We start from the raw sequence: 57,671 nt of genomic DNA, 5'->3' as shown, positions 1-57,671 counted from the left end.
GTTTGCATATTTTCACCTCATTCAAATAGTCGTTTGATTGTTATTTTCATTATATGTTCAAACTATTCCAATAGCAAGGTCATTCAAATATATATTTGAATGAAAAAAACGTCCCTGTGCAGCAAACAATTCAGAATTGTTTGCTGCACAGGGACGTATATACCTTCACAGGTCTGCGTTTTCTCCAACTATTTTTACTTCAAGTTCTAACTCCACATCGAAATTTTTCTTTACTGCTGCTTTCACCATTTCGATTGTGCTAATATAATCAGTGGCAGTGGCATTATTTTTATTAATAATAAAACCTGCATGCTTTGTAGAAACTTCTGCTCCACCGTATCCTTTTCCTTGCAGTCCGCTATCTTGAATAAGCTTTCCTGCAAAATAACCAGGTGGACGTTTGAAGACACTACCTGCGGATGGATATTCGAGCGGTTGCTTGGATTCTCGTTGGAATGTTAAATCAGCAATTTTTGCATCGATTTCTTCCTTATTACCAGGAGCCAATTCAAACTCAGCGGATAATACATAATACCCTTTTTTTGTAATAATACTTTTACGGTAGCCAAGTTCGAGCTCTTCTTTTGACAGAACAAGCTTTTCACCACTTGGTGTTAAGACAGTTGATTGAACGATTACATCTTGAATCTCTCCACCATATGCACCAGCATTCATCGCCATTGCACCACCGATTGAACCAGGAATACCGCACGCGAATTCTAAGCCAGTTAGTGTCTCACTTGCAACCGCTCTAGAAACATCGATAATATCTGCTCCACTTTCTGCAATCACTCTGTTTCCTTTTATCGTGATTTTGTTCAGCTTTTCCAAACGAAGTACAATACCACGCACCCCGCCATCACGAACAACCATATTAGATCCATTTCCTAATAGCAATAAGGGAATATCATTTTTATACGCATATTGAACCGTGAATGCAGCTTCGTTCTCCGTGTCAGGAGTTACAAATATATCTGCAACACCGCCCATACGTGTCATTGTGTGCAAATTCAATGCTTCATCTATTTTTACGTTCATCGGATCTAGTTGTGTTATTAAATCTTGATACCATTGTTCTTTAGCCAAAAATAGCCAATCCTTTCTCCATTAACCTTATACCTTTCCATAGTATGCGTGCTTGCACTTTATTTTTCAAGCAAAATTGTTAGAACCATTCCTTAGACCAAGATTCAATTCCATCAACTACATCTTTTAGCGCATATCCTTTGGCAGTTAAATTATATTCCACACGTACAGGAACTTCCGAGAACACAGTTCTTTCTACTAAGCCTTCTTTTTCCAGCTCTTTTAAACGCTCTGAAAGTAATCGACCACTTATAGGAAGAGACGACTCGATTTCATTAAATCGTTTCGCTCCATCAATTAATTGAAAAATAATTAAGGCAGTCCATCTTTTTCCGAGCAACTCCATTGCCTTCGCTAAACGTGGACATAATAATGTTTCTTTCATTTGTTTCACCTCAAATCAAATTCGCCTTTAGCGTATTTGCGCCCAGATTTTTCTCGAGCTCGCTCGAGAAATTCCCCTAAAAAATCTGTGGCATCCGCCGGAGGCTTTAACTTTATTCAGCAAGATTTTGTGAACCCCTATCGAATCCTACTCTTGCTATACATGCTCATCACCCATATAAGTGGGAGACTTTTGCTGAATTAAGTTAAACCTATTATACGCCTATATTATTTTTTTGTAAAATAACAGTAATTTAATTACTTGACGTAAGTACTGTATTAATCTAAAGTTAGTTACATAAAGTAACTTGTAGATTAATACTTTACAAATAGGGTAAAGAAAATTGTTTAGGTATTTTTATTTGTTTCGAAATAAAACATCTTGATTTCAAAACAAATATGTTTTATACTAAGAAAAACAAGAAATCCTGAGGAGGAAATTAAAATGACAAAATTTAATTTGGACGCTGCACATTCTAGTATCGACTTTTCTGTAAAACACATGATGGTTTCAAAAGTAAAAGGATCTTTCACTAACTTTACTGCTGATTTAGAAGGAAACGCTGAAGATTTAACTGGCGCAACAATCAGCTTTGACATCGATGTGAAATCGATTACTACAAACAACGAAGATCGCGACAATCACTTACGTGGTGCTGATTTCTTTGACACAGAAGCTTTCCCAAACATTAAATTCGTTGCAACAGACATCAAAAAAACAGATGATGGTGAATACAATGTAACAGGCGATATGACGATTAAAGGCGAAACTAAACCAGTAACATTTGAAGTGGAATACGGCGGTAAAGGCACAAACCCATGGGGCGTAGAAGTTGTGGCGTTCAATGCGGAAACTAAAATCAGTCGTAAAGAATTTGATTTAACTTGGAACCAAGCGTTAGAAACTGGTGGCGTATTAGTTGGAGACGACATCAAAATCAATGTTGAGCTTCAATTAAATCCAGCTCAATAATTTAAATTATCACTAAGGCAACTCTGGACATCCAGAGTTGCTTTTTTATTTGAAAATAAATACCTTAAAACAAGTAAACACTTACATTTCCAATTAAAAAAACTAATTTTTCTGAAATATATTATATACTTCTTAATCGTGATATTATGTTGACAATTCTTTATTATCAGAAAGGGGCAACTATTATGTCTCAAATGCTCGCACTAGTAATCGTTATCGCGATTTTATTCATAGGAGATCTAGTTTCAACTCGTACAAAGGCCTGGATTCCTTCCGTTTTCGTATCCGCCGTTCTTTTCCTTATCGGATATTGGACATTCTTTCCACAAGATATTGTAGCTACTGCTGGTGTACCACCTGTTGTTGCTACAATGATGATTTATTTGCTTATTACAAATATGGGTACTTTACTTTCTATACAGCAATTAAAAGAACAGTGGAAAACAATTCTAATTTCTCTTGCTGGAATTTTAGGGATTATTGCTGCTCTATTTGGAATTGGAACATTTCTGTTTGGAGTTGAAACAATCATTGTTGCTATTCCACCTTTAGTAGGAGGAATTGTATCTGCTCTAATTATGTCAGAAGGTGCTGCAAACGCAGGTTTAACGACTCTTTCTGTTTTCGCAATCGTTATTTACGTGATGCAGGGATTTGCCGGCTATCCATTAACGTCTATTGCACTTAAGAAGGAAGGGAAAATGCTTCTTGAGAAGTTTCGCAAAGGGGAGTTAGCTTCAACAGGACAAGCCTCTACTTCTTCTGAAGAAGTAGAAGAACTAAAAATGTTCCGCAAAATGCCTAAACAGTACAATACGGAATATTTTAAGTTTTTCCGTCTTGCCCTTGTAGGCTTCCTTGCTTATCTTGTTTCTACATTATTAGCACCAATCGTGACAGTAAGTCCTTATGTTCTTTGTTTATTGTTTGGTATTATCGCAAAAAGCGTTGGCTTTTTAGAGCGTCATGTATTGCAAAAAGCAAATGGCTTTGGATTATGTGTAATGGTTTTAATGCTCTTCGTATTTGATGGGCTAAAAACTGCCACGCCGTCTATGATTGTTGATATTCTTTATCCACTAATTGGAACAATCATCTTAGGGGTTATCGGAATGTACATTTTCTCCTTCATTATCGGAAAAATGCTTAAAGTAAGTAAAAATATGGCGTTCGCAATTTCTTTAACTGCATTATATGGGTTTCCAGCAGATTATATTATTACAAATGAAGTAATTAACTCTTTAACTCACGATGAAAAAGAACGTAAAGCATTGACAGATCATATGCTTGCACCAATGCTTGTAGGTGGATTTATAAGCGTAACCATTGTTTCTGTAATACTAGCAGGTATTTTCGTAGGATTTTTATAAGAAAGGAATGTTAGTATGTTAGCCAATAAACAAAGAATCGAACAGCATATTGAACTATTAAGTCACTTTACAGCTACTCCTGGAGTTGGTGTAACAAGACTTACTTATTCGAAAGAAGATTTGAGTGCTCGAAATTACATCAAAGATAGGATGCTAGAATACGGTCTTACTGTTTCGGAAGACGGGTTTGGAAATATTTTCGGAAAATTAGAAGGAACGATTCCAAACGCCCCTTCTGTTATCGTCGGCTCTCATTTTGACTCCGTTCCAAATGGTGGTGCTTATGATGGTACTGCAGGAGTCGTAATAGGATTAGAAGTTGCCGCATTATTTCAAGAGAATAAATGTAAACCGGCATATCCTCTTGAAATTATTGCTCTTGTGGAAGAGGAAGGATCCCGCTACGGTGGTGGATTAATGGGCTCAAGAGGAATGATGGGTTTATTGAGCAATGAAGACTTTAAAGTACTTGCGGACAAGGACGGCATATTAGCCAAAGATGCAATGATTAGCATTGGCTTGGATCCTTCAAAGGAAAAGTTACGAGATTCCAAAACAATTAAAGCATTTCTCGAACTTCATATCGAGCAAGGTCCTATATTAGAAGAAAAAGCTATTCCAATTGGGATTGTAGAAGCCATTGTTGGTTTGACACAATTAGAAGTAACGATACAAGGACGAGCTGGTCATGCGGGAACTACCCCAATGAGTCATCGCTCGGATGCTCTAGTTGCTGCCGCTGAAGTAATTGCCGCGTTTCCAAAGCTAGCGATAGAGGAAGGAAATGGAACTGTAATTACTACTGGACAGTTACACGTATTTCCAAACGGTTCCAATGTTATACCAGATAAAGTGGTGTTCTCAGTAGATATACGATCTGGTAAAGAACTGGATTTGCAAAATGCAGTGCGAAAAGTAGAGGGATTGATTGCTTCCAAAAATGCTACTGGCACTCAAACTTCTATTGAACAACTATTATATATTTCACCAAAAGACATGGATGATCATATTCGATCTATTTTTAAGGAAACGAGCAGTGAGTTGGATATATCCTATTGTTCAATTAATAGTGGTGCTGGACATGATGCAATGGTATTTTCCGATTATACGGCTTGTGGAATGATTTTCATTCCAAGTAAAGACGGGCTTAGTCATTGTCCCGAGGAATGGTCGGATGCAAGTCATCTTGTGAACGGTGCGAATATTTTGTTCCAAACAGCTTTAAAGTTAACGGAGGGAAATGAATGATGATTAACCAAAAAATAAAAGATTCCATTACAAATAATAGTGAAGAATTGACTGCGGTACGTCGTAAACTGCATAGTGAACCTGAATTATCATTTGAAGAATTCAAAACAACTGCCTTCGTTTGCGAGTATTTAGACGAGCTTGGCATACCTTACCGAAAAACGGAGCCTACTGGTGTAATTGCAGAAATCCAAGCAGTTCCAGGTGGAAAAACAGTTGCGCTACGAGCGGATATGGACGCATTGCCAATCCAACAACTGAACACACATGTACCTTATGCTTCTAAAGCGGAAGGAAAAATGCATGCTTGTGGGCATGATGCACATACCTCTATGTTATTGATAGCTGCAAAGGCTTTGAATGATGTAAAAGATCAACTTCCAGGTAATGTTCGTTTCTTATTCCAACCGGCGGAAGAAGCAGCGGCTGGAGCGAAGGCAATCGTTGCTCAAGGTGCAATGGACGGCGTTGACAATGTATTTGGTATTCACATTTGGTCTCAAATGCCAACTAATAAAGTGGCCTGTTCACCAGGTCCTTCATTTGCCGCAGCAGATATTATTAAAGTGAAATTCCAAGGACGCGGTGGACATGCGGCAATGCCTGAAGATTGTATCGACGCTGCAATTGTTGCTTCTTCATTTGTTATGAATGTTCAAACGGTTGTCTCAAGAACGATCGACCCACAAAGTCCTGCTGTTCTTACTATCGGAAAAATGGTTGTCGGAACAAGATTTAATGTAATCGCTGAAAATGCCGAAATCGAAGGTACAGTTCGAACATTCCATCCAGAAACGCGCGATCATATCGAAAAAAGTATTACGAAATACGCGGAAAGTGTTGCTGCTGTTTATGGTGCTACTGCAGAAGTGGAGTACATTCGCGGTACGGATACAGTAGTGAATGAGGAAGAAAGTGCACAACTCGTGCAACAAATTACTGCAGAAGCATTTGGATCTGATGCAGTGTACAATGAAAAACCAACAATGGGTGCGGAAGACTTCTCTGCTTACTTAACGAAAGCTCCTGGAAGCTTTGCCCTAGTAGGAAGCGGAAACCCTGAAAAAGATACCGAATGGGCCCACCACCACGGGAACTTCGATATCGACGAAGATGCACTTGTTACTGGTGCAGAATTATATGCACAATATGCTTGGGCTTATTTGAATAAATAGTGATATTTGCTTCCCCGAAATTTTTTCGGGGGGGCTTTTTTCATTTGCGAGTTTTTTCCAACTAAAACGGCAATTTTTCCAACTAAACTAGGATTTATTCCAACTAATACTTCATTTTTTCCAACTAAATGCTTCAAAATTCCAACTAAACTTATTGCCACACAGAATAATCTATCATTTCCGAAACTATTTCTTTAGCTTTTCGTATATACTTAAGAAAATGGCTTTGGAGGGATAATTTATGGAAGATTTGTTCGGACTAGGGATTGGCTTAGTGGCAGTCGTAATGATTTTTTCTATTCCACTTACTGCAATTTGGACAACGCATTTACGAAAAACGCAAAAGTATAAAGCTCAAATTGTAAAAGATGAAATCGAACTTGAAAAATTGAAATATAATAACTTTTTAATCGAAACCGAAAAAATGCGTTTAGATCTTCAACAAAAACAAGCAGACTTATTAGAGTCATCTGCTGATCCAATTATTTTAGATTTACAAAAACGTGCATCAGCAGAAACAAAAACTTCTTCTTTCTAAAACAATCGTGCAGAGGTTACTCCGCACGATTGTTTTTATTACATAGAGGCTATCTCTTTAATTTGTTCAGCGGTTAATCCTGTTACTTCTACGATAAACTCTACTTCCATCTTCTTAGCTAGTAGATTGCGAGCCACTTCTTCTGTTTTTTCTCGTGACCCTTCTTCTCTCCTCTTTTTTTCAGCCATATGTTTTACGACTTCCACCTTGCCTCTTCATCTAGAATATACTTTAAGCGCGATTCATAAGCGAGTACATCTTCTTTAGATCTACTTAGTTCCTCCCAAGCGAAAAATGCATTAGCTATATTTTCGTCTTTCACCGCTAATTCCTACAATTCTTCATAGATTTGATCATAAACTTTTTCTTTTCGGGCATCCACCATACCGAGCAATAATAGCCAGCCAACTAAAATATCGTCAAGAGCATCTCTGTTATTATATTTCACATTATCAGAATTACTTTTATTATGTGTTTTTCACTATAGCCGAAAAAGCAGCTGAAGTACCAACTCAGCTGCTTTTTTCGTTCAAATATTAAACTGACTCTCATACAGCTCAGAGTAAAAACCTTTTTGCTTCAACAGTTCTCCATGTGTCCCAGACTCGATCAGTTCCCCTTGATTTATAACTAATATCCGGTCCGCATTTTCGATCGTTTTTAAACGGTGGGCAATAACGAAGCTTGTTCTACCTTCTGATAATCGATTCAGTCCTTGTTGGATTTCGATTTCGGTTCTTGTGTCAATACTTGAGGTTGCTTCATCTAAAATCAGTATATCGGAATCGGCTAAAATCGCTCGAGCAATTGCTAGTAGTTGGCGCTGGCCTTGGCTTAGGCTTGATCCGCCTGAAGTAATAAGCGTTTCATAGCGATCTGGTAAGTGCTTGATGAAACGGTGTGCGGAAGCCATTTTGGCAGCGGCAATGACTTCTTCGTCTGTTGCTTCAAGGCGACCATAGCGGATATTTTCCATGATTGTTCCGGAAAATAAGAATGTATCTTGGAGTACTATTCCTATTTTTTCACGGAGTTTACTGATCTGGTAGTCTTTAATTGGTCGCTCATCGATTTTAATCTCTCCAGAATCGATGTCATAAAAACGCATTAATAAATTGATAATGGTTGTTTTTCCAGAACCAGTCGGACCTACTAATGCAATTTTCTCTCCTGCTTTCGTTTGGAAGCTAATGTTCTTTAAGATTGGTTTACCCTTTTCATATGCAAAATTTACATTGGAGAACGTGACATCTCCTCTGAAAGAGTCGACTTCAATGGCATTTTCTTTATCCGATAGATCTGGCGTTTCGTCCATAATCTCAAATACTCGTTCCGCCCCAGCTATAGCAGACTGGAATGTGTTTAATAGACTGGATAGCTGATTAATAGGACGGAAAAATTGGCGAGAATACGTAACGAATGCAGCGATAATACCGACTGTTGCCATATCTTGCACGGTCATCACGGCGCCAACTGCTATAATTAGCACAAGCCCTAAGTTATTAATGAAGTTATTAATCGGTCCTAAAAAGCCTGACACGGTATCAGCTGCCATTGCAGAATGTCTTAGTCTCTCATTCACAACAGAAAACTTTGTGAACGTCTTTTCTTCCTGTCCGAAAATCGTAACGACTTCATTTCCAGAAATGGCTTCCTCGATAAAGCCGTTCAGTTCTCCTAAATCACGCTGTCTTTTAATAAAGTTACTACTGCTATATTTAATAACTTTCTTCGTTGTAAATATGATTAATGGAATGACCAATAAAGATACAATAGCAAGCATCCAATTTAGTAAAAACATTGCGATCGTCACACCAGATACCATTAAAATAGAGGAAATAATTTGGATCACACTTTGACTAAGTGCATTATTCAAACTTTCAATATCATTGGTCACACGACTCATCAAATCGCCATGTGTTCGCTTATCGAAAAAGCGCAGGGACAATGTTTGAAACTTATTAAATAAATCCTGACGTAAAATCCTAATTGTCTTCAACGATACTCGCACCATCAAAAATGTTTGGAGCCAAGTAAAAATGGAAGCAGCCACATAGACAATAGCTAGGATTAGTAAAAATCGTAGTGTACCATTCATATCTTTTGGAATGATATATTGATCGATAATGACACCAATCATATAAGGTACCAGTAAGTTTAAAAGCGTAGAAATGATAACAAAAATAACCGATGCAACCATTGCTATTTTTTGATTTTCCATATACTGCCATATTCGTTTTAGAGTACCTTTTCTATCCTTTGCCTTTTCTACGGGACCGCTGAATCCTCTTGGTCCACGTGCTCGACCAATCGCGCTAGATGTGGAAGACTTATTCATATGAATAGACCTCCTTCCCTGTTTGTGTTTCGTAAATTCCACGATAAACATTGCTCGTTTCTAGCAGCTCGGTATGTGTACCACTCGCTTCAAGCATGCCATCTTCAATCACCAGAATCTGATCTGCGTTGATAATCGAAGAAACCTTCGCTGAAATGATAAACACGGTTGTATCCGCATGATTCTGTTGTAATGCTTGTTGTACGGAAGCTTCCGATAAAGCATCGATTGCGGAGGTAGAATCATCTAATATTAAAACTTTCGGCTGACGGATAAAGGCACGAGCCATTGATAGACGCTGTTTTTGACCACCAGATAGATTCGTTGCTCCTTGCATAAGCTCATAGTCATATTTATCTTCAAGCTTATCGATAAACTCTATTGCTGCTGCTGATTTAGCTGCTTCTTCCATTTCAGAAAGACTTGCTTCCTCTTTTCCATAGCGTAAATTCTCTTCAATTGCTCCGGAAAATAAAGTCGCTTTTTGTGGTACAAAACCAATCATTCCTCTTAAAAGTTCAAGTGGATATTGTTTTAAATTAACACCATCGATTAAAATGTCCCCTGAATCCGGATCATAAAGTCGTGGAATCAGTTTAACGAGCGTTGATTTTCCACTACCAGTAGAACCAATAATCCCAATCGTCTCCCCCGCTTTTGCTCGGAATGAAATGTTTTTCAGGACATATTCCCCGTTCTTACTATAGCTAAAATTCACCTCTTTGAACTCCACTTCTCCTTTTACTTGCGGAAGCGAAGCGGGTATTTCTGGTTCACTGATATCGATTTCCGTATCAAGCACTTGACCAATTCGGTTAGCAGAAGTAAAAGAACGAGCGATTTGCATCAATACATGACTACTCGTCATTAGTCCGTTCATAATAATATTCAAATAGTTAATAAAAGCTAAAATAACACCAACTTGAAGTGTCCCTTCATTTACTTTAATCGCACCCATCCACATACCTGCAACGACACCTAAATTCACTACAAACAGCATGATTGGCATCAAAGTCAAAATGACTTGTTCGGCAGACATATTCCGCTTTGTTAATAGATCATTTACCTTTCGGAAGGTTTTAATCTCATAATTTTGACGATCGAATGCTTTAATAACCCGTATACCCGCAAACGTTTCTTGTAATTTTGTATTAACCTGATCCATCGCTTTTTGGACTTTTGCAAATAACTGTCCTGATTTAGCAGAAAAATAATAAATAAAAATCATTAAAACCGGTATCGCTACCAATAATACTGGAAACAACTCGCGCGCTGTAAACCAAACAATTGCTACCGATCCGATAAATAATAGTGGACCGCGTACAAAAATCCGCAACGTCATCATTAAAGCTTGTTGAACCGCCGTTACATCATTCGTTACAATTGTAATTAGTTTTCCAGCTCCGAATGTATCCGTGTTTTTACTAGAAAACTGTTGCGTCTTATTAAAAATATCTCGGCGTATATCTGCCGCAAAGTTTACCGCCGCTTTCGTACTATAAATCGTACAACCGGCCCCACCTATCAAACCGATAACAGCAGTTAACAGCATTAATAATCCAAGCTTAATGACATAAGCATTATCATTATTTGCAATTCCTACATCGATAATATGTTGCATAATGGTCGGCTGTAGTAAATCCATTGCCACCTCCACACACATTAACAGCGGAGCTAAAATCGCAAATAGTGTATAAGGTTTTAAATACGGAAATAATTTCCCAAGGGATTTCATAGCATTTCCCCTCTCTATCTATTTTCTTTATGTAAACGTTCGGTTATTTCTTTCACAAATTCTATTAAATTAGTCGTTTTTTCCGGGTTTTTACGTGACTGTTTAATCGCTTTATGGAGTTCCGTTTCCCATAAATTGAGGGCAGACTTTAGCTCTGTTGCTTCATTGGAATTTTGCCAAACCCAGCGTGCTTTCCACTCTTCCCAAAAATCGCCTTCTTTACGACTTGCGAATTCCTCTAGTTTTTCATTCCCTTTATCTTTTATCTGATATGCCTTTTTATCCGACTCAGGATCTAAACCAATCATTTCTTTTTCCGTCAACTCCTGGAGTGCTGGATATACTGTCCCTGCACTTGCTGAATAAAGTCCCCCGGATCGACTTTCTAATTCTTTCATTATTTGATACCCATGCATCGAGCTTTCCTTCAATAAATGCAAAATGGCTATTTGTATAAAACCTCTTCGCTTTTTCATTTGAATCCTCTCCTTTTAACTATATCGATAATTCTAGTCGATATATCGAATAAAAACAATAGTAAAGGAGTTGAACGAAAATTATTTTCGTTCAACTCCTTTATAGCGAGATAATCATTCTCCAATATCTATTTTTTCGAGTGGCTCATACGCTGGACCTTCTATTACGTCTCCAGAATATGTATATCTGGACCCATGACATGGGCAATCCCAAGAGCTTTCTGCGTCGTTGAATACGACATCACAGCCCAGATGTGTACATACTGGTTTAACTAAATGAATTTTTCCATAGTCATCCTTGTAAGCCCCTACTTTTTGACCATCTAGTTTGATAATATCGCCGGAGCCTGCTTTTAAATCTTGAAAGACGACGTCGATTTTCTCCGTTTTTCCTTTAACTAGCTCTTTTGCGACGTTTGCATTTATTTTAGCAAAACTTTTAATGTCTTCTTTTTTCATTTTCGATCGTGTTGGTGAGTAAAGTTCCGCAAAGCGATTTTCTTTTTCGAGCACATTATCAACCAAAATTTTGGCAGCGACCGTACTATTGGTCATCCCCCACTTGGCGTATCCTGTTGCAACAAGTACATCTTGAAGCCCTGACGTCATTGGTCCAACATATGGAACTCCATCTAATGTGACCAAATCTTGGGCAGACCACCGATAGGCGTATTGTTTCGCTTTAAACTGTTCCCTTCCAAATGCAGCTAAAGCATCATAGTTAGTGCTCATATCACCTTGAAATCTTCCCGTAATATGCCCTTCCCCACCTAATAGCAAATATCTTCGTCCATCTGAGCCTAATGCCGTTCGTATCGATCTTGTCGGCTTTTCTACATTAATATAGATTCCTTTTGGATAATTTGGTTCCGCTAGTGTTGCGATTGCATAAGAACGTTCGGAATACATTCGTGTAAAATAAAGTCCGTCTTCATCGTTAAATGGAAAATGACTGCAAACTAATATTTTTTTTGCTCGTATTTCATTGCCATCTAACATTTCAACCCGATTGCTTCCATGAATGGATTTAGCCCGTGATTCTTCAAAAAATTGCACGCCATTTTCTACTGCTTTCTCTACCAAGGTAAGTGCATACTTCAATGGATGAAATTGCCCTTGATTTTCAAGTTTAAGACCTTCCTTCACAGTAAATGGAAGTCCTATTTCTTTTGTTAGTGTCCCTCCATCTATTCCAATCATATGGTAGGCATCAAGTTCTTGGCGTAATATTTCTACTCCATCATCTGTATTTGTATATAAAAAAGCATCTACTTTTTCAAAATCACATTTGATGCCTAATTGCTTGATTGTTTGTTCGATGAAGTCTTTTGCTTCATTGTTTGCTTCATAGTATTGTTCTGCTTGTTCCCTTCCGAAAGTTTCGATTAGTTGCTGATAAATGGGGCCGTGCTGAACCGTTACTTTCGCCGTTGTGAAGCCAGTTGTTCCTTCTAATATTCTACTTCCTTCTACAACTACTACTTTACGACCGCTTTGGCTTAGTAAATAAGCTGCCGTAATTCCAGTAAGACCTGCCCCAATAATAGCAACATCTGCTTCTATATCTTCACTTAGTTTTGGGAAAAGCGGAAAGTCTTGTTGTGCCCGCCAATAAGATTGCGATTCACTCGGCAATATTTTTTGAGTCATTTTGTATAACCTCCTGTTTCTACTATTGTCTATCTATTGGCGAAACTTTATTCAAGTTGAGCCGTATAAAAGTAAACAGTTTTTCTTTAGGAGTGTTTTATATGGATAATTTCGGTTTCTTTGGAGGAATGCCACCGTTTTTTGCTTTATTTTTTCTTTTAATAGCTGGTTTTATTGTTTTCACCATTATAAAAAGTGGTACCCAATGGAATAAAAACAATAACTCCCCTAAACTTTCTGTACCCGTTCAAGTAGTAACGAAACGCTCCAATACAAGGGGTGGTTCTGGAGATAGTGCCGCTTCCACTTCCTATTATGTAACGTTCCAAGTAGAGAGCGGAGACCGCATGGAGCTTCAAATGAGCGGGAAAGAATACGGCATGATTGCAGAAGATGACCTTGGAATTCTGACTTTCCAGGGAACTAGATTCCTAAGTTTTGAAAGAAAACAATAAAAAAAATCCTCTTTCCGATATTTTGGAAAGAGGGTTTTCGATTTATAGCATCATTTGGCAGGAGAAATACCTTCTTCTTCCGCCAATTTGTTCAATGCACCAACAAATGATTCTAATGGCTGTGCACCTGAAATTGCATACTTATCATTTAAAACAAAAAATGGTACTCCGCGTACGCCTATTTGACCAGCACGTGCGATATCCAATCGAACTTCTGTTAAATAAGCATCTGAATTCAATACTTTTTCTGCTTCGTCTCTAGATAAACCTAGTGATTCGATCAAGTCTAAAAGAACATCATGCTTGCCAATTTCCTTCGCCTCAATGAAATAAGCATGTAGCAATAGTTCGTTTGCTTCTTTTGCTTTACCTTGCTCAGATGCCCATTTCACTAAACGATGTGCATCTAGCGTATTTGCTGGCTTCATCGCGTCGAAATTATAATCTAAGCCAACTGTTTTTGCTTGCTCTGCAACGCCTGCTGTCATTTGTTTTGCAGCTTCTACGCTTTGTCCGTATTTTTCCGCAAGTACTTCATACATCGTCTTATCCGATGTTTTTGGTGAATTTGGATCTAGCTCGAAGCTTTTGAATTCTACTTCCGCTTGATCAGCAAACCCTGCTTCTTGTAACGCTTCTTCTAATCTTCTTTTTCCGATATAACAAAACGGACATACGAAATCGGACCATACTTCAATTTTCATCTCCATCACCTCTCGTTTATTGTAATGTCTGTTTGTTTTGATTTCAAAATAATTGCCTGAAAGTATAAAGTGCTTTTCTTGTAACGGGGATTTGTGGAAATATAGGGATAATGCTTCGCAGTGAAGTGTCTGTAGAGAAAATCAACGGGAATCCCTTGCTTACTCAGTGGCAACTCACCAAAAATAAAATTTCTGCAGTTTTTGGATTGTACGCATCCAGTAAATGGCTTAGGGCAACCAATTAATTGTTGAAAGCAACTAATTCTACTCCGAAAGCGACTAAAATTAGTACAAGAGCAACTAAATTGCATATGAAAGCAACTAATTCTTATAACAACAAGTTTACTTGGAGTGAGACGACGATGACTGTGACTCCTTTTAGTCAATGTTGCGCAAATGCCCTATAGTGTTGCGCGTTTGAAGTGGAATGTTGCGAGTAATGACTAGAACGTTGCGCATTTTTTATTGGGTAATCTTCTCCATATAAATAGTCCGGATATATTTGCCGTAGCGCTGCCTAAGCCGCATGAATCTCATGCAAGGTGCGGCAAGCGCGAAGGCTAGTGGTCACCTTTTAAGACGCATTTTCCCTTAGATGTATTCACTTCGTATTGCTGGGAAAGTTACCAGACGCCCTCCATTTTTAGTTTCCTAAAATAAAAAGACTTCCGACTAGAAGAAGTCAGGAAGTCATTTTAATTAGTTTGCTAATGCCTCAGTTAACGCTGGTACTACTTGTTTTTTACGAGAAACGACACCTTTAAGTAAAGCTGTATTGTTTTCGAAGTTCACTCCGAAAGCCGCTTCTGCTTTTAGCGCCAATTTTCCAAGCGCTAGTGCTACGGAGTCATTATTTAAAATATCTGTTACAACGAAGAAGAAAAGATCTAATTCTTGCTCTTCGATTGCACGATGAATTAATTCTTCCAGTTCAGCTTGACGACCCATTACGTCGTTTACGTCCACTGCATTTACTTGGGCAATCACTACTTTGTGATCCCCCATACTGAATTCTTTTGCATCTAGTGAAAGTAGGTCTTCTAAACTTTTATCACTTAAGTCTGCTCCCGCTTTAAGCATAGCTAGTCCATACTCTTCTGCATTTACACCAGCAATTTTTTCAAGTTCGCGGGCAGCTTGCACATCTTCTTCTGTGCATGTTGGTGATTTGAATAATAAAGAATCTGAAACGATAGCAGAAAGCATTAATCCTGCAATGCTTGATGGGATTTCAATGCCTTTTTCTTTATAGATTTTATTTAAAATAGTTGCTGTACATCCTACTGGCTCTGCACGGTAATATAAAGGCTCAGCCGTTTCGAAGTTTGCAATACGGTGATGGTCGATTACTTCCATTACTTGTACTTCTTCAATACCGTCTGCACTTTGTTGCTTTTCATTGTGATCGACTAAAATTACTTTTTTTGCTTCTGTCGCTACGTTTTCGATTAATCGTGGTGCTTCGAATCCAAATTTCTCTAAAGCGAATTTTGTTTCATTGTTTATTTCACCTAAACGTACCGCTTCTGCTTCTACACCGATTGCATTTTTTAATTGTGCATATACAATCGCTGATGTAATTGTGTCTGTGTCCGGGTTTTTATGTCCAAAAACTAATACTTTTTCCATGAGTGATCCTCCTAATAACGATATCCGAATTTATTTTATCATACATCTTGCTGATCATTGAAAAGTAAATTTGCTAATAGATGCTTTTGATGTAAAAAGTCTGCTAGCGTATACTCATCCAACACTTTTAAATAAGCAAACAATGCTCGATTCAAGGCACCTTTCAAGCCACAAACCGGCGATATGACGCATGTATTTGTTTTACAATCGAAACACTCAACCAAATGAAAGTCGTCCTCTGTCTTTCTGACTACCTGTCCTATAATAATATCTTCCGGTTCCTTTGCTAAACGAATACCGCCGCCTCGACCACGAATTGTTTCTATGTAACCAAGCTTTCCTAACTCATGCGTTACTTTCATCAAATGGTTTTTAGAAATACCATACGCATCTGAAATAGCTTGAATTGTGGAAAGTTCATTTTTCTCTTTTGTTCCAAGATATATTAACACTCTTAATGAGAAGTCTGTATACATGGTTAATCTCATCTTCACACCGCCATTCTACCTTCTCATTATAACGATTTTGACAAACTCGTGAAAGAAATGTGTCTGAATTTAAAAAGGTAGTTTAAAGATGTATTTTAAATATTGCTTTAAAGAAAATAGAGGAGTATCGTATTAAGTGTAAATAACAAACAAAAAAGGACGTGTCATATTATGTTATCTCAACAAACAATTGATATCGTAAAATCTACTGCTCCAGTTTTAGAAGTTCACGGAGTTGCAATTACTACTACTTTTTATAAAAATATGTTCGAAGCGCACCCTGAATTATTAAATATATTTAACCATGCTAACCAAGCAAAAGGACGTCAACAAACTGCTCTTGCAAACACTGTATACGCAGCTGCAGTGCATATTGATAACTTAGCTGCCATTATTCCAGTTGTAAAACAAATCGGTCAAAAACACGTAAGTCTTGGTATTAAACCAGAACATTATCCAATCGTTGGCCAACATTTACTTGGGGCTATCAAAGAAGTACTTGGAGACGCTGCTACAGATGATATTATCAACGCTTGGGCGGAAGCATACGGCGTAATCGCAGATGCATTTATCGGCATTGAAGAAGAAATGTATGTGGCTTCTGAGTCCAAACAAGGTGGTTGGAGATTCTTTAAAGATTTCACTGTCGTTGATAAAGTGAAAGAAAGCGAGAATATCACTTCATTCTACTTAAAACCAGCTGATGGAAGTGAAGTACCTGCTTATGCACCAGGTCAATTCATCACAATTCGTGTAAGTGTTCCAGGCGAGAAATATTTACTAAACAGACAATATAGTTTATCAAAAGCTTCAGATTCAGAAAGCTTCCGTATTTCGGTGAAAAAAGAAGATGAAAATAATCCAGAAGGAAAAGTATCTGTTCACTTACACAATAATGTTAATGTTGGGGATACAGTGGAACTAAGTGCACCTGCAGGAGATTTCGTCTTAGATTCAGAGAAATGTTCACCTGTTACTTTCATTAGTGGTGGAGTAGGAATTACACCGATGATGAGTATGTTTGAAACTGTTGCGAAAAACCAATCTTCTCGTAAAGTATCATTTATCTATAGCGCACGTAACGAAAGTTTACACCCATTTGATCAAGCTATTCGCTCATTAATGGAACCAATGGAAGACGCAAAATATGTTTCCCTTTACTCCGACACAGAAGATGGTTTCATCACAAAAGACGTTTTAGCTGAACATGCTATCCAAAATGGAGATGTATATGTTTGTGGCCCAGTTGGATTTATGGAAGCAATGATTAATCATTTACTTGAATTAGGTTATGCACAAGAACAAATTCACTACGAATTCTTCGGACCAGCTATGCAACTTGAGCTAGCAAACGCTTAATATGTGAGTACTGAAAAGTGTTACTTCTATATAGAGGTAGCACTTTTTTTATATCTTCTACTCACAGGAATTTATTAACGTTTGATTATGCTTTAAGTAGTGTGCATAATTGGAAGGAAGTGCTATAATTAGCCTAACAATTTGAGCATATTAGAAATGAGTGAAGGTAGTAAATATGACTAAACACCATGAAAATAAATATATTCCCCTTGCCACTTTTTTTAAGCAATCAACAGCTAAAGAAATCACCTTAACTTATAATGAAATTGAAGCGATTATTGGACAAGCACTGCCAAACGCTGCTTATTTAAGTAGCAGCTGGTGGAAAAAAACAAAACCACCAGCGTTACACTTTTTTGCATGGATGGATAGTGGCTACTCTGTTAAAAGTGTGGAAATAGGAAAGTGTATTCATTTCCATAGTATTGTACATGAAACGGACGAAATTACTGCAGCTGAAAACGAACAGAAGGATATTCTTGTTATTAGAGAAGCTGAATTTGAAGATGCCCGTCCTTTTATCAAATTGCAAGAAACTATCTTCTCAGAGACGGACTTCATGTTATATGGAAAATCGGATATTCAAATGACTGTACAAAGCATCCGAAAAAACTTCACCTCATGGAAAAACGAAGTCAACTCTATTCTTTTATTGGCTATTATGAACGGACAATTCGCTGGCTATGTTCAATTCAAAGGTGGCCCAGCCCCTCGTGCTTTACATAGAGCATCCGTAGTAATCGGTGTAAAACAAGAGTTTTCCAATAAAGGAATTGCTTCTTCTCTCATGCTATACGGAGAGAAATGGGCAAAAGAAGCAGGAATTTCAAAGCTAGAACTAACCGTTATCAAAGAAAATAAACGAGCTCAACGATTTTATGAGAAACTCGGATTCGAACATGAAGGATCAAGAAAAAATGCACTTATTATTAATGGTGAGTTTGTGGATGAGTTTCATATGGGTAAACTTATATAGTTATGTAGAGATTGACCAAGCAACATTTGGTCGATCTTTTTTTGACTTTTTGATGAAACTAATCACTATTTCTCGATATAGCAAATGGGATTTTTGAGTGGAATGAAGCACATAGTAGGGATAGTGCGTCTTAGCGAGCTCAATAAGGAGGCCGCTATATTTCCGCCGGACAAGTGACGAGCCACTACGTCGCTAATGCTCTTGCAGGGTCTCACGCCTTCGAGCAAAATTCCAAAGAATGGCTAAGGGCAATCAAATAGCTGTTGAAAGCAACTATTTTTAGTATGAAAGCAATTAAAATCAGCATGAGAGCAACTAAATAGCCATTGAAAGCAACTAATTTCTTACAATAGCAAGTTTACTTGGATTGAGACGACCATAATTCAGGCAGATTATAGGAATAATATGCTAAAAGCCCGCCGAACTCGCCTAGCCGGTATCAGCTAGACTAGTTTGTCTCGTTCAACTACTTTTTGTTAATTTCGAGCACCGCTAAGTGAGTATTTTCCATTGATTTTCGCAGCAAGGCGGCGACTCCGAAGGGATTAAGTGAGTAAGATGAGACTTCACAACGTACGCGCGTAGGCGCGGCGGTGAAGGCTCATAACTCACCCCACGGAAAGCGTCCGCCCTGCTGCGAAAATCCCTGCGGACATTTCATACAACTCACTACGACGCACTTTCCCTATATTGCATACAAAGTAAAAATCCCATCCCTTATATTACTTCATACAAAGTTAACCACACATAAAAAAGCACAGGGAAATAATTCTTCCCCATGCTATCTTGTTTTGGATACAAATGGATTATCCGTTTCCCAAAACCTATACGGATAATGCACAGCTTCCCCACTGTTTTGGATACCTATTCTAGGACCTACAGAAACAGAAGTTACTTTCTCTCCTTCTGCCATATATAATGGTTTTTCCGTCCAATGCTTACCGTAGTATTCCATTGTAATTCCTAATGCTTTCGTCAATTTACCGGGTCCATTCGTCCATTGTTTCATTGGCTGGTTTTTACGAAATTCCTGCATCTGCTCTAGACCTTCGATTGGTTCTACGGCGCGTATTAATATTGCATTCGGAGTATCAACGGGTGCAGCTACTACATTGATCAGTGTATGCGTATGCATCTGATACGTATAGATTAGTCCTGGTTCACCGAACATCACATCGGTTCGCTTAGTTCTTCTGTTGCCAAAGCTATGAGCGGCTCTATCCTCCGCCCCCATATACGCTTCTGTTTCCACGATTTTGCCTACGAGTAATCCGCTACTATGTTCATGCACAATATACTTACCTAATAAGTCTTTTGCTAATTCTAATGTCGGTTGATAAAAGAATTCCCGTTCAACTATGTTCAATTTATATAAACCCCATTTTCTTCGCTTCAAAAGTTAATTCTTCTCTGAACTTCGGATGAGCTATCGAAATAAGCTGTTTTGCTCGCTCCGAAATAGATTTTCCATACATTTTTGCAATTCCATATTCTGTTACGATTGCATCTACGTCATTTTTGGAAGTAGTCACAACTGATCCTGGTGCAAGGCTAAGCTTAATACGTGAAATTTCATCGTCTTTTGCAGTAGATGTCATACATACAAATCCTTTTCCTTCTTTAGCAAAGCGAACCCCTCGTGCAAAGTCAGCTTGCCCTCCAGTAGAAGAATAATACTTGCCAGCAACCGTTTCGGATGCGCATTGTCCGTATAAATCCACTTCTGTCGTTGCATTGATAGAAACAATTCGTTCTTCTTTGGCAATTTCTCGTGGATCATTAACGATACTTACAGGTAAGAATTGTACAGCAGGGTTATTGTGTAAAAAGTTATATATTTTATTGGAACCATGTGCAAATGTTGCAATGATCTTTCCTTTATTCGTAAACTTTTGGGTACCATCCACCGCCCCGGCTTCTACTAAATCGACAATTCCATCTACGAACATTTCCGTGTGGATACCTAAATGTCGATGCTCTTTCAATAAACTTATGACAGCATTCGGAATAGAACCTATCCCGATTTGCAAAGTATCTCCATTTTGTATTCTTTCTGCAACATAAGCGGCTATTTGCATATCTTTTTCCCCAATAGGAGATGAGACAACTTCAAATAATGGTCGATCATTTTCTACAAAACCAGCAATTTGGCTAATATGAATTTGGTTTTCCCCAAATGTACGAGGCATATGCTTATTTACTTCAAGTATGAATGGAACAGTCCCTATAAATTCACTCACAATGTCTGCCTGTGTCCCTAATGAAAAATAACCGAACTCGTCCATCGGGGAAGCAACTGCCATAATCATCGATAAGTTTGTTGACTGTCTTAATATTCTTGGCATCTCATGGAAATGGTTTGGGACAAGGTCCACCATTCCTTGTTGGAACATTTTCCGTGTTGCACCACTCAAAAAGTAAGAAACATGCTTCAGTTTCCCTGGATATGCACCTTCCATATACTTTCTTTGCTGCAAAGCTAATAGCTGGTGTACTTTCACATTCGTTAAGCTATTTGCATTTGCTTCTAAAATGTCGAGTAACTTATGTGGCTCTCCATTTGTTAGTGGTAAAATGATATCCGCATCTTTTTCGATTAAGTCAATTACTTGTCTATCTGATAGTTGTTTATGATTCATGTTTTTTCTCCTGTTGTTCTTATTTCTCCTCTTTCATCTTACTATGTTTCATAATGTAAACAAAATAAAACCTGTTTCCTACTTTAGGAAACAGGTTCTGTGGACTTATTCAAGTTCCGTTTGTTTCGTTTCTGTACCGAGAAATAAAACCGATAATACACCAATTACAATAGCAACACAGAAGATACCAAAAATATATCCGATCTCATACCCAGCGGCTACAAGAGAACCTACTAAAAGTGGTCCGAGAATACCTCCCACACGTCCTACAGAAGCCGCCATTCCTGATCCGGTACCACGGATAACGGTTGGATACTGTTCTGGTGAATACGCATATAATGCTCCCCAAGCACCTAAGTTAAAGAATGAAAGGAACATTCCAGAAATGATTAATAAAGTAGTCGTCTCAGCAGCACCGAAAACAAAGGCACTTGCAGCAGTTCCTAGTAAGTAAGTAACTAATACAAACTTCCTCCCTGCTTTCTCGATTAACCACGCAGCTGAGAAGTATCCAGGTAATTGAGCAAGGGTCATGATTAATACATATTCAAAGCTCTTAATAAGTGTAAATCCTTTCATCACCATTACACTTGGAAGCCATAAGAACATCCCGTAGTAAGAAAACACAACCATAAACCAAACAATCCAAAGCATAAGTGTTCGCTTAGCATATTTCTTTGACCAAACTTCCTTCATATTTTGCATGATGGATCTAGATTCCGTTTTCTTTGCTGTATATTGCGGGGAATCAGGTAACTTAATACGCAAATAAATAGCATAAAATGCTGGTAAAGCTGTTATTAATAAAGCGACTCTCCAGCCATAATCAGGAATGATAAAGTAGGCAATGAGTGCCGAAACAATCCAACCAGCAGCCCAAAAACTTTCTAGCAGTACAACAGCGCGTCCTCTTTCTTTCGCTTCCACACTTTCCGAAACTAGTGTAGAGGCTACTGGTAGCTCCCCGCCAAGACCCATCCCTACAAAAAATCGTAAAATCAAAAATAACGTTAGTCCTGTTGCAAGTGCAGATAATCCACTAGCAATGGAGAACATTAATAGTGTTAACATGAATATCTTTTTACGTCCTACTTTATCTGCAAAGACACCAAATACAAGTGCCCCTACTGCCATCCCAATCGAGTTAATACTTCCTATCCATCCCATTTCTCCAGGTGTCAGATTCCATTCAACTGCAAGCGCCGCAATAACAAATGATAGGATCCCTACATCCATTGCATCGAACATCCATGCAAGCCCTGCAATGCCTAGTAATTTATTTTTAGATATTGGTTTTTGAACATTTTTAGTCGCCATATTTTACCCCTGTCTTTACACCTGTAATGTTTTTTATTTACATGATTAGTATACCCATAGAATCGATAACTTACAATAGAAAATTCTGCTTGTTTTTTTTGCTTTATTACGGTAAAATGTCCATTATAGAAATACATATGTTTATTTAAGAAGAACAGAGAGGCGGATTACATCATGGCTTGGCAAGGACTAATCGAACATTACAAAGAGTTTTTACCAGTAACAGAAAAAACACCTAAACTATCATTACAGGAGGGAAATACGCCTCTTATTAAACTAGAGAATTTATCGAAAGAACTTGGCATTGAACTTTACGGAAAAGTAGAAGGTGCAAATCCGACCGGTTCGTTTAAAGATAGAGGAATGGTATTTGCTGTAGCAAAAGCAATAGAAGAAGGAAGCGAATGTGTTATTTGTGCTTCTACTGGAAACACATCTGCTGCTGCCGCTGCCTATGCTGCTCGTGCAGGGATTAAATCAATCGTTGTCATTCCAAAAGGGAAAGTGGCACTTGGGAAACTAGCACAAGCATGCATGTATGGTGCAAAAATTATTGAAATTGATGGTAACTTCGATGATGCCTTACAAATAGTACGTAAAGTTAGTGAAACATCGCCCGTAGCGCTAGTTAACTCTGTTAACCCGTATCGTTTGGAAGGACAAAAAACTGCAGCTTTTGAAATTGTAGATGTATTAGGTTCTGCTCCAGACTATTTATGTATTCCAGTTGGAAATGCCGGAAATATTAGTGCGTACTGGAAAGGATTTAAAGAGTATAACGAAGTAAAACAATCAGGCTTGCCAAAAGTTTTTGGTTTTGAAGCAGAAGGTTCTGCTGCAATTGTACAAGGTGCACCAATCGCTAAGCCTGAAACAGTTGCAACTGCCATCCGTATCGGCAATCCGGCAAGCTGGGCGTTAGCAGAAGCTGCTCGTGATGAATCAGGTGGTTTAATAGATGCTGTTACGGATGAAGAAATTCTACAAGCTTATCAATTGATTGCTAGTCGTGAAGGGATATTTGTAGAGCCAGGATCTGCTGCTTCTTTAGCAGGTGTTATTAAATCAGTGAAGAGTGGGAAAATTTCTGCGGGAAGTAAAGTAGTAACTGTCTTCACTGGTAATGGATTAAAAGATCCGGATACTGCCATGGAAGTTTCTACAATTGACTTAGTATCATTAAAAAATGATGAAGATGAAATTCGCGGTTATATCGAGGGTGTACTATGAGTAAAAAATGGTCTATTTCCATTCCTGCAAGTACAGCGAACTTAGGACCTGGTTTTGATTCGATTGGGATTGCTTTAGATAAATACTTGGAGTTAGAAGTAGAACTGGCTTCTGCGTGGAAGATTGATAACTTATCAGACAATTTGCCTGAAGTCCCTAATCCAGAAGAGCATCTAATTATTCAAGCTGCCGAGAAAACAGCGGAATTATACGGACAAAGTATGCTGCCTTGTCATCTATCCGTGAGAAGTGAAATCCCTCTTGCACGCGGTATGGGCAGCAGTGCATCTGCTATTGTTGCAGGAGTAGAACTTGCCAACCAAGTATTGGAACTTGAGCTGACTGCACAGGACAAGTTAAAAGTAGCGACTTTAATGGAAGGTCATCCGGACAATGCAGCCGCTTCTATCTTTGGCGGCTTCACCATTTCATCCAGTAGCGATAACGGGGAAATTCATGTATTTCATGCCTATCATATTGATGCTTCTTTTGTTTTATTCATCCCGAACTTTGAACTTAAAACGACAGCGGCAAGAAATGTGTTACCCGATAGCTATACACGCCAGATTTCCGCGCAAGCAAGTGCGACTGCTAGTTTACTTACTGCAGCATTTCTTTCTCAATCATTCGAACAAGCCGGTTTATATATGGAGCAGGATCTGTTCCACGAGCCGTACCGTCTTGATTTGATTCCTCAGAGTAGAGAGATTAAGGTCGCGGCCAAAAACGCTGGTGCATTTGGTACTTGTATAAGTGGTGCTGGTCCTACCCTACTTTCACTTGTGCAAAAGGGATCCGAGGAAGAGTTCATTTCTAAGCTAGATGGGGTTTTCCCTAACTTTCAACTTGTACCAGTGAAGATGAATCGAACTGGTATTGTCGTAAAAACAAAAAATGGTAGTGCAGTTTTCTCAAATTGAGAACTGCACTGCTTTTTTATGCCATTAGTACTAAACTTAGCGCCATTACCAGCATCCCTGCTACTACACCATATATAGAAGAATGCGTTTCATCGTACTTTTTAGCTGCCGGCAATAGTTCATCTAACGAAATGAAAACCATAATACCCGCAACAGCTGCAAAAACTACTCCAAAAACTATTCCATTTAAAAACGGCATCAATACTAAATAGGCAACAAATGCCCCTACTGGTTCTGCAAGCCCTGAAAGAAAAGATAATTTAAATGCTTTCTTCCGATTGCCGGTTGCATAATAAATCGGTACTGCCACAGCGATACCTTCTGGAATATTATGAATGGCAACAGCAATTGCAATCGCAATCCCTAAATTAGGATCTTGTAATGCAGATGCAAAAGTAGCAATACCTTCTGGAAAATTGTGAATTCCTATAGCAAGAGCAGTAAAAACGCCCATTTTCATCAGCTTCGTATATTCTGCATTAGATGGAGCGGTGTCCATATCCTCTACAGTTTTTACCTCATGTGGATTTCCTAGCTTTGGTAATAATCGGTCAATCATTGCAATAAAGATCATCCCACCAAAAAATCCAACGAGCGTCATCCAATATCCATTCGTTGTACCAAGTTCCGCAGTTAATGAGTCTTTTGCTTTCACAAAAATTTCAACTAACGATATATAAATCATTACTCCTGCAGAAAAACCCAATGCGACAGATAAAAACTTCGTATTTGTACGTTTCGTTAACAAAGATAGTAAACTACCTATCCCTGTTGCTAGACCTGCAAATAACGTCAGTAATAATGCAAATACAACATTTCCATCCACCTAAATCAACTTCTTTCTAAATACTGATTTTCATTTATTATACGCAATGAGTTTCCTATGTGCAACATTATTTGTTTAACGAAAGTTAGAAGTAGCAATATAATCCCCAATTTTCTGCCAATCCTCTTCTAAAAAAGTCCGGTTAGAAGGACGATAAAAAACAGCCGCTGGGTGATATGTCGGTATAATGATATATTTTTCATCGGACCATCTAAATTTATTTTCTTCAAGCGACGCTAAATGTCTTACTTCATGTTCAATTAGTTGCCCATGTAATGCAGAAACTTTTGCATCCTTACCTAGTAAACGTTGCAAGCCCACATTTCCTAAAGTCACAATGACCTTAGGGGCTAAATGTTGTAGTTCATAATCGAGTAATGGTGCATGTGCAATGATTTCTTGCCCTGTAGGCGGACGGTTATACTTCCTTTTTGTCATCTCGCCATTTCTTTCTTTTTTGTCTCTCCACACATATGGTCTGCTTCTTACTGCACTTGTCATATATACGTTATCTCTTGTCAGGTTGATGCTTGCAAGGGATTTGACTAATTCATCTCCTGCTCTTCCGACAAATGGTAACCCTTTAATTGCCTCATTTTCTCCTGGTGCCTCCCCTATTAGCATGATAGTAGGTTTTTTGGGTCCTTTTCCTTTGACGAAGCCTTCTACAGGAAATCCTTCTATTCTTTTCATGCCTAGCGTGACAAGTTCATCAGGTAATTCAAACATATTAGTTACACTCCTTTATAAAAAATCCTTTCCAAAAGGAGGAAAGGATTTTAGCGTATATTCTTTTTAAAAATACTTTTCCGATATTCGTACCATAATGCAACGAGTATAAACCAAGTATACCCTGCCAGCCATCCTGCAAACACGTCTGTTGCGTAATGGCGACTTTCTGCTATACGAGATAATCCGGTAAAGATTGTAAGTATAATTGCGCCAATCCATATAAGTACACGGATTGTTTTATTGGATTGATGTTCTGCTAAGAAGTATGCAATCGTAAATATATACAATAATCCAACCATCGCATGCCCAGATGGAAAGCTGAAGCTCTCTAATTGATTGGGAATTTCCGGACGCTCTCTTTGCACCCATTTTTTCAATAATTGGTTGAGCACATTTCCTACACCTACAGTAAATAAACCAAATAACATACCACGATAATTTTTGGATCGTACCCATAAGTACACGAACAAGATTAACATCATGATGATGATAAATTTTTGCTCTCCTATATAATGAAATAATGTAATAAATTCATTGCCATATATAAGTTCGCTCATTTTGCGATCCAACTGTACCATTTCTTCTGATGTAAAACTTATATATATTGCTGCAAAACCGAGTAAAGTTACAAGTCCAAGTGGATAAAACCATTTCCTCATTATGCCCACTCCCTTCCAACATATTCATGTTAAAAGTATAGACTACATTAATTACTATGTACAATTGAAAGAAGTATGCGTATGATTGGCCTGCTAAAAAACAAAATTTCATCTAGGTTTCCAATAAAAGAAATCCAATAAATGGATTAGAGCAACTAGACCATCATCGAAAGCAACTAATACTAGGTTGAAAGCAACTGAATCAGCGGGAGAGCAACCAAATTACTCATGAAAGCAACTAATTCTTAAAACAAGCAAGTTTATTTGGAACAAGACTACAATAACTGGGATTCGGTTTTGTAAACATCGCGAATATGGGCTTCTATGTTGCGAGAAACAGCAGATATGTTTGCCTTCAGCGTACCGGGTCTCATGATTACGGCAAGTGCCAAGACTATAAGGTACTCTAAAACGCAATATCCCTAAAAGCGCATTAGGAGTTTTAATGTTTATTTATGCGCGATTAGAGCAGGGGGTTGCTCGGTTACCTACAATCATTGCTCGCAAGGAACTACTTTGCTTGGATGAGGAGTTCAAGGCGGTGGTTTATGAGCGGATGAGATGCCTATATGATTTTTACCATCTGTAGCCAAACCCTTTTCACCTGTAAAATTATAAAAGTAAAGAGCTCCCTTATTCGTATATACGAATAGGAGAGCTCCTTTTACTCTATAGTATGAATTATTTTAATTCATCTAAGATTTCTTGTAATTTATCTGCTTCAGTTGTAATACCGTTGCTTGAGAAGTACCAATTCGTACCATCTAAGTATACGATTTTACCTTCTTTGTAAGCACGAGTTTGTTTAATAATATCATTTTCGATATCTGCTTTAATCGTTTCTACGTCAGAAACTGTGCGGTCAACGATTAATAATACTTCTGGATCTACAGAAAGTAATGACTCATAAGAGAAATCAGAACCGTGTGAAGATGCTTTAATATCAGTTGTTGCTGGTGCGAAACCGAAGTCATTGTATACATATGCGAAACGAGAATCTGGACCATTATCGAAACCAGAGATTTTCTTGTCGTTATACATTGCAACTAATGCATTTTCATAGCCAGCTGCTTTTTCTTTTACAGCATCCACTTTTTCTTGTAATCCTGCTTTTAACTCTTCTGCTTTGTCTGCTTTATCAAAGATTTCAGCTGCTAAATCAACTGTTTCATAAACTGCATCAATATAATTTGAATTGTCTGAGCCAATGAATACTACGTTTGGTGTAATTTCTTTCAGTTCTTCATAGTATGGAGATTGACGACCAGAGATGAAAATAATATCAGGGTTAGCTGCTGCTACCGCTTCGAAGTTGATTTCTTTTAATGTACCAACGTCAGCAATCTCATCGCTTGGTGCATATTTTTCTTTTAAGTGTTCTGGAATGTTTCCTTTACCACCGTTAGCTGCTACACCTACGATACCTTCAACGCCTAATGCATCTAGTGTATCTAAGAAACCATAGTCAAAAGAAATAATACGCTCTGGCTGTTCTTCCAAAGTGATATCTTCAAATGTAATCGAAGCACCATCTTCAGTTTCACGACTAGAAGTTAATGATGATACTGTCATTGGGAAAGCTGATTCTTCAGCTACTTCTGTTTCACCTGCTTCAGTAGATGCACCTGTTTCTGTTGGTTCATCTGTTTTTGGTGTTTCTGCCTCTTCTGATCCACATGCTGCTAACATTAATACTAACGCCGCTGAAGCGGTTAAAAACTTCCAATTCTTCATATCTAAATTTCTCCTCCTAATAAAAGCTCTTTCATCTTGAAAATGGTAATGAAAATCATTTTCAATTAACTAAACCATATTTTAGTGTAATACTCTATAATTGTCAATTATTCTTTGAACTTTACTTTATTAAAGTTAATGATGGGAGTTAAAATAGACACAAATTCGACAACCATCCTGTACTTGAACAGGAATGTCCATATCATACACTTCTCGTAAAGCAGCGGAGTTAATAATCTCATGTGTCGGACCATCTTTTACTAGACGCCCATCCTTCAACGCAACAATACGATCGGAGTAGACAGAAGCAAAGTTAATATCATGTAATACGATAACAACTGTTTTACCTAACTCATCTACTAATTTACGCAAAATTTTCATGATTTGCACAGAATGCTTCATATCTAGGTTGTTTAATGGTTCATCGAGTAAAATATAGTCAGTATCTTGCGCAATAACCATAGAAATAAAGGCACGCTGCTTTTGACCACCTGATAGCTCATCTAAAAACTTATCTTGCATGTCAGTTAAGTTCATATACTCTAACGCTTGGTTCACAAATTTGTGATCTTCTTCGTTTAAACGTCCCTTCGAGTACGGATAACGGCCAAAAGATACAAGCTCGCGAATCGTTAAACGGATATTCAAATGGTTAGCTTGTTTTAAAATTGCAACGCGCTTCGCAAAGGCATCTGATTTCATTTTCTTTACGTCTGATTGATCTAATAGTACTTCACCTGTATCCGCATCTAACAAACGGCTTACCATTGATAATAACGTTGATTTACCAGCACCATTAGGTCCAATAAAGGACGTAATAGCTTTTGCTTGAATTTTTAACGTGACATCTTCAACAACAGTTTTTTTCCCAAAGCTTTTAGAAAGCCCTTTAATCTCAATCATCCTGCTTTCCTACTTTCCTTTAGTAATAAGTAAATAAAGTAAAGACCACCGATAAAGTTAATAATGACACTAATCGTTGTCGTTAAATTAAATACGTGAAGCACTAAAAATTGTCCGCCGACCAATGCAATAATACTTATTAAACTTGCACCTACAATTAAAACCCAGTGTTTGTATGTAGCAAAATATTGATATGCTAAGTTGGAAACGATTAATCCTAAAAACGTAATAGGTCCGACTAAAGCGGTTGCTACTGCAATTAAAATAGATGACAAAATTAAAATTCGTAATACCATTTTGTCATAGTTAATACCTAAATTAATGGCATTGTCACGCCCTAAAGACATGACATCTAATTTATGTAATATACGGGTACCATATAGAAACGCTAATATTACAATGCCTGCTGATATAAATAACAACTCTGTTTTTACGTTCATAAAACTAGCAAATAATCGAGCTTGTAAGCTTTCATACTCTACTGGATCAATAATTACTTGCATAAAGGTAACTAAACTTCCAAGTAGTGTCCCAATAATCATACCTGCTAATAGTAGTAAGAAAATCGGATGCTTATCTGCGCGGAATAAGAAACGGTATAAAATTAATGCAAACAGAACCATTGCAATAATGGATACACCAAAGTTCAAGTAACGGCTTACAACAAAAATCGAAGACGAACCTAAGGCAAAGTAAATAATCGTCTGAACTATCTCGTACATGGAGTCAATCCCCATAACCGATGGTGTTAACAGTCGATTGTGAGTTACCGTTTGGAACGCTACAGTTGCATAGGCAATTGCAGTACCTGTAATGACCATCGCAAATAATCGCTCTAACCGTTTTGGAAATGCATAACTAAAACCACCTTGAATATTGTAAAATGCAAATAACAACATACAAATTATGGCGATAACTGCTAATATAATTAGCTTCGTACTATTTTTTCGCATATGCTTTCCCCCTAAATAACATAATTAAGAAGATCGCACTACCGATTACTGCAACAGTTGTATTTACTGGAATTTCAAATGGATGTACGATTAAGCGGCTAATAATATCGCAGATTAATAAAAATGCTGCACCCATAAAAATGGTATGTGGAATTGTTTTACGTAAATTATCTCCTAAATAAAGAGATACAAGGTTTGGTACAATTAATCCTAAAAATGGAATAATACCGACGGTTAAAATAACTGTAGTTGAAATAACGGCGACAATAACTAACCCAATATTCAAGACCGTTCGATAGCTCAAACCGACATTTTTAGCAAAATCTTCACCCATACCTGCCACGGTAAATTTATTGGCATAAATATAAGCAATAATAATAGCTGGTACAGCTACATAAAGAAGTTCATAACGACCAGATACAACTAATGTAAAACTCCCCTGGAAAAATGTATCAACATTTTGGAGAATATTCCCTTCATACGCTAAGAAAGTAGATATTGCTCCAACAATATTTCCATACATAATCCCGATAAGTGGGACAAACACTGCATCTTTAAACTTAATGCGTTCTAGCAATTGCATAAAAATAAATGTACCAATTAAAGCAAACGCAAAACTGAAAATAATTTGTCCGATGTAAGACATACTTGTAAAGAACATCATAGAGATGATAATCCCTAGTTTTGCTGCATCTAATGTACCAGCCGTTGTTGGCGATACAAATTTGTTTCGGCTTAAACTTTGCATAATCAAACCTGCAATACCCATCCCTGCACCAGCTAAAATAATGGCTAATAGTCTTGGTAAACGACTAATTAAGAAAATTTGTGTTTCTAACGATTCCCAATCAAGCAAATCACTTGGCTTTATGTTAATCGCACCAATAAATAGCGAAACAAATGATAGGATGACTACTGCAATAATCAACATCCACAGTCTCATTTTTAACCCCATATTTCTTTTATTCTCATATGACAGTGAGAAATATTCTCACCTCTGAGTATACAAACTACTTTATAAACTATTAAATATTTCCTACCGATAAGTCGGTTAGAGAAATTCTCCTTATCCCTATAAAAAGATATAAATATTAAGTACTAATTAGTGCAATAAAAACAGCTTTTTCATGTCTATAAACTGTAATCTATTCGGTTCACGATAGTGAAAATCATTATCACTTGCACACCAATTTAATTATAGCAGTTTGGTAAAACAAGTCAACCTTAAATGAAAATCATTTTCATTTAAGAATATACTATATATCAGCTATTTTACACCATTATAATTTTACTATAGATTAGATAGAAACAAAAAGGATGCGCTTCCGAAAAGATAGCATATTATAGGGATAGTGCGTCTTAGCGAGCTCAATAAGGAGGCCGCTATATTTCCGCCGGACAAGTGACGAGCCACTACGTCGCTAATGCTCTTGCAGGGTCTCACGCCTTCGAGCAAAATTCCAAAGAATGGCTAAGGGCAATCAAATAGCTGTTGAAAGCAACTATTTTTAGTATGAAAGCAATTAAAATCAGCATGAGAGCAACTAAATAGCCATTGAAAGCAACTAATTTCTTACAATAGCAAGTTTACTTGGATTGAGACGACCATAATTCAGGCAGATTATAGGAATAATATGCTAAAAGCCCGTCGAACTCGCCTAGCCGGTATCAGCTAGACTAGTTTGTCTCGTTCAACTACTTTTTGTTAATTTCGAGCACCGCTAAGTGAGTATTTTCCATTGATTTTCGCAGCAGGGCGGCGACTCCGAAGGGATTAAGTGAGTAAGATGAGACTTCACAACGTACGCGCGTAGGCGCGGCGGTGAAGGCTCATCACTCACCCCACGGAAAGCGTCCGCCCTGCTGCGAAAATCCCTGCGGACATTTCATACAACTCACTAAGACGCACTTTCCCTAAAGAGCGGTGCATCTCACATTATTAAATGCAAGTTATCCGTATATCATTAATATTAAATTTTCCAATGTAAATAAAAAAGACTACTCTCAATTGTCACTTTATCGTAACAATCGGGAGCAGTCTTTTTCCTTATTACATTTTATAATGCTACAGCGTTATCGATAACTTCTTGCGGGATAACGATTTCTTCTACTTCATTGAAACCAGAGAAAGTAGATTTTACATCTTGTTCGATGTTCATTTTCTCTCCGTCTACTTCGATATCCATATCGATTACAACATCTAATTTATTCGTTTGGAACGTTTCTTTATCAATGTGTATTAAATAATTCACTGAGTTAATAACGAAATCCATTTGAATCTCTTCGCCTACACCCATAGTTTGCATCATTTCATCTACTTGTTCTTTTACAAGTTCTGTGAATTTTTCACCTGATGCTTCGAGCGTCAATATATAGTTTTCATTATCTTGCTCGAAAGTAAACTCATCTAAATATCCTTCAATTTGTTTCAATTGATCCGTTGTATTTGCTTGTCCTGCAGCATTCATAATTCCTGTCATCATTTCTTGTGGGAACTTCATCCACTCTCCAGCAGATTCTTCATATACATAGAAATCATTCGCAGTCATATAACTTTCCGACGCAGACGTTTGGGCAGGCATACCTTCTGCCAATCCATTTACTGTCGAAGTTCCTTTTTGATGCATCTGCATTGGTTCTACTACATATTCCATATCCATTTTCGAGCTAATTTCTAATGTAGTGTCTTCACTTGGCATATTCATTTTTTGGTTTAAATCCATTACTGCACGCACACTTTTTAATTCTTCTGCTGTCGCAATAGATTTGTCATATACTTCTTGCAGTGTTAACTTACTCTTTTCTGTTACCTCTTCACTTCCTGCTGCTGGGGCCGCTGTTTCATTACATGCAGCTAAACCTAATGATAATGTGGCTACTGCAATAAGCATTGTCCATTTTTTCATATTAGCTATCATCCCTTCCTTTGTTGATAATTATTATACGAGGAAAGTTTCGGAAAAGTTTCATTTATTTTCACATTAAAAAGAGAAAGGGATGCAATAAGTCACATCCCTTTCCCAACAAGCTTCATTTAATTTACTCCACGCATATACTTTTGGATTAAAGGTGTCATTAAATATAATAACAATCCGATAATAATTGCGATTACTCCAATTACGCCAAAGTATAAAATTTCATTTTCTGGTGAATATAATTTAACTACTTGTGCATTGATCGCTTGTGCGGATGCGTTCGTCATAAACCACAAACTCATCGTTTGGGCAGCAAACGCGGTTGGTGCAAGCTTTGTTGTTGCCGATAAACCAACTGGTGACAATAGTAACTCACCAAGTACAACTAAGAAGAAGCTTAGTACAAGCCAAAACGGGTTAACAAGCGTTTCCGTTCCGTTTGTGTATGCTGGAATGATCATTACGATGAAAGACATTCCGGCAAAGAACAATCCAAAAGCGAACTTTTTAGGCGTAGAAGGTTGTCTATCGCCAAGTTTTATCCACAACCAAGCAAAAATTGGTGCGAGTACAATAATAAATAATGGATTTAATGATTGGAACCATGCAGGCGAAATCTTAAAAGATCCTATCATCAGATTTACTCGTTCATCTGCATACTGCGCCAAGATATTCGATCCTTGTTCGGCAATTGCCCAGAACATCATCGCCGAAACAAATAACGGAATATAAGCAAGTAATCTCGATTTTTCATCTGCAGAAGTACGCTCACTTCGATACATTACTATAAAATACAATGTCGGTATGACAATACCTAAAATAGAAACTGTCATAGTAAAGACATCAATCGTCATAATCCCTTGTTGCACTAATATAAATCCAAGTATCAACACAATTACAATGACAATACCAATTCGAGCAAATACTTTTTTACGTTCTTCTTTAGTCATTGGATTTGGCACATAGGATCCAGCCAACCCAAGATTATTTTTCTTTGTTAATAAAAATACGATTAATCCTAAGGCCATCCCAACTGCCGCTAGTCCAAATCCTAAATGGAAGTTATACTTAAGACCAATAGTTCCAACGATCAATGGTGCAAGGAAACCACCCATATTAATACCCATATAAAAAAGACTAAATCCAGAGTCACGACGAGCATCTTTCTCTGAATATAAATCACCCACAATTGTGGAGATATTTGATTTTAATAACCCTGTTCCGATGATGATCAGAGCCATCGAGACAAATAATGTCGTAATTCCACCTGGAAACGCCAAGACGATATGCCCCAGCATTATTAATACTCCACCATAAAATACAGTTCTTGTTGTACCTAGTAGTCTGTCGGCTATCCAACCACCAATAATTCCAGACATATAAACAAGGGAGCCATAAACCGCCATGATAGAGTTTGCCGTTGAACGCTCAAGCCCCAAACCACCTTGTGTTACTTCATAGTACATATAATAGATTAGAATTGCGCGCATTCCGTAGTAAGAAAAACGCTCCCAAAACTCCGTGAAAAATAAGGACATTAATCCTTTCGGGTGTCCGAAGAAGCCTTTTTGTGGAACTGACTTAACTATTTCTTCTTTTGAAAACATGCTTTTACCTCTTTTCTAAACTGAGAAATCCATTATAACGCCCTCCCTTTTTCCTGTCAAAAATTATCCAATTATTTCGTTTTCTGAAATTGTTCGCTATAATAGTCACTATGTATAAAAGGAAGAGGGAGATTTGGTGCTAAAGAAATTTTTTTCATTTTATAAACCACACAAACGGTTATTCGTCATCGATTTTAGTAGTGCAGTATTTGTAGCCATCTTAGAGCTAGCATTTCCTCTCGCTGTGCAATGGTTTATCGATGTATTATTACCAACTAACGATTGGAATATGATTGTAAAAGTTAGTATTTTACTGTTGCTCGTCTATATATTGAGCACTTTTCTGAACTATGTTGTGAGTTATTTAGGACATAAGCTAGGCATTAATATCGAAACCGATATGCGCCAGCAATTATTTAATCATGTCCAAAGACAGTCATTCCGTTTTTTTGATAATACAAAAACGGGACATGTAATGAGCCGTATTACAAATGACTTATTTGATATTGGCGAGCTAGCCCATCATGGACCTGAGGATTTATTCATTGCTTTTATGACCCTAATCGGTGCTTTTATAATTATGTTCAATCTCAATCCTGAGCTTGCCGTTATTGCAATTGTAATGGTTCCTTTCTTAGCGATCGTTGCTACATATGGAAACATCATGATGAACAAGGCTTGGAAAAATATGTATGGTAAAATCGCCGATGTAAATGCACGCGTTGAAGATAGTGTATCCGGTGTACGTGTAGTCCAATCATTTACAAACGAAAATTTTGAAATAGCTCGTTTCAAACAAGACAACGGACAATTTCGACTTGCGAAACTTAAAGCCTATAAAGTAATGGCCGGTACACATTCGAGTATTTATATGATGACTCGCCTAGTAACATTAGTAGTACTTGTCGTGGGAGCTTGGTTTACTTTTAAGGGAACCCTTAAACCAGGTGAGCTTGTTGGTTTTATCCTATATGTCAATGTGTTGATCAAACCAGTTGATAAAATCACTGCCCTGCTTGAGCTGTATCCAAAAGGGATGGCTGGATTTAGACGCTTTTTAGATCTAATGGAACAAGAACCAGAGATTAAAGATCGACCAAATGCTTTAAGTGTTACTCATTTAAATGGAGACATTGAATTTGACAATGTCAGCTTCCGATACGATGAGCATAAATCTGTGTTAAAGGATATCAATTTATCGATCAAAGCTGGAGAAACAGTGGCATTTGTCGGTCCGTCTGGAGCCGGAAAAACAACTATCTGTTCTCTTATTCCACGATTTTATGAGGTAAATGAAGGGGCCATTTCCATTGACGGACTAAATATTCAAGACGTCACAATGCAATCATTGCGTTCACAAATTGGAATTGTACAACAGGATGTCTTTTTATTTACCGGTACAATTGAAGAAAATATTGCTTACGGGAAAAAGGATGCTACTACTGAAGAAATTCAAGAGGCAGCAAAGAAAGCGCATTTAGAAGATTTTATCGCTAGTCTTCCTGAAGGATATGACACGCAAATTGGAGAAAGAGGACTAAAATTGTCGGGTGGTCAAAAGCAACGCTTAGCCATTGCTCGCATGTTTTTGAAAAATCCTCCTATTTTAATATTGGACGAGGCTACCTCTGCCCTTGATACGGAAACAGAAAAAATTATCCAAAAATCACTAATGGAACTTGCTGAAAATCGTACTACCCTTATTATTGCACATCGACTTGCGACTATTCGGGATGCGGACCGAGTATTAGTTGTAACCGAAGATGGGATCGCAGAAGATGGATCGTATAATGAGCTAGTTGCGCAAGATGGGATTTTCGCTAGATTGCATAATATACAGTTCCAAGAAGTGTAAAAAGAAGCTTATCGCAGCTTGTGCGATAAGCTTCTTTTATTAATCTTCTACATAGACAAACTGCTGCAGTCGATCATAGTCCGATTTTTTTAGTTCCACTTTAACAAGCGTCCCCTCTTCTTCATACGAAGTCGACTTCACAGATGCATGCTCGTTTAAATAAGAGACAAGATCTCCTCGATCAAAAGGGATTAACATGCTACATACAATATAATCCGCAAAAATACGTTTTTTAATCATCTCTAACAGTTCGTTTAGACCTGCTCCTTCTTTTGCAGAAATCCATATGCTATCACTAGCTACATGAGGATATTTCATATCTGCCAAGTCTGATTTATTGTATACATAAATCGTTGGCACATCCTCCACCCCTACAGCAAGCAACGTTTCGTTCGTAACATCCATCATATAACGGTGTTCTGCATTTGACACGTCTACAACATGTAGCAGTAAGCTAGCGTCTCGTGCTTCTTCCAAAGTAGAGCGGAAGGCTTTTACTAAATGGTGAGGTAACTTGCTAACAAATCCAACCGTATCTGTTAATAAAAACTCTTTTTGGTCAGGCAACTTAATCTGACGAACAGAAGTTTCAAGCGTAGCAAATAGCATGTCTTTTTCGAATACTTGTTTAGAATCCACTTGTCCAACTTTTTGAAGCAATTGATTCATAATAGTAGACTTACCAGCGTTTGTGTATCCTACTAACGATACCACTGGTACTGCATTTTTCTTCCTCTGTTTACGTTGGGTTTCACGCTGATATTTGACTTGCTCCAGCTCACGTTTTAGTTTGGCGATCTGATCTTCAATTTTACGACGGTCTAGCTCTAGTTTCGTTTCCCCAGCACCACGGTTTTTAAAACCGCCACCCGTGCCTCCACCTTGTCGACCTAGAGAGGCACGAAGACCAACTAGTCTTGGTAACATGTATTGAAGCTGTGCCAATTCTACTTGCATTTGTGCTTCATTCGATTTTGCCCGTCTTGCAAAAATGTCTAAAATGAGCATCGTTCGATCGATTACTTTACATTCTAAATCGCGTTCTAAATTTCGAATTTGGGATGGTGTTAATTCATCATTAAAAATAACGAGATTGGCACCAGCTTCTTCGTAAAAGTTTTTAATCTCTTCTACTTTACCTGTACCAACATAATGAGAATTTGTTACACGCTCCAGATTTTGCGTAACTTCTCCTACTACTTCCACATTTAGTGCTTCTGCTAAATTGTGTAATTCTTCTAATCCATATTCAAAATGCTCGTCATGTTGCAAATTCACCGCAACAACGATTGCCTTTTCTATCAATTCTTCCAAAAATAATTCCTCCTTCTAGTGAAAGTGATACATTGCCTGTTCATATATAAATGTTTCTTTATCCCCTAATCCTTCTATATGAACTGTCGCCAGTCTTTCCTTTGTTCCACTTTCTAACTGTTTGAAGACTAACTTTGTATTACTTAGTAAAAGTATGTGTTCATCTTCCTCTACCAAGTCAAAGTATCTCTTCCACTTATTCATTATTTCCTTTGGATCACGCACATGAAACTCACATGCTGAAATGCCTAATTGTAAATTACTTTGGTTAATTGTGCCATCATTTTGAAGTGCTTGATAGCGATCTTGGTCGTTTTCCTCCCATTCGATAAAAAATGGAGTAGGTAGTGCATCACTTATTTCTTCTTTCACAAATAGCATTTTCCACTTCCGGACTAAACCACTTGTTGTTTTTCTTTCAGCATGTAAAACTCCAGAGGTTTCTATACCCTTAGCTTCTAGTTGCTTATATAGCTCATCAATAGATGTCGTTCGAATACAAATAGTTCCAAAACCAGGGGCTGTTTTCAAATCATGTAACATTAGATCAATTAATGGATGATTTGCACTCTCGGCAATTTCTTTATGTTCTAGCGCTAACCACTCTATATAGCTGGTTTTTGTATATAAAAGCGCATTATATGTACCCCAATTTGTATGTTGCCCTCCAATAACTGCGTGAAGTCCTTTCTCCTTCCAATCTGTTGCTACTTGGCTCGGTGTTTTTGTTACATGGTGAACGATATGATCTAAATACATGTTAACAGCCCTTTCCTCTTTTTATAATTGAAATTGTGTAAAACAAAAGAGATGACTTAGAAATACGTCATCTCTTTGTCGATTTCCCGGGAAATATCTTATACGAAAACCTTTTCTTTCGACATTTCACGAAGTAAGAACTTTTGAATTTTCCCCGATGCAGTCATTGGATATGCCTCGATAAATTCAATGTATTTCGGAATTTTATGATGTGATATTTTCCCTTTACAAAACGCCTTTAAGTCTTCTGCGGTTAAGCTTTCACCTGTTTTTAAAATAACCCATGCCATAAGCTCTTCCCCATATTTCGGATCCGGAACCCCAACTACTTGTACATCTTGAATCGATGGATGCTGATACAAAAATTCTTCTACTTCTTTTGGATAAATATTTTCTCCACCACGAATGACCATATCTTTAATGCGACCCGTAATATCGAGATACCCTTCCTCATCCATCACTGCGATATCGCCAGTATGTAGCCATCCTTCTGCATCAATGGCAGATTTTGTCGCTTCATCGTTTTTATAATAACCTTTCATCACTAAGTAACCTCGCGTACATAACTCACCCGGAACCCCTACTGGTGCATCTTCTCCTGTTACCGGGTCGATAATTTTTACTTCTACTCCTGGATGTGCTTTCCCAACAGTCGATACCCGTTTTTCGATCGCATCATCCGTTTTTGTTTGTGTAATAACTGGAGAAGACTCTGTTTGCCCATATGCTATTGTTATTTCGGACAATCCCATATCGTCTATTACTTTTCTCATTACTTCTATCGGGCAAATGGAACCCGCCATAATTCCTGTTCGTAGTGTGGACAAATCATACTGAGTAAAGTCTGGATGATTTAACTCGGCGATAAACATCGTAGGGACTCCATGTAATGCTGTACACTTCTCATTCTGTACCATTTGCAATACTTTCTCTGGATTAAACTGCTCAATGATGACCATTGTTGTGCCATGGGTTACCGATGCAATTGTTCCCATAACACATCCGAAGCAATGAAAAAATGGTACTGGAATACATAGTCGATCATTTTCTGTAAGATGAATATAGTCTCCAACGAGTTGTCCATTATTCACGATGTTCTTATGCGTAAGCATAACCCCTTTTGGAAATCCAGTTGTACCTGATGTGTACTGCATATTAATGACATCTTCATTATGAAGAGTATTCGAGCGTTCAGTTAATATTTCATCCGATACATTTTCTGCATGCTCTAATAGCTCGGACCATGTATAAATACCCGGATATTCATTTTCACTCATAACAATGACACGTTTAAAATGTGGTAATTTCTCCGATTGTATTTTACCTTTTTCTGAGCCTTCGATTTCTGGACAAACAGCGCGTATTATATCCAAGTATGAAGTCCCTTTATATGACTCACATAATATAAGTGTCGTTGCATCGGATTGTTGCAGTAAATACTCCATCTCTTTTTCCTGATAGTTCGTATTTACAGTTACAAGAACAGCCCCCATCTTCCCAGTTGCAAATTGACTTAATAACCATTCTCTTTTATTATCAGACCAAATTGCAACATGCTCTCCTTTTTGAATGCCCATACCGATAAACGCTTTTGCAAGCTCGTCTGTTTCTTCGTCGAATTCTTTGTATGTTTTTCGAATGCCATGCTCAGGATATACATATGCCTCTATTTCTGGAAACTTTCTCGCTGCTTCCTTTACAATTTGCCCAATTGTTTTTTCGTTTAACAAACAAATCTCCCCTTTTTGAATGTCATTTCCTTTTCTATCATTCTATCACAAAATTCTGACGAAATAGACTTTTTATTAACTGATTGACTTGATACTAAAACGTGATAAAATCCTAATTACTTCGTCACTTCAAAGCGTTGAAGCGTGAAAGTGTATGAATTGATTTCATTGAGGAGGATTTACTATGTTTCGAATTCGTTCGACGATCATGCCTTCTTTTTTAGAGGCTGTTCTTATTACTATTTTAATTATTGCATTAATGGCTGTTTGTATTGTGCAATTTAAAGCAGTTCCACATATGCCTATTCTACTTTCTATTTTACTTCTGATCACTTATGGGCTATTTAAAAGTGTACCTTTTAAAAAGTTAGAAGAAGGACTTGTAGAAGGCTCAAAAGCGGGGCTCGGGGCTATTTTCATCTTTTTCTTTATAGGTATATTGATAAGTAGCTGGATGATGGGTGGGACTATTCCTACACTTATCTATTTAGGCTTTCAATTTATCACACCCCACTTCTTCTTTGCGATTGTATTTTTAGTTACTTGTATTGTTGGGTTGTCTATTGGAAGCTCCTTGACTACTGTCGCAACAGTCGGAGTTGCATTTATTGGAATGGCGAGTGCCATGGATATTTCTTTAGCTATTACAGCCGGGGCTATTGTGTCGGGTGCTTTTTTTGGCGATAAAATGTCTCCCTTATCTGATACAACAAATCTTGCGTCTGCCATTGTCCAAGTGGATTTGTTTGAACATATTCGCAATATGGGATGGACGACCATTCCGGCATTTTTAATTTCACTTGTTGGGTACGGTATTTTATCGCCTAACAGAGAAATACAAGAGCTAAATCAGATTACCGCTTTTCAGGAAGGGCTGCTTCAAACAGGCATGGTTCACTGGTATACATTACTTCCAGTTGTCTTACTCTTTATACTTTCTATTAAAAAAGTACCTGCGATAATTGCCTTAGCATTAACTTCAGTAACAGCTATTGGTATTTCTTATTTCTTCCAATATACGCCTTTTGAGGAAGTACTGAATATATTGTTTAACGGCTATACATCCAATATAGGAATCGAAGCAATCGACTCTTTGCTTACACGTGGTGGCATGAATAGCATGATGTTCACGATCGGACTTGTCATACTTGCATTGAGTATGGGAGGACTATTATTTACACTTGGTATCGTGCAAAGTTTACTTGCGAAAATGGAGAGTTTATTGAAAAACGTAGGGTCTGTCATTACAGCTGCTGCATTTACCGGGATAGGCGTTAACACGCTAATAGGAGAGCAATATTTATCCATATTATTAACAGGTGAATCATTCCAAGCACAGTTTAAAAAAGTAGGACTAGCCAATAAAAACTTAGCCCGTGTCATGGAAGACGCCGGTACAGTAGTGAATCCACTCGTTCCTTGGAGCGTATGCGGTATATTTATCACCAATGTGTTAGCTGTTTCAACGATTGACTATTTGCCATATGCATTTTTCTGTTTGTTAAGCCCGATCCTTACGATTTTATTTGGATGGACTGGTAAAACACTTACTTATTTAAAATGATTTCTGTTTAATTCCTATTACTACTAAATACTCGATTTTTCCAACTAACCTAATATATCACCGATGTGTTACACTATTTCCAAGTATATTACGGAAAAAGAAGGCGAAAAGTATGGAATTTCAAGAAATGAAAGCATATCTAATAGAACAAATTAAAAACAAGCAGTTGGTTGCTGCAACCATCAGTCAACCACGAGCTAAGTCAAATGAAGTAAAGCGTGTAAAACTTAAACCAATCGAAATAAAAAATACGTATCACATACAACTGGAACATCAGTATGAACGCATTCTAAAACATGAAAATGTGCTCATAGAAGAATTCGCAAACACTTTGGATAACCTGTTAGAACAGTTCCGCCAAATTCACGCGGACTTTGTAACAGAAAAAGTACAAGCCCAACTTTCTAAGAAAAACAAAGTGATGTGGAAATCAGAGAAAACAGAGGCTGCAAAAACAGTTAACCTCTCCCACAATCGGAAAAAGAATTATTTGTTAGATGAAAACACTCCCTATCCTTTCCTGATTCGCTTAGGCGTACAAACCGAGGAAGGAAAAGTAAAAAAACAAAAGTATGATAAGTTTAAGCAAATCAATCGATTTGTAGAATTTATAGACGATGCGCTTGCCCACCTACCAAAAGATAAACCCGTACGAATCTTAGATTTCGGATCAGGGAAATCGTATTTAACATTTGCGCTTTATCATTATTTAAAAATCGAAAAAGGACTCGATATTCGGGTAACTGGTCTTGATTTGAAAAAAGAAGTGATTGAGGAATGTGCGAAGATTGCGGAAGATTTAGGCTATGAGCAACTTGAGTTTTTAGTTGGAGATATTAATGATTACAACGATGAAACCGCTGTGGATATGGTTGTAACTCTACATGCTTGCGACGTCGCAACAGATATGGCGCTTTCCCGTGCTGTTAAATGGGGAGCGAGTGTAATTTTAAGTGTCCCTTGCTGCCAACATGAGCTAAATAGACAGCTCAATGCACCAGGACTTGATATAATGCTAAAACATGGACTTATAAAAGAACGCTTTGCGGCACTTGCCACAGATTCGATCCGAGCAGAAATTCTAAATATGGTCGGCTATGAGGCACAATTGGTCGAGTTTATTGATATGGAAAATACACCGAAAAACATCTTGATACGGGCTTATAAAAACGGGAAAAAGGCAACTGCTGAACAAATGGAAAGTTATAAACAGTTTAAGCAAATGCTAAATGCAGAACCGTTTTTGGAGAATGAATTAAAAGAGATGATGCCTGGTACCATGGATAGGAGTAAACAATGAAAGAACCAACATTAAAAAAAGTCGCATATGGCGTAGCAATGGCCATCGCTATTATCCTTGTACATTTTATCGATGTGCGTATCTATAATATGCAACCGATTTTCGCCTTAATCTTAGCCATACTCATCACCTTTGTAGGAATCACATTTATTAACAAATCGGAGAAAATGGATAGAAAAATTTCGCGAATGAATTATAATTTACTAAATGTAGCAGTTGTGCTAGTTCTATTCTTCGCTTATGTAACCATTTCACAATAAAAGGCCGTCTCCGAAATGGGACGGCCTCTTTTTTATAACTCTTGTCTTAATGCTTGAATGACATCTATTTTCGTTGCTTTTCGTGCTGGTCTCCACCCTGAAATCATTGCAACACTAATACTAATCACAGAAGCAATGACCACAAGTTGCCAAGGTATTAAAGAGAAAGTCATCGATAGCTCTTCGAAACTGTCTTCCCCTAAAGCCGCTCCTACTATCATCGGCAAAATCCAGTTCGCTAGGAAGCTCACTACATAAGAAATAATGACAGCAAGTACTGTTCCAATAATGCCGATCCATGCACTTTCCATTAAAAACAAACGTTGGATCAATTTAGGACTAGCTCCTATCGCTTTCATCACACCAATTTCTCGTGTTCTTTCTGTTACCGCCATTGTCATCGTATTGAAAATACCAATGGATGCGATTAATACTGCAATTGTCCCAACAAAGATAAGTCCGATTTTGAAAGCCATGAAAAAGACATCTAATTGCTCTAGTTGCTCTGAAACGGAATATACACTATAACCCATTCCTTTTAGCTCTTCTGTTACTGATTTTACATGCTCTAAACTAGAAGTGTAGATTTTCGAGCTTGAGTAGAATAAGTCAGGATTTTCTCCTTCTACACTCGCATTATACACTTCTTGAAACTTGTCTTTCCATGAGTCATCTAATAATATATTCGTATCGACAATCCAATCTTTTGCCGGTTTCTCCGTTACTCCAACAATTGTAAAGTTCCAGTTTTCTGGGAAAGCTTCATCCGATTCGTAAGATTGAAGAGACATAGTAACTGTTTTGCCGATTAATGATTCTTTGTAACCTCCTATAGGTTCCGCCTCTTCTTCTATATTTTGCTCCATTTGATTACGTTCTGCATCTGTTAATAAGTTTTCCGCAAACTGATACCCGACAATGATTTCATTGTCCTTTGTAGGCATACGTCCTTCGGATAATTTAAGATTGGATTTTTGTTCTTCTGCAAAATTAGTAAGTGCCATATTTCCTTCAAGCGAGCGATTTTCAAGTTGGGAAACTGTCATTACATCCATTCGTGTTCTTTGCACAATAGCATTTACATGTTCAACTGCACTAATTTTAGAAATATCCAGGGCTTCCCCATCATTTGTATACACTTCTACTTCTGTAATAACTTGATCTTCTAATATTTCTTTACGCATCGTATCTTGTATGCCAAATCCAATGGAAGCAAGTACGATTAAAAATGCACAACCCATTGTAGCGGCAAGTATGGTCATAAATACACGTAATTTGTTTTTCTTTATATGCTGTCGTACAAAGTCTACCTGGTCTTTAAATAACATTGCTTGCATCTCCTTTCACTAATTCTCCGTCACGCATTCTGAATTTACGATGAGCGATATTGGCGACTTCCTCATCATGCGTAATAATTACAAATGTTACGCCAAGCGTTTGATTGAGATCTTGTATTAACAACAAAATATCTTGCTCGGTTTCTGAGTCTAAGCTGCCTGTTGGCTCATCTGCAAATAATATCGGAGGATTGGTAATTAGTGCGCGTGCAATGCTAACACGTTGCTGTTGTCCACCTGATAATTCATTTGGATAATGGTCTGATACTTCTTCTAATCCCACTTTTTTCAATAATAGTTGCACACTCGTTTTTCTTTTTTTCGCTGCTACTCCTTTTAGTTTCAATGGCAATTCAATATTTTCAAACGCAGTTAACCCTGGCATGAGTTGAAAGTTTTGAAAGATAAATCCAAAGTTATTTAATCGAAATTGCGCTCTTGCTGTTTCGCTCAAACTGACAGTTTCTTGGCCATTCACTATAATAGATCCTTGTTCCGGACTCATAAAGCCTGCTATCGTGTGAAGTAATGTGGACTTCCCTGATCCACTCTTTCCAACAATCGCAACGATTTCTCCTTTTTCTACTTCAAAGGACAGTCCCTTTAGGACGGGTACTTTCTTTTCTTTTCCCTTTTTCCCAATTAGAAATGTATGATTAACGTTCTGTACTTGTATCATTTATTTTCTCCTTCCTTTTTGCTACTTACATAGTGTACCTATTGTTTCTTAATATTTTGGAAGGATAAACATGAAGAATTTCTTAAGAAATATTTTATTGATATTCAAACTTTCCACGACATCTGCCCGTCTAATCATTGAAACGTAATCGCGGTACGGGAAAAAGGAGTTCAAATACGTCATGACGAAAAAGGAAAAATTTCAACTTGTTGAAAACTATATAATAGAACATCAAAACGATTATTATCGGCTAGCTTTTAGTTATGTAAAAAATAAAGAAAATGCTTTGGACATTATTCAAGACAGCATTTATAAAGCATTAAACTCGATCGAACGATTAGAGGAAGAGCAATATATTAAAACATGGTTTTATCGAATCGTTGTCAATACATCGATCGATTTCATCCGAAAGCATGGACGTATGCAAGCAATGGACGATGACATTCTTCATTCGTTTTTGCCAGAGCAAAATGATTCAGAAAAAGACTATGATTTATACGAAGCACTTGACCATTTAAAAGAACCATATAAAACGATTATTGTACTTCGTTATTTCGAGGATTTAAAAATTGATGAAATAGCAAGGATACAACGGGAAAATACAAATACAATCAAAACAAGATTGTATGCAGCACTTCGAAAATTGCGAATAAACATGGAAGAGAAGGTGGAATTATGAAGAAATTGCGAGATGCCAAAAAGAAATATGAAGAGATTGAAATCCCTGTGGAATTAAATAATTTAGTGAAAAACTCCATTAAAGAAGTAAAGAGAAAACAGAAAAGAAGGAAGCCTGTTAAACAATGGGGAATTGGTTTAGCGGCAGCGGCAGCATTATTTGTAACAAGCGTCAATGTAAGCCCAGCTCTAGCTCAATCCCTTTCCTCTGTACCAATGCTCGGTTCCATCGTTCAAGTCGTTACCGTGCAAGAGATTAAAATAGCAGAAGATAATTTTAATGCAGACATCTCAACTCCGAATGTAACAGGCTTAGAAAATAAAGAATTAGAACAAATGTTAAATGACAAATACATCGCAGAAAACGAAGCACTTTACGATAACTTCCAAAAGAAAATGGAGGAAATGAAAGCTGCAGGAGGGGGGAATTACGCAGTAAATGCAGACTATGAAGTGTTGACCGACACTGATTCTTTGCTCGTAATTGCAAACAGAAACTTAGAAATCATGGCTTCAGGTAGCGAGTCCGCAACATATGACAATATCGATAAAGAACACGAATTATATATTACATTACCAAGCTTATTTAAAGATGATTCCTATGTTCAAGTAATCTCTGCTTATATTAAAGAGGAAATGAAAAAACGAATGGCAGATGAAGAAGTTGTTTACTTTATGGAAGAAGATGGCTTTACATCGATATTACCTGATCAACAATTTTATATTACGGCAGATAATAAACTCACTATATCCTTTGATGAATATGAAGTAGCTCCTGGTTATATGGGAATGGTTACATTCGAGATTCCAACTGAGGTTATACGCGAGCTATTAATAAGTGACTATTATATAAAGTGATGGCTTGATTCTCACACTTTTTCATCAAAAAAACTGCTCCTTCTCACAAACTAGTGAGGAGGAGCAGTTTTGCTAATCATGATGGCATCGGAGTTTTGGTTGGTGCTGCATAACCTTCTTTATAAGCCTCATCGATAGCATTTCGAATTTCTACTAAAGATTTGCCCTCTTGTACCATGGAGATGCTAGCTATCGCCGTTTCAACACAAGCTGCACATCTTGTTCCGTGGTCATCCCACACAACTTCTCCATTTTCTTTGATCTCATGAACGAAACAGTTAAAGTTATCTTTGTGCCCTGCACTATCACCGCACCCACAGTAACAAGGCATCCATTTTAAAATATCGTGGGCTTTTGCTGCCGCTTGATAAACAAGTTGCATATCTTCTGACTGATTTTCTAAAAATGTTGGTAACACATCTGTTGATGCTGTTGTTTCTTGTATATCACCATTTGTTAAATGTGCGATATGATCGTCATGTTCTTCGTGATTTTCTTCTTTTGCTTTCTGCCCACATGCAGCGAGCACTAATACGGAAATGAGACATATAAATAGTATTTTTTTCATCTTAAATCATTTTTTCTGGACGAACAATTTCATCAAACTTTTCAACAGTTAATAAATCAAGTGCAACTGCTGCTTCTTTCAATGTCGTCCCATTTTTATGTGCATGCTTTGCAATTTTCGCAGCATTTTCATAACCGATATACGGGTTTAATGCAGTCACTAACATAAGTGAATTGTTTACATGGTGTTCGATTGTTTCTAAGTTCGGCTCAATGCCAACTGCGCAATTGTCATTAAAGCTAAGGATTGCATCGCTTAGTAAGCCTACAGATTGTAGGAAATTGTGAATGATAACTGGTTTGAAAACGTTCAACTGATAATGTCCTTGGCTTGCTGCAAAACTGATAGTAGTATCATTCCCCATTACTTGTGCGACAACCATTGTCATTGCTTCACTTTGTGTCGGGTTTACTTTACCTGGCATAATTGAGCTTCCTGGTTCGTTTTCCGGAATGGAAATTTCCCCAATACCGGAGCGCGGACCACTTGCAAGTAGACGGACATCATTAGCAATTTTCATTAAGTCTGCGGCAAGTGCTTTTACCGCCCCGTGTACATACACGACATCGTCATAACTTGTTAAAGAGTGGAATTTGTTTTTAGCTGAAGTAAATTCAATGCCTAATGCTTTCGAAATTTCAGCGGCAACTAAATCGCCAAATCCTTTTGGTGCATTCAGGCCAGTACCTACTGCAGTTCCACCGATCGCAAGCTCTTTCATGTCGGATACACTTTGAGTAATCATTTTCGAGGATTTTTCTAGCATTCTATGCCAACCACTAAACTCTTGTCCTAGTGAAAGTGGCGTGGCATCTTGCAAATGTGTTCGTCCAATTTTAATAATATCCATGAATTGCTCTGATTTGTTTCCAAGTGTTTCTTTCAATACATTGATTGCAGGTAATAGTTTTTGCTCTACCGCGAGTACTCCTGCGATATGTAACGCTGTTGGGAATGTATCATTGGAGCTTTGAGATTTATTGACGTCATCGTTCGGATGTAGTCGCTCTTCGCTTCCTTGTTGTTCTAGCAGTTGGTTTCCACGGTGAGCAATGACTTCGTTTACATTCATATTCGATTGTGTACCACTTCCTGTTTGCCATACGACAAGCGGGAAATGTTCATCTAATTTTCCTGCTAAAATTTCGTCAGCTGCTGCTGCGATAGCATCTTTTTTGGCTTCCGATAGATTTCCAAGAGAGTGACTAACTATTGCAGCAGATTTTTTTAATAAGGCAAGTCCATGGACAACACCAATTGGCATTTTGTCATTTCCAATTTTAAAGTTTTCTTTGGATCTTTGTGTTTGTGCTCCCCAAAGTCTATCTTGCGGAACTTGAATTTCACCCATAGAATCATGTTCAATACGATAAGACATTTTTCTCTCTCCTTTTTAATCCCATTTATTATTTTTTTCTTCAAGCATTTTCAAAAACTCATCCACTACACGAGGGTTAAATTGGGTACCCTTTCCATCTTTCATCTCTTCGATCGCTTCTTCAATCGTCATCGCGCCCCTATAGACACGGTCCGTTGTCATAGCATCGAACGCATCTACAACGGAAACGATAGAAGCTTCCAATGAAATTTCGTTCCCTGCTAACCCGTATGGATATCCTTTTCCATCATACCTTTCATGGTGCTCTTCTACAATAAAAGCGGCTTCCCGCAAACGCTCTACTTCATGATTTTTCATCATTTCCGCGCCTAATGTAGTATGCATCTTAATGATGTTCCATTCCTCTTTTGTTAGCTTGCCAGGTTTGTTTAAAATCTCTAATGGAATGGCTAATTTTCCTATGTCGTGAAAATAGGAGCCTACACTTACAATCGACACATTTCGTGTCGGTTCCATTCTCTTCCAAAGTTCAATCGAATAGTCTCTAATACGAGAGCAGTGATGGTAGGTATAGCCGTCCACTTCTTGTATTTTTCTTGCATCACGATGAATAATAAATCGCTCCGTAAAGTTTCGCTCGAAAAAAGAAGAGGTCATTTCAAATAACATTTCTACAGTTTCTTTTGCATAACAAGTATGGACAGCAGGATTCATTTTTGTATCAATTACGTCGCCTTGATACAAGAAAATCTTCTCCCCTTCTCTTTCCACTTCTAGTTCCCCACTCAGAATGGTATATCGCTCTGTAAATGAATTATCATCATCATTTGCAGTATAATGAATCCAAGAAGCGCTACCAGGGATGAGCGTATATAAAGAATAAGAAATACCATTTGCATTGCCAATATAGGTTGTTACGGATTTATCTGTAACCACTTTAGGCAAATGCATCTTTTCTTTAATATCCTGTATCTGTTCCATTGTTAGCATGCTATTTGCCTCCATTCATTTGACAATAAACTACATGATATACGTATATTATATAGTTTATTTAGAATAAATGAAATACGCTGAAAAAGCCGAGAATTATTTTCTCGGCTTTCGCATTGGTTACTCCGCTTGCTCTACATTCGATTTTTTTATCTCTTCTGTTAGTTGTTCAATACTCGGTCGAATATTTCCTTTGCCAGAGTAGTTTTCAAGCATTTCTTTTACATCGATTCCAGATGAAGCTTTTAATGTTTCTTGTAAGGTAGACATTAAACTAGTTGCATAAGAAGTCACTTTGTTTGCACCGCCACCTTCTCCGCTTCCTGTATCTACCACAGTAATTTTGTCGATATTGGAAAGTGGACTTGCAATTTGTTTCGCATATTCCGGTAACATATGGACAATCATATCTAGAACTGCAGCTTGACCGTACATATCAAATGCTTCTGCAATTTTACGTTTAGTCTCTGCTTCTGCAAGACCTTTTAGGCGAATAATATCTGCTTCTGATTCCCCTTGTGCTCTTTGAGAGTCGGCTTTTGCAAGACCTTCCAATCGGACTTTCTCTGCATCGGCTTTCGCTTTTGCTTCAATTCGATATTTTTCAGCATCCGCTTCTGCAATTTCTCGAGATTTAGAAGCTGCAGCATTTTGCTCAATTGCATATCGATCAGCGTCTGCTTTTTTCTTCACTTCAGAGTCATATTGTCTTTCACGGCGTAATATTTCTTTTTCTTCTAGTTCAATTTGTTTCTGACGCTCGATAATTTGAATTTGCATTTCTTGCTCGGTTACTTCTTGTTTCGAGCGTGCAGTTTCTAATTCATAGGCTTGGTCAGCACGTGCTTTTGCGATATCTTGTTCACGACGATATTCGGCTACTTTCAATTGATTGTCTTTTTCTGCTTCTGCAATTTCTGTCGCACGTTCTAGTTCCGCCCGTTGAGCGTCTTTGAACGCCTCCGCACGTTTAATACGCGTCTCTTTTTCAGCTTCTGCAGTAGCAATGTCTGCATCTCTTTTTACTTGTGCAATTCTAGGTTTCCCAAGCGAATCTAAATAACCATTTTTATCTCGCACATCTTTGATCGTAAAGGAAACGATGATTAATCCCATTTTAGCTAAATCTTGAGAAGCAACTCGTTGCACTTCTTGAGAAAACTTATCTCGATTTTTATAAATTTCTTCTACTGTCATAGATCCTAATATAGAACGCAAGTGACCTTCTAATACTTCTTTTGCTTCATTCTCCCGATCTTCTTTTGATTTCCCTAAAAATTGCTCAGCTGCAGTAGCTATCTCGGATATAGAACCTCCAATTTTAATGATTGCTGTACCATCTGCCATTACAGGTACACCTTGCTCGGTGTATACTTCAGGTGTGGTTACTTCCAACTTACTCGATAAAAGACTAAGTGGTACTCCTTGTTGAAACACTGGAAATACAAAAGTTCCGCCACCACGAATTATTTTAATGCGATTTCCAGAATCATCGGTATGCACATTTTTGGTCCCTAAATAACTACCTGTCACGATTAGTGCTTCGTCTGGACCTACAGTACGGTATTTCGTAATATATACTGCAAGTACAACGATTAAAACAAAGACAACCATTCCTATTACTATTAAAAGTCCCATATCCATTTTTATTCCCCCTATAATTAAATTATTGTAACGGTTCATATTCTTTCACTAAAAATGTACCGTCTTCTACATCAATGATTAACACTTGTTTGTCGTAATCTATCTCTTCTTTGTCATAACCAACTGCCCTTTTCGAAATAATTCCATTTACCGTTTCGATTACGATCTCTCCATAACCATCGATAGGTATCGGAACAATTACGCGTGCTACTTGGCCTTGCAGTGACTCATTCGTATATGCTGTGGAAACTTCAGCAGAAGCTAATGGAACAAGTACAAAGAAATACAATAAAAAAGTGATTATGCTGGAAACTATAAGTGCCACTATAATAATTATTTCTTCGTTCCAGTTCGTTAATTTTAATAGTATAAATCCAGTCGCACAGATAAATAATAAGAAAGTAAGTATTGTCGTTGGGTTCAAAATCCCACTATCCATTCCATCAATCGCATCTGCAAACAGCACATATAATATCGTAATTAAACCAATAGCGAATAATCCATACAAGAAGATTTGTTCGATTTTCCTCACCCCTTCCTCTTTTGTGACTCTCTAATCTTTTATACGAGCCAACTCACCGAAAGTTTCATATTTTTACATTGTTATAAATTTTTAAATTTCATTCGACAAAAAGCGCTTTCATTTGACTGTTTTCACCCTTATTTTAGGAAGTAATGTTACAGCATTGTAAATTTTGATAAATAGACGTAAAAAGTGTGTAGATTTTGTAATTTTTTTGGTATGCTATTTTAGGAAAAACGTTGAATAATAAACTTTCAAGTCCAGGAGGCTTTTTTATGATTGGTTCAAAAAAAACAGATCCCTTTTTCTCATCATTGTTAAATATCGCAAAAAACGTACAAGAAGCAGCACACTATACAGATGATTTTCGTGTTACTTCAATTTCTGATTTAAAGGAAATTAGTGTTCATGTAAAAAACTATGAGACAGCAGGTGACAAATTAATTCACGAGCTCATTGTTATGCTGAACAAATCGTTCATGACTCCTATTGAACGAGAAGATATTTTGCAACTTGCCGTTCGCATGGATGACATTTTGGATGGTATTGATGATTTTACTGCTAACTTAGAAATGTTCTCTCTTCTTGAAGTCGATGATTTTATGCGTACTTTCTTAGAGTATATTGTGAAAAGTACAGATGAAATCGTAAAAGCTATGGAGCTTCTTGCACAGAAAAAACTTCTTAAAATGCATGAGCATTCTGTTCTTATTAAAGATTATGAGCGTAAATGTGATGAAGTACTTCGTTCATCTATTAAACAGTTATTTTTAAAAGAAAAAGACCCGATTCGAATTATTCAATTTAAAGATATATATGAAAAACTAGAAGAAGTTGCAGATTATTGCCAAAACGTAGCTACTACGATTGAAGCAATTATCATGCGAAATGCGTAGGAGCACGTCTTATGGATTCTATTTTAATTCTTACAATTCTTGTTGTCGTTTTTGCTTTAGCTTTTGATTTCATTAACGGGTTTCATGATACGGCTAATGCTATTGCAACTTCTGTTTCAACAAGAGCGTTAAAACCTAGAGTCGCTGTATTGATGGCAGCTATCATGAACTTTGTTGGAGCACTTACTTTTACCGGGGTTGCAAAAACAATTACAAAAGATATCGTTGACCCATTCTTATTACAAAATGGTTCCCTCATTATTTTAGCTGCTTTATTTTCTGCTATTATATGGAACTTAGTGACTTGGTATTTCGGTATCCCTTCCAGTTCTTCACATACTTTAATCGGCTCTATTGCTGGTGCTGCGGTTTCTGCTGCTGGGTTTGCTGTTTTGAACTGGGAAGGATTCATTAAAATCATTCAAGCGCTAATTATTTCCCCATTTTTAGCGTTGGCAGTTGGATTTTTAATGATGTCTTTATTCAAAGTACTTTTTAGAAAGACAAGCCTATATGGGACAAATAAAGGTTTCCGTACATTTCAAATCGGAACTGCTGCATTACAATCCTTTACACATGGTACAAACGATGCGCAAAAAGCAATGGGTATTATTACAATGGCTTTAATCGCAGCTGAGTTACAAACAACTGATGATATTCAGTTATGGGTTCGGATTGCCGCAGCAACTGCAATGGGATTAGGTACTTCCATTGGTGGTTATAAGATTATTAAAACGGTTGGCGGTAAAATTATGAAGATTCGTCCTATAAATGGAGCCGCTGCTGACTTATCATCTGCCATGATTATTTTTGGAGCTACAACTATTCATTTACCGGTTTCCACAACGCATGTTATTTCTTCTGCTATTATGGGAGTTGGGACGGCTCAACGTGCGAAAGGCGTTAAATGGGGAGTTGCCAAGAAAATTGTTTTAACTTGGATCATTACATTACCAATTTCCGCAGTATTAGCGGGAGTTATATTCCAAGTACTTAACTTATTTTTCTAAGAAGAAAACCTCGTCTGTGAAAAGGCGAGGTTTTTTAGTGTCCTTTATTCTTTAATAACCAAACCAAGTGATTTTGCAAAACCAATTGCCTGTTCTGTCGATACGATGCAATCCTCAAGTTTTTCTATCGTCACGGTAAGTTGTTCATATGTGTTCGAGCTTAAATCTATTCCCTTTAAACTTGTCTCGGTGAAGTTAGCACCATCCAGTTCACATTTTTCAAAGCCTACTTTATCAAATGCTGCTTCTATAAAATCGGCACGATTGATAGACGTCTGTTTAAATAAGACCTTCTTTAATTTTGAAAAACTCATACTTAAATAATTGGCAACAGAGTCTTCTATTTTGACATCTGTTAGTCTACTTGCAGAAATATTCGTTCCTAATAGTTTGGAGTTTCTAATCTCCACCCGGTGAAATACTGCATCTCCAAAATCTACATTGGACAAATCACATTTTTCAAACAAACAATCCACAAATTCAACTTGTTGAAATCGAACCCCTTCCATTGATATGCCTTGAAAATGTATTTGATCAAAAATGATTTTGTCTTCTTGCTCCTCTTCCAGCTCCAAAGATGTCACAGTTCCTTCTGATACATAATAATCTTCTAAAAGTGCACTAGTTACATCCATTTCAGGTAAAAAGCTACGTAGCTTTGGTGAAGTAATTTTCAATTTAAATCCACCCTTTCTTTGTTCCTCTTATCTTAACATTATATTAGTATATTCTCGCTTCTTTCTAGTACAATGGAGAAAGTTATTTAGTATAAGGAGGAAACAGTATGCACTGGTTGTCTAATATGGTGACACGTTATTACAAAACAATCTTAGTCTTTTGGCTTGTATTGTTTATCGGTTTAGCAGTTCTTGCTATTCGTTTGCCAAGTTTATTAGAAGGTGACGGTTTTAGCACGGACGGAGAGCATCAACTAGTGATGGATGAATTAACGAATACGTTTGATCTTCCTGCGGAAACATTATTTATAGTTTTTGATCAAACAACGGACGACACAATCAAGCGAACAATAGCTGATTTGGAAGATTTACAAATTGCGGAAACAATTCAATCACCATTAGATGATCCTACCCTTTATAAAGACCATGTTGCCTATGCAATGTTACATTTTAATGGCGACATATCGGATATGCCCGAGGTAGTAGATTCAATCCGCACCGCTATTAACGGTGAAAAAGGAGTTACATTAACCGGTGGCGCCGCTATTAACAAAGATATTAATACTGCCAGCCAAAAGGACTTAGCAAGTGCAGAAGCAATTGGAATACCGATTGCTATTATCGTGCTACTCCTTGCATTTGGTAGCGTAGTAGCCGCATTTGTTCCGCTTGTAGTTGGTATCGTAACTGTTGTTTCTACATTCGGAGTCATGACTTTATTTAGTGAAACGATGAACTTATCGATTTTCGTATTGAATATTATTCCAATGCTTGGGCTTGCATTAAGTATTGATTTTGCCCTTTTACTGATTAATCGCTACAAGGAAGAACGGTCAAAACAATCGATTGTAGATGCAGTTCAGACGTCGATTCAAACGGCTGGTCGCTCCATTATTTTCTCAGCAGTGTGTGTATTCATCGGGTTAGGTGCGATGCTTGTTATGAAAGTAGAGATATTCCAAAACCTGGCGCTCGGTGGAATGCTTGTCGTATTTATGGCGGTTTTAGCATCCATCACGCTACTGCCTTCCCTTTTATTATTAATTAAAGATCGTATTAATAAATGGACAATTATTCGAGTAAAAGCTGGTGCTTCGACTAGATGGCGTAATTTCGCTGCTTTTGTGATGAAGCGTCCTGTGACACTTGTTTTAGTAGCACTCATCATTCTAGGGATTGGTATTATTCCTGTGAAAGATATGAAACTAACAATTCCGCAAGTGGATTCATTGCCCCTTTCATATGATTCTCGTCAAGCTTATGAATTAATGGATAAGGAGTTCGGATTAGGCGAAAAATCCACTGTTTATATGATTGCTGAACGCAGTGATGGCTGGGAAAATACAGCTGGGCTTGAAATGATGAAAAAAATAGAAGATCAATTATTAGATGATAAAGATGTAGAGTCGGTTAATACAATCTTTAGCGCAAGTAATATTGCTACTGCAGAGCAGTGGGAGCAAAGCATGGAGATGCCTGAAGTAAAAGCACAGTTGGCCCCTTTGTTGGAAACATTTGTTCAAGGAAATAAACTACTTATTCCAGTAACACTGGATTTGAACGGTTCTTCTGATGAAGCTCAAGACTGGGTTCGTGAATGGTCCGAAAAAGAGTTAGGCGTCAATATGATGCTTGGAGGACAACCTAAATTCAATCAAGAAATTTTCGATGAAATATTCAATAAAGTAGGTGTGCTCCTTGCGATTATTTTAGGATCCACTTTTGTCATTTTAATGATTGCTTTCCGTTCTATTTTAATCCCGCTGAAAGCAATTATTATGAATGTAATTGGTCTATCTTCTACGTTTGGAATTCTCGTTTATATATTCCAATATGGACATTTGGGAATAGAAGAGACAACGATTGCACTCATTATCCCGGTCATCGTATTTAGTTTAGTTTTCGGACTCAGTATGGACTACGAGGTGTTTTTAATATCTCGTATACAAGAAGAGTACTCGAAAAGTTTAGATAACACTGCTGCTACAATTGACGGGCTTACTTCTACAAGTAAGATTATTACATCGGCTGCGCTCATCATGATTGTCATCACTGGTGCCTTTGCCTTTACCGATGTAATGCCAGTGAAACAAATTGGAATTGGCATTGCGATCGCTGTTGCGATTGATGCATCGATCATTCGATTACTACTAGTTCCAAGCTTGATGAAACTATTTGGAAAATGGAATTGGTGGATGCCATTTAGAAAAGGGCCATATAAGGCTAGTAAATGGCATTAATCTTGCATTATTTTAAAATAAATGAAAAAGACCAGAAGAAAAATGAACTATTTTCTTCTGGTCTTTTCTTTATTAAAACTTTGTTTGATACCAGTTTTTTGCAGCTTGTACTTCGTCTTGTGTTAATTGATGTCCATATGAATGCCAGTATAATTCTACTTGTGCCCCAGCACCTTGTAGCAAATCACGTAATTCCTCTGATTCTGCTGCTGGACACATATGGTCATTTTTCCCTGCTCCAATAAATACAGGAGTATCAGAAAACGCTGGAAGCTCTACACCACGTCTAGGGACCATTGGATGATGCAAAATAGCACCTTTTAACACATTTTTATATTCGAATAAAAGATTAGCTGCAATATTAGCACCGTTCGAATAACCGATTGCCACTACATTATTACGATCAAACTCATAATTTTCCGCTGCCTCAT

General features: G+C 37.5%; 54 protein-coding genes (2 of these 54 only partly in view). 19 read left to right on the top strand and 35 right to left on the bottom strand.

All coding sequences use genetic code 11. The annotated features are described in order from the left end of the window. The 3 genes from ACIQ38_RS12990 to ACIQ38_RS12980 all read right to left on the bottom strand — a co-directional run. Positions 1–8: the 5' portion of an ArsR/SmtB family transcription factor gene (locus ACIQ38_RS12990; protein WP_402823378.1), read on the bottom strand. It extends 367 nt beyond the left edge of the window; the window shows 8 of its 375 coding nt (coding positions 1–8); the start codon lies at positions 6–8; its stop codon lies off the left edge, out of view. A 157-nt stretch (positions 9–165) separates the two neighbouring features. After that, positions 166–1,086, bottom strand: coding sequence for a UDP-N-acetylmuramate dehydrogenase (gene murB / locus ACIQ38_RS12985; RefSeq protein WP_402823375.1), 921 nt, complete (start codon positions 1,084–1,086; stop codon positions 166–168). A 79-nt stretch (positions 1,087–1,165) separates the two neighbouring features. Beyond that, on the bottom strand, positions 1,166–1,471 hold the full coding sequence (locus tag ACIQ38_RS12980) for a winged helix-turn-helix transcriptional regulator (RefSeq protein WP_402823373.1): 306 nt from the start codon (positions 1,469–1,471) through the stop codon (positions 1,166–1,168). Positions 1,472–1,915: 444 nt separating this feature from the next. Between ACIQ38_RS12980 and ACIQ38_RS12975 the strand changes: the two genes are divergently transcribed. The 5 genes from ACIQ38_RS12975 to ACIQ38_RS12955 all read left to right on the top strand — a co-directional run bounded on the left by ACIQ38_RS12975 (position 1,916) and on the right by ACIQ38_RS12955 (position 6,774). Then, positions 1,916–2,443, top strand: a complete 528-nt coding sequence (locus tag ACIQ38_RS12975; RefSeq protein WP_402823370.1) for a YceI family protein — start codon at positions 1,916–1,918, stop codon at positions 2,441–2,443. Between the two features lie 185 nt (positions 2,444–2,628). Next, a complete protein-coding gene (locus ACIQ38_RS12970; RefSeq protein WP_402823367.1) occupies positions 2,629–3,813 on the top strand; it encodes a hypothetical protein in 1,185 nt (394 codons plus the stop codon). A gap of 15 nt (positions 3,814–3,828) precedes the next feature. Beyond that, the gene (locus ACIQ38_RS12965; RefSeq protein WP_402823364.1) at positions 3,829–5,061 is read left to right on the top strand and encodes a Zn-dependent hydrolase; all 1,233 of its coding nucleotides are present in this window, start codon (positions 3,829–3,831) and stop codon (positions 5,059–5,061) included. A 2-nt stretch (positions 5,062–5,063) separates the two neighbouring features. Beyond that, on the top strand, positions 5,064–6,236 hold the full coding sequence (locus tag ACIQ38_RS12960; protein WP_402823567.1) for an amidohydrolase: 1,173 nt from the start codon (positions 5,064–5,066) through the stop codon (positions 6,234–6,236). A gap of 241 nt (positions 6,237–6,477) precedes the next feature. Continuing rightward, a complete protein-coding gene (locus tag ACIQ38_RS12955) occupies positions 6,478–6,774 on the top strand; it encodes a hypothetical protein (protein WP_402823361.1) in 297 nt (98 codons plus the stop codon). A 38-nt stretch (positions 6,775–6,812) separates the two neighbouring features. On the opposite strand, the gene ACIQ38_RS12950 is transcribed toward ACIQ38_RS12955, so the two are convergent. From ACIQ38_RS12950 to ACIQ38_RS12930, 5 genes are all read right to left on the bottom strand, one after another. Beyond that, positions 6,813–6,980: a hypothetical protein gene (locus ACIQ38_RS12950; RefSeq protein WP_402823359.1), complete on the bottom strand. Its 168-nt coding sequence runs from the start codon at positions 6,978–6,980 to the stop codon at positions 6,813–6,815. A 323-nt stretch (positions 6,981–7,303) separates the two neighbouring features. Beyond that, a complete protein-coding gene (locus tag ACIQ38_RS12945) occupies positions 7,304–9,112 on the bottom strand; it encodes an ABC transporter ATP-binding protein (RefSeq protein ID WP_402823356.1) in 1,809 nt (602 codons plus the stop codon). Next, the gene (locus ACIQ38_RS12940) at positions 9,105–10,847 is read right to left on the bottom strand and encodes an ABC transporter ATP-binding protein (protein ID WP_402823353.1); all 1,743 of its coding nucleotides are present in this window, start codon (positions 10,845–10,847) and stop codon (positions 9,105–9,107) included. Before ACIQ38_RS12940 ends, ACIQ38_RS12945 begins: the two co-directional genes overlap by 8 nt. Before the next feature lie 14 nt (positions 10,848–10,861). Beyond that, positions 10,862–11,323: a PadR family transcriptional regulator gene (locus ACIQ38_RS12935; protein ID WP_402823350.1), complete on the bottom strand. Its 462-nt coding sequence runs from the start codon at positions 11,321–11,323 to the stop codon at positions 10,862–10,864. Between the two features lie 114 nt (positions 11,324–11,437). Then, positions 11,438–12,973, bottom strand: coding sequence for an FAD-dependent oxidoreductase (locus ACIQ38_RS12930; protein WP_402823347.1), 1,536 nt, complete (start codon positions 12,971–12,973; stop codon positions 11,438–11,440). Between the two features lie 101 nt (positions 12,974–13,074). Between ACIQ38_RS12930 and ACIQ38_RS12925 the strand changes: the two genes are divergently transcribed. Continuing rightward, positions 13,075–13,428, top strand: coding sequence for a DUF2500 domain-containing protein (locus ACIQ38_RS12925; protein ID WP_402823344.1), 354 nt, complete (start codon positions 13,075–13,077; stop codon positions 13,426–13,428). A 50-nt stretch (positions 13,429–13,478) separates the two neighbouring features. Here ACIQ38_RS12925 and ACIQ38_RS12920 read toward each other — a convergent pair whose 3' ends face one another. The 3 genes from ACIQ38_RS12920 to ACIQ38_RS12910 all read right to left on the bottom strand — a co-directional run bounded on the left by ACIQ38_RS12920 (position 13,479) and on the right by ACIQ38_RS12910 (position 16,249). Then, entirely contained in the window at positions 13,479–14,132 is a 654-nt protein-coding gene (locus ACIQ38_RS12920; protein WP_402823341.1) for a DsbA family oxidoreductase, read from the bottom strand. 699 nt (positions 14,133–14,831) lie between these two features. Then, positions 14,832–15,761, bottom strand: a complete 930-nt coding sequence (locus tag ACIQ38_RS12915; RefSeq protein ID WP_402823338.1) for a manganese-dependent inorganic pyrophosphatase — start codon at positions 15,759–15,761, stop codon at positions 14,832–14,834. 38 nt (positions 15,762–15,799) lie between these two features. Continuing rightward, positions 15,800–16,249 carry an Rrf2 family transcriptional regulator gene (locus ACIQ38_RS12910; protein ID WP_402823335.1) on the bottom strand — a complete coding sequence of 150 codons (450 nt, stop codon included), beginning with the start codon at positions 16,247–16,249 and terminating at the stop codon, positions 15,800–15,802. A 171-nt stretch (positions 16,250–16,420) separates the two neighbouring features. Here ACIQ38_RS12910 and hmpA point away from each other — a divergent pair, with 171 nt between their 5' ends. Together hmpA and ACIQ38_RS12900 are read left to right on the top strand one after the other, a co-directional pair. After that, entirely contained in the window at positions 16,421–17,608 is a 1,188-nt protein-coding gene (hmpA, locus tag ACIQ38_RS12905) for an NO-inducible flavohemoprotein (RefSeq protein ID WP_402823333.1), read from the top strand. A gap of 175 nt (positions 17,609–17,783) precedes the next feature. After that, positions 17,784–18,584 carry a GNAT family N-acetyltransferase gene (locus ACIQ38_RS12900; protein ID WP_402823330.1) on the top strand — a complete coding sequence of 267 codons (801 nt, stop codon included), beginning with the start codon at positions 17,784–17,786 and terminating at the stop codon, positions 18,582–18,584. A gap of 781 nt (positions 18,585–19,365) precedes the next feature. On the opposite strand, the gene ACIQ38_RS12895 is transcribed toward ACIQ38_RS12900, so the two are convergent. The 3 genes from ACIQ38_RS12895 to ACIQ38_RS12885 all read right to left on the bottom strand — a co-directional run bounded on the left by ACIQ38_RS12895 (position 19,366) and on the right by ACIQ38_RS12885 (position 22,540). Beyond that, a complete protein-coding gene (locus tag ACIQ38_RS12895) occupies positions 19,366–19,950 on the bottom strand; it encodes a DNA-3-methyladenine glycosylase (RefSeq protein ID WP_402823327.1) in 585 nt (194 codons plus the stop codon). Between the two features lies 1 nt (position 19,951). Then, positions 19,952–21,223 (bottom strand): acetyl-CoA hydrolase/transferase family protein, encoded by a 1,272-nt coding sequence (locus tag ACIQ38_RS12890; RefSeq protein WP_402823325.1) that lies wholly within the window; start codon positions 21,221–21,223, stop codon positions 19,952–19,954. Positions 21,224–21,328: 105 nt separating this feature from the next. Further along, positions 21,329–22,540, bottom strand: a complete 1,212-nt coding sequence (locus ACIQ38_RS12885) for an MFS transporter (protein ID WP_402823322.1) — start codon at positions 22,538–22,540, stop codon at positions 21,329–21,331. A gap of 174 nt (positions 22,541–22,714) precedes the next feature. On the opposite strand from ACIQ38_RS12885, the gene thrC reads away from it, so the two are divergent. Beyond that, positions 22,715–23,770 (top strand): threonine synthase, encoded by a 1,056-nt coding sequence (thrC, locus tag ACIQ38_RS12880; protein WP_402823320.1) that lies wholly within the window; start codon positions 22,715–22,717, stop codon positions 23,768–23,770. Then, positions 23,767–24,690, top strand: coding sequence for a homoserine kinase (gene thrB / locus ACIQ38_RS12875; RefSeq protein WP_402823317.1), 924 nt, complete (start codon positions 23,767–23,769; stop codon positions 24,688–24,690). The genes thrC and thrB overlap by 4 nt, the downstream gene beginning before the upstream one ends. 16 nt (positions 24,691–24,706) lie before the next feature. Here the strand turns inward: thrB and zupT are convergent, their stop codons facing one another. From zupT to ACIQ38_RS12830, 9 genes are all read right to left on the bottom strand, one after another. Beyond that, a complete protein-coding gene (gene zupT, locus ACIQ38_RS12870; RefSeq protein ID WP_402823314.1) occupies positions 24,707–25,516 on the bottom strand; it encodes a zinc transporter ZupT in 810 nt (269 codons plus the stop codon). A 75-nt stretch (positions 25,517–25,591) separates the two neighbouring features. Continuing rightward, on the bottom strand, positions 25,592–26,245 hold the full coding sequence (locus ACIQ38_RS12865; protein WP_402823311.1) for a uracil-DNA glycosylase: 654 nt from the start codon (positions 26,243–26,245) through the stop codon (positions 25,592–25,594). Between the two features lie 50 nt (positions 26,246–26,295). After that, positions 26,296–26,907 (bottom strand): phosphatase PAP2 family protein, encoded by a 612-nt coding sequence (locus tag ACIQ38_RS12860; protein WP_402823308.1) that lies wholly within the window; start codon positions 26,905–26,907, stop codon positions 26,296–26,298. A gap of 681 nt (positions 26,908–27,588) precedes the next feature. Continuing rightward, on the bottom strand, positions 27,589–28,641 hold the full coding sequence (locus tag ACIQ38_RS12855; protein WP_402823305.1) for a siderophore ABC transporter substrate-binding protein: 1,053 nt from the start codon (positions 28,639–28,641) through the stop codon (positions 27,589–27,591). Positions 28,642–28,776: 135 nt separating this feature from the next. Further along, on the bottom strand, positions 28,777–29,544 hold the full coding sequence (locus ACIQ38_RS12850; RefSeq protein WP_402823303.1) for an iron ABC transporter ATP-binding protein: 768 nt from the start codon (positions 29,542–29,544) through the stop codon (positions 28,777–28,779). Then, the gene (locus tag ACIQ38_RS12845; protein WP_402823300.1) at positions 29,541–30,497 is read right to left on the bottom strand and encodes an iron chelate uptake ABC transporter family permease subunit; all 957 of its coding nucleotides are present in this window, start codon (positions 30,495–30,497) and stop codon (positions 29,541–29,543) included. Before ACIQ38_RS12845 ends, ACIQ38_RS12850 begins: the two co-directional genes overlap by 4 nt. Continuing rightward, on the bottom strand, positions 30,484–31,440 hold the full coding sequence (locus ACIQ38_RS12840) for an ABC transporter permease (protein ID WP_402823297.1): 957 nt from the start codon (positions 31,438–31,440) through the stop codon (positions 30,484–30,486). The genes ACIQ38_RS12845 and ACIQ38_RS12840 overlap by 14 nt, the downstream gene beginning before the upstream one ends. A 1,114-nt stretch (positions 31,441–32,554) precedes the next feature. Next, the gene (locus tag ACIQ38_RS12835) at positions 32,555–33,403 is read right to left on the bottom strand and encodes a DUF6612 family protein (RefSeq protein ID WP_402823294.1); all 849 of its coding nucleotides are present in this window, start codon (positions 33,401–33,403) and stop codon (positions 32,555–32,557) included. Positions 33,404–33,531: 128 nt separating this feature from the next. After that, positions 33,532–35,019 carry a peptide MFS transporter gene (locus tag ACIQ38_RS12830; RefSeq protein WP_402823291.1) on the bottom strand — a complete coding sequence of 496 codons (1,488 nt, stop codon included), beginning with the start codon at positions 35,017–35,019 and terminating at the stop codon, positions 33,532–33,534. 136 nt (positions 35,020–35,155) lie between these two features. Between ACIQ38_RS12830 and ACIQ38_RS12825 the strand changes: the two genes are divergently transcribed. Further along, entirely contained in the window at positions 35,156–36,874 is a 1,719-nt protein-coding gene (locus ACIQ38_RS12825) for an ABC transporter ATP-binding protein (protein ID WP_402823288.1), read from the top strand. Positions 36,875–36,913: 39 nt separating this feature from the next. On the opposite strand, the gene hflX is transcribed toward ACIQ38_RS12825, so the two are convergent. The 3 genes from hflX to ACIQ38_RS12810 form a co-directional block, all read right to left on the bottom strand. Then, the gene (hflX, locus tag ACIQ38_RS12820; RefSeq protein WP_402823285.1) at positions 36,914–38,188 is read right to left on the bottom strand and encodes a GTPase HflX; all 1,275 of its coding nucleotides are present in this window, start codon (positions 38,186–38,188) and stop codon (positions 36,914–36,916) included. Between the two features lie 15 nt (positions 38,189–38,203). After that, on the bottom strand, positions 38,204–38,947 hold the full coding sequence (locus tag ACIQ38_RS12815; protein ID WP_402823282.1) for a VOC family protein: 744 nt from the start codon (positions 38,945–38,947) through the stop codon (positions 38,204–38,206). A gap of 98 nt (positions 38,948–39,045) precedes the next feature. Continuing rightward, on the bottom strand, positions 39,046–40,677 hold the full coding sequence (locus tag ACIQ38_RS12810; RefSeq protein ID WP_402823279.1) for an AMP-binding protein: 1,632 nt from the start codon (positions 40,675–40,677) through the stop codon (positions 39,046–39,048). A gap of 184 nt (positions 40,678–40,861) precedes the next feature. On the opposite strand from ACIQ38_RS12810, the gene nhaC reads away from it, so the two are divergent. The 3 genes from nhaC (at position 40,862) to ACIQ38_RS12795 (ending at position 43,801) form a co-directional block, all read left to right on the top strand. After that, positions 40,862–42,241, top strand: a complete 1,380-nt coding sequence (nhaC, locus tag ACIQ38_RS12805) for a Na+/H+ antiporter NhaC (RefSeq protein ID WP_402823276.1) — start codon at positions 40,862–40,864, stop codon at positions 42,239–42,241. 112 nt (positions 42,242–42,353) lie between these two features. Then, complete coding sequence (locus ACIQ38_RS12800) at positions 42,354–43,541, top strand: class I SAM-dependent methyltransferase (protein WP_402823273.1); 1,188 nt, start codon at positions 42,354–42,356, stop codon at positions 43,539–43,541. Then, positions 43,538–43,801 (top strand): hypothetical protein, encoded by a 264-nt coding sequence (locus ACIQ38_RS12795; RefSeq protein WP_402823270.1) that lies wholly within the window; start codon positions 43,538–43,540, stop codon positions 43,799–43,801. The genes ACIQ38_RS12800 and ACIQ38_RS12795 overlap by 4 nt, the downstream gene beginning before the upstream one ends. Before the next feature lie 32 nt (positions 43,802–43,833). Here ACIQ38_RS12795 and ACIQ38_RS12790 read toward each other — a convergent pair whose 3' ends face one another. Further along, positions 43,834–45,129: an ABC transporter permease gene (locus ACIQ38_RS12790; RefSeq protein ID WP_402823267.1), complete on the bottom strand. Its 1,296-nt coding sequence runs from the start codon at positions 45,127–45,129 to the stop codon at positions 43,834–43,836. Then, positions 45,119–45,817: an ABC transporter ATP-binding protein gene (locus ACIQ38_RS12785; protein ID WP_402823265.1), complete on the bottom strand. Its 699-nt coding sequence runs from the start codon at positions 45,815–45,817 to the stop codon at positions 45,119–45,121. The genes ACIQ38_RS12790 and ACIQ38_RS12785 overlap by 11 nt, the downstream gene beginning before the upstream one ends. A gap of 181 nt (positions 45,818–45,998) precedes the next feature. Between ACIQ38_RS12785 and ACIQ38_RS12780 the strand changes: the two genes are divergently transcribed. Together ACIQ38_RS12780 and rsiV are read left to right on the top strand one after the other, a co-directional pair. Continuing rightward, positions 45,999–46,496: an RNA polymerase sigma factor SigV gene (locus ACIQ38_RS12780; RefSeq protein ID WP_402823262.1), complete on the top strand. Its 498-nt coding sequence runs from the start codon at positions 45,999–46,001 to the stop codon at positions 46,494–46,496. After that, positions 46,493–47,353, top strand: a complete 861-nt coding sequence (gene rsiV / locus ACIQ38_RS12775; RefSeq protein WP_402823259.1) for an anti-sigma-V factor RsiV — start codon at positions 46,493–46,495, stop codon at positions 47,351–47,353. The genes ACIQ38_RS12780 and rsiV overlap by 4 nt, the downstream gene beginning before the upstream one ends. A gap of 76 nt (positions 47,354–47,429) precedes the next feature. Here rsiV and ACIQ38_RS12770 read toward each other — a convergent pair whose 3' ends face one another. The 5 genes from ACIQ38_RS12770 to ACIQ38_RS12750 all read right to left on the bottom strand — a co-directional run bounded on the left by ACIQ38_RS12770 (position 47,430) and on the right by ACIQ38_RS12750 (position 52,426). Beyond that, complete coding sequence (locus tag ACIQ38_RS12770) at positions 47,430–47,921, bottom strand: PCYCGC motif-containing (lipo)protein (protein WP_402823257.1); 492 nt, start codon at positions 47,919–47,921, stop codon at positions 47,430–47,432. Position 47,922: 1 nt separating this feature from the next. Continuing rightward, a complete protein-coding gene (gene fumC, locus ACIQ38_RS12765) occupies positions 47,923–49,299 on the bottom strand; it encodes a class II fumarate hydratase (protein WP_402823254.1) in 1,377 nt (458 codons plus the stop codon). A 15-nt stretch (positions 49,300–49,314) separates the two neighbouring features. After that, entirely contained in the window at positions 49,315–50,250 is a 936-nt protein-coding gene (locus ACIQ38_RS12760; RefSeq protein WP_402823251.1) for an HD domain-containing phosphohydrolase, read from the bottom strand. Positions 50,251–50,370: 120 nt separating this feature from the next. Further along, positions 50,371–51,894 (bottom strand): flotillin lipid rafts scaffold protein FloT, encoded by a 1,524-nt coding sequence (locus tag ACIQ38_RS12755; RefSeq protein ID WP_402823248.1) that lies wholly within the window; start codon positions 51,892–51,894, stop codon positions 50,371–50,373. Between the two features lie 22 nt (positions 51,895–51,916). Beyond that, the gene (locus ACIQ38_RS12750) at positions 51,917–52,426 is read right to left on the bottom strand and encodes an NfeD family membrane protein (RefSeq protein WP_402823245.1); all 510 of its coding nucleotides are present in this window, start codon (positions 52,424–52,426) and stop codon (positions 51,917–51,919) included. A 266-nt stretch (positions 52,427–52,692) separates the two neighbouring features. Between ACIQ38_RS12750 and ACIQ38_RS12745 the strand changes: the two genes are divergently transcribed. Together ACIQ38_RS12745 and ACIQ38_RS12740 are read left to right on the top strand one after the other, a co-directional pair. Next, complete coding sequence (locus tag ACIQ38_RS12745; protein ID WP_402823242.1) at positions 52,693–53,313, top strand: DUF47 domain-containing protein; 621 nt, start codon at positions 52,693–52,695, stop codon at positions 53,311–53,313. Between the two features lie 11 nt (positions 53,314–53,324). Further along, the gene (locus ACIQ38_RS12740; RefSeq protein WP_402823239.1) at positions 53,325–54,323 is read left to right on the top strand and encodes an inorganic phosphate transporter; all 999 of its coding nucleotides are present in this window, start codon (positions 53,325–53,327) and stop codon (positions 54,321–54,323) included. A gap of 44 nt (positions 54,324–54,367) precedes the next feature. Here the strand turns inward: ACIQ38_RS12740 and ACIQ38_RS12735 are convergent, their stop codons facing one another. After that, positions 54,368–55,000 (bottom strand): pentapeptide repeat-containing protein, encoded by a 633-nt coding sequence (locus ACIQ38_RS12735; protein ID WP_402823236.1) that lies wholly within the window; start codon positions 54,998–55,000, stop codon positions 54,368–54,370. Between the two features lie 107 nt (positions 55,001–55,107). On the opposite strand from ACIQ38_RS12735, the gene ACIQ38_RS12730 reads away from it, so the two are divergent. Continuing rightward, complete coding sequence (locus tag ACIQ38_RS12730) at positions 55,108–57,240, top strand: MMPL family transporter (protein WP_402823233.1); 2,133 nt, start codon at positions 55,108–55,110, stop codon at positions 57,238–57,240. A 72-nt stretch (positions 57,241–57,312) separates the two neighbouring features. Here ACIQ38_RS12730 and ACIQ38_RS12725 read toward each other — a convergent pair whose 3' ends face one another. Further along, positions 57,313–57,671 carry the 3' portion of an alpha/beta hydrolase gene (locus tag ACIQ38_RS12725; protein ID WP_402823230.1) on the bottom strand. It continues 247 nt past the right edge of the window, so the window shows 359 of its 606 coding nt (coding positions 248–606); its start codon lies off the right edge, out of view; its stop codon occupies positions 57,313–57,315.

It is taken from the genome of Psychrobacillus sp. NPDC096389 (genome assembly GCF_044762855.1).
In the GTDB taxonomy this organism is placed as follows: Bacteria; Bacillota; Bacilli; order Bacillales_A; family Planococcaceae; genus Psychrobacillus.
This window is presented reverse-complemented; position numbering and strand designations above follow the sequence as displayed.

Bases quoted from the DNA above. Each gene is read 5' to 3' on its own strand.
- ACIQ38_RS12980 (WP_402823373.1), bottom strand. From the start codon at position 1,471: ATGAAAGAAACATTATTATGTCCACGTTTAGCGAAGGCAATGGAGTTG.
- ACIQ38_RS12975 (WP_402823370.1), top strand. From the start codon at position 1,916: ATGACAAAATTTAATTTGGACGCTGCACATTCTAGTATCGACTTTTCT.
- ACIQ38_RS12970 (WP_402823367.1), top strand. From the start codon at position 2,629: ATGTCTCAAATGCTCGCACTAGTAATCGTTATCGCGATTTTATTCATA.
- ACIQ38_RS12965 (WP_402823364.1), top strand. From the start codon at position 3,829: ATGTTAGCCAATAAACAAAGAATCGAACAGCATATTGAACTATTAAGT.
- ACIQ38_RS12955 (WP_402823361.1), top strand. From the start codon at position 6,478: ATGGAAGATTTGTTCGGACTAGGGATTGGCTTAGTGGCAGTCGTAATG.
- ACIQ38_RS12945 (WP_402823356.1), bottom strand. From the start codon at position 9,112: ATGAATAAGTCTTCCACATCTAGCGCGATTGGTCGAGCACGTGGACCA.
- ACIQ38_RS12940 (WP_402823353.1), bottom strand. From the start codon at position 10,847: ATGAAATCCCTTGGGAAATTATTTCCGTATTTAAAACCTTATACACTA.
- ACIQ38_RS12935 (WP_402823350.1), bottom strand. From the start codon at position 11,323: ATGAAAAAGCGAAGAGGTTTTATACAAATAGCCATTTTGCATTTATTG.
- ACIQ38_RS12930 (WP_402823347.1), bottom strand. From the start codon at position 12,973: ATGACTCAAAAAATATTGCCGAGTGAATCGCAATCTTATTGGCGGGCA.
- ACIQ38_RS12925 (WP_402823344.1), top strand. From the start codon at position 13,075: ATGGATAATTTCGGTTTCTTTGGAGGAATGCCACCGTTTTTTGCTTTA.
- ACIQ38_RS12920 (WP_402823341.1), bottom strand. From the start codon at position 14,132: ATGAAAATTGAAGTATGGTCCGATTTCGTATGTCCGTTTTGTTATATC.
- ACIQ38_RS12915 (WP_402823338.1), bottom strand. From the start codon at position 15,761: ATGGAAAAAGTATTAGTTTTTGGACATAAAAACCCGGACACAGACACA.
- ACIQ38_RS12910 (WP_402823335.1), bottom strand. From the start codon at position 16,249: ATGAGATTAACCATGTATACAGACTTCTCATTAAGAGTGTTAATATAT.
- hmpA (WP_402823333.1), top strand. From the start codon at position 16,421: ATGTTATCTCAACAAACAATTGATATCGTAAAATCTACTGCTCCAGTT.
- ACIQ38_RS12900 (WP_402823330.1), top strand. From the start codon at position 17,784: ATGACTAAACACCATGAAAATAAATATATTCCCCTTGCCACTTTTTTT.
- ACIQ38_RS12890 (WP_402823325.1), bottom strand. From the start codon at position 21,223: ATGAATCATAAACAACTATCAGATAGACAAGTAATTGACTTAATCGAA.
- ACIQ38_RS12885 (WP_402823322.1), bottom strand. From the start codon at position 22,540: ATGGCGACTAAAAATGTTCAAAAACCAATATCTAAAAATAAATTACTA.
- thrC (WP_402823320.1), top strand. From the start codon at position 22,715: ATGGCTTGGCAAGGACTAATCGAACATTACAAAGAGTTTTTACCAGTA.
- thrB (WP_402823317.1), top strand. From the start codon at position 23,767: ATGAGTAAAAAATGGTCTATTTCCATTCCTGCAAGTACAGCGAACTTA.
- ACIQ38_RS12865 (WP_402823311.1), bottom strand. From the start codon at position 26,245: ATGTTTGAATTACCTGATGAACTTGTCACGCTAGGCATGAAAAGAATA.
- ACIQ38_RS12860 (WP_402823308.1), bottom strand. From the start codon at position 26,907: ATGAGGAAATGGTTTTATCCACTTGGACTTGTAACTTTACTCGGTTTT.
- ACIQ38_RS12855 (WP_402823305.1), bottom strand. From the start codon at position 28,641: ATGAAGAATTGGAAGTTTTTAACCGCTTCAGCGGCGTTAGTATTAATG.
- ACIQ38_RS12850 (WP_402823303.1), bottom strand. From the start codon at position 29,544: ATGATTGAGATTAAAGGGCTTTCTAAAAGCTTTGGGAAAAAAACTGTT.
- ACIQ38_RS12845 (WP_402823300.1), bottom strand. From the start codon at position 30,497: ATGCGAAAAAATAGTACGAAGCTAATTATATTAGCAGTTATCGCCATA.
- ACIQ38_RS12840 (WP_402823297.1), bottom strand. From the start codon at position 31,440: ATGAGACTGTGGATGTTGATTATTGCAGTAGTCATCCTATCATTTGTT.
- ACIQ38_RS12835 (WP_402823294.1), bottom strand. From the start codon at position 33,403: ATGAAAAAATGGACAATGCTTATTGCAGTAGCCACATTATCATTAGGT.
- ACIQ38_RS12830 (WP_402823291.1), bottom strand. From the start codon at position 35,019: ATGTTTTCAAAAGAAGAAATAGTTAAGTCAGTTCCACAAAAAGGCTTC.
- ACIQ38_RS12815 (WP_402823282.1), bottom strand. From the start codon at position 38,947: ATGTATTTAGATCATATCGTTCACCATGTAACAAAAACACCGAGCCAA.
- nhaC (WP_402823276.1), top strand. From the start codon at position 40,862: ATGTTTCGAATTCGTTCGACGATCATGCCTTCTTTTTTAGAGGCTGTT.
- ACIQ38_RS12800 (WP_402823273.1), top strand. From the start codon at position 42,354: ATGGAATTTCAAGAAATGAAAGCATATCTAATAGAACAAATTAAAAAC.
- ACIQ38_RS12795 (WP_402823270.1), top strand. From the start codon at position 43,538: ATGAAAGAACCAACATTAAAAAAAGTCGCATATGGCGTAGCAATGGCC.
- ACIQ38_RS12790 (WP_402823267.1), bottom strand. From the start codon at position 45,129: ATGTTATTTAAAGACCAGGTAGACTTTGTACGACAGCATATAAAGAAA.
- ACIQ38_RS12785 (WP_402823265.1), bottom strand. From the start codon at position 45,817: ATGATACAAGTACAGAACGTTAATCATACATTTCTAATTGGGAAAAAG.
- ACIQ38_RS12780 (WP_402823262.1), top strand. From the start codon at position 45,999: ATGACGAAAAAGGAAAAATTTCAACTTGTTGAAAACTATATAATAGAA.
- rsiV (WP_402823259.1), top strand. From the start codon at position 46,493: ATGAAGAAATTGCGAGATGCCAAAAAGAAATATGAAGAGATTGAAATC.
- ACIQ38_RS12770 (WP_402823257.1), bottom strand. From the start codon at position 47,921: ATGAAAAAAATACTATTTATATGTCTCATTTCCGTATTAGTGCTCGCT.
- fumC (WP_402823254.1), bottom strand. From the start codon at position 49,299: ATGTCTTATCGTATTGAACATGATTCTATGGGTGAAATTCAAGTTCCG.
- ACIQ38_RS12760 (WP_402823251.1), bottom strand. From the start codon at position 50,250: ATGCTAACAATGGAACAGATACAGGATATTAAAGAAAAGATGCATTTG.
- ACIQ38_RS12755 (WP_402823248.1), bottom strand. From the start codon at position 51,894: ATGGATATGGGACTTTTAATAGTAATAGGAATGGTTGTCTTTGTTTTA.
- ACIQ38_RS12745 (WP_402823242.1), top strand. From the start codon at position 52,693: ATGATTGGTTCAAAAAAAACAGATCCCTTTTTCTCATCATTGTTAAAT.
- ACIQ38_RS12740 (WP_402823239.1), top strand. From the start codon at position 53,325: ATGGATTCTATTTTAATTCTTACAATTCTTGTTGTCGTTTTTGCTTTA.
- ACIQ38_RS12730 (WP_402823233.1), top strand. From the start codon at position 55,108: ATGCACTGGTTGTCTAATATGGTGACACGTTATTACAAAACAATCTTA.